The organism is Thermostichus sp. MS-CIW-30 (assembly GCF_054058015.1).
The window spans coordinates 75,172-131,704 of the sequence record NZ_JBSRZW010000003.1 but is presented as its reverse complement, the minus strand read 5'-3'; the positions used below and the strand labels follow the sequence as shown (position 1 = coordinate 131,704).

The 56,533-nt window shown below is 59.5% G+C and carries 50 protein-coding genes, 4 tRNA genes and 1 pseudogene (2 of these 55 running past the window's edge); 21 read left to right on the top strand and 34 right to left on the bottom strand.

All coding sequences use genetic code 11. From position 1 onward, the window contains the following. Both ACVWXW_RS02430 and ACVWXW_RS02425 read right to left on the bottom strand, forming a co-directional pair. Nucleotides 1-771: the start of a tetratricopeptide repeat protein gene (locus ACVWXW_RS02430; RefSeq protein WP_457402586.1), read on the bottom strand. Its footprint begins 2,073 nt before the window's first position; the window shows 771 of its 2,844 coding nt (coding positions 1-771); it begins with the start codon at nt 769-771; its stop codon lies beyond the left edge, outside the window. An 88-nt stretch (nt 772-859) separates the two neighbouring features. Further along, on the bottom strand, nt 860-2,308 hold the full coding sequence (locus ACVWXW_RS02425) for a hypothetical protein (RefSeq protein ID WP_457402584.1): 1,449 nt from the start codon (nt 2,306-2,308) through the stop codon (nt 860-862). 454 nt (nt 2,309-2,762) lie between these two features. Here ACVWXW_RS02425 and ACVWXW_RS02420 point away from each other — a divergent pair, with 454 nt between their 5' ends. From ACVWXW_RS02420 to gatA, 8 genes are all read left to right on the top strand, one after another. Continuing rightward, a complete protein-coding gene (locus ACVWXW_RS02420; protein ID WP_011433206.1) occupies nt 2,763-3,062 on the top strand; it encodes a ferredoxin in 300 nt (99 codons plus the stop codon). A gap of 173 nt (nt 3,063-3,235) precedes the next feature. Beyond that, the gene (locus ACVWXW_RS02415; protein WP_414357119.1) at nt 3,236-3,616 is read left to right on the top strand and encodes a hypothetical protein; all 381 of its coding nucleotides are present in this window, start codon (nt 3,236-3,238) and stop codon (nt 3,614-3,616) included. A 97-nt stretch (nt 3,617-3,713) separates the two neighbouring features. Further along, nucleotides 3,714-4,031 carry a hypothetical protein gene (locus tag ACVWXW_RS02410; RefSeq protein WP_457402581.1) on the top strand — a complete coding sequence of 106 codons (318 nt, stop codon included), beginning with the start codon at nt 3,714-3,716 and terminating at the stop codon, nt 4,029-4,031. Nucleotides 4,032-4,097: 66 nt separating this feature from the next. Then, entirely contained in the window at nt 4,098-4,784 is a 687-nt protein-coding gene (locus ACVWXW_RS02405) for a Uma2 family endonuclease (RefSeq protein ID WP_457402579.1), read from the top strand. Beyond that, a tRNA-Ala gene (locus ACVWXW_RS02400) sits at nt 4,775-4,847 on the top strand. The genes ACVWXW_RS02405 and ACVWXW_RS02400 overlap by 10 nt, the downstream gene beginning before the upstream one ends. Nucleotides 4,848-4,949: 102 nt before the next feature. After that, nucleotides 4,950-5,267 carry a hypothetical protein gene (locus ACVWXW_RS02395; protein ID WP_457387240.1) on the top strand — a complete coding sequence of 106 codons (318 nt, stop codon included), beginning with the start codon at nt 4,950-4,952 and terminating at the stop codon, nt 5,265-5,267. A 107-nt stretch (nt 5,268-5,374) separates the two neighbouring features. After that, nucleotides 5,375-5,671, top strand: a complete 297-nt coding sequence (locus ACVWXW_RS02390; protein ID WP_457385995.1) for a hypothetical protein — start codon at nt 5,375-5,377, stop codon at nt 5,669-5,671. A 181-nt stretch (nt 5,672-5,852) separates the two neighbouring features. Next, complete coding sequence (gatA, locus tag ACVWXW_RS02385; protein ID WP_457402577.1) at nt 5,853-7,385, top strand: Asp-tRNA(Asn)/Glu-tRNA(Gln) amidotransferase subunit GatA; 1,533 nt, start codon at nt 5,853-5,855, stop codon at nt 7,383-7,385. Between the two features lie 17 nt (nt 7,386-7,402). On the opposite strand, the gene psb28 is transcribed toward gatA, so the two are convergent. The 4 genes from psb28 to gyrA form a co-directional block, all read right to left on the bottom strand. Further along, nucleotides 7,403-7,717 (bottom strand): photosystem II reaction center protein Psb28, encoded by a 315-nt coding sequence (gene psb28 / locus ACVWXW_RS02380; protein ID WP_011433213.1) that lies wholly within the window; start codon nt 7,715-7,717, stop codon nt 7,403-7,405. 31 nt (nt 7,718-7,748) lie between these two features. Then, complete coding sequence (locus ACVWXW_RS02375; protein ID WP_457402575.1) at nt 7,749-8,948, bottom strand: glycerate kinase family protein; 1,200 nt, start codon at nt 8,946-8,948, stop codon at nt 7,749-7,751. Nucleotides 8,949-8,986: 38 nt separating this feature from the next. Then, entirely contained in the window at nt 8,987-9,358 is a 372-nt protein-coding gene (locus tag ACVWXW_RS02370) for a DUF760 domain-containing protein (protein WP_011433215.1), read from the bottom strand. Nucleotides 9,359-9,544: 186 nt separating this feature from the next. After that, nucleotides 9,545-12,073 (bottom strand): DNA gyrase subunit A, encoded by a 2,529-nt coding sequence (gene gyrA, locus ACVWXW_RS02365; RefSeq protein ID WP_457402573.1) that lies wholly within the window; start codon nt 12,071-12,073, stop codon nt 9,545-9,547. 184 nt (nt 12,074-12,257) lie between these two features. On the opposite strand from gyrA, the gene ACVWXW_RS02360 reads away from it, so the two are divergent. The 3 genes from ACVWXW_RS02360 (at nt 12,258) to ACVWXW_RS02350 (ending at nt 15,899) form a co-directional block, all read left to right on the top strand. Continuing rightward, nucleotides 12,258-13,193, top strand: a complete 936-nt coding sequence (locus ACVWXW_RS02360; RefSeq protein WP_457402571.1) for an ion channel — start codon at nt 12,258-12,260, stop codon at nt 13,191-13,193. A 90-nt stretch (nt 13,194-13,283) separates the two neighbouring features. Then, the gene (locus ACVWXW_RS02355) at nt 13,284-14,990 is read left to right on the top strand and encodes a SulP family inorganic anion transporter (RefSeq protein WP_414342307.1); all 1,707 of its coding nucleotides are present in this window, start codon (nt 13,284-13,286) and stop codon (nt 14,988-14,990) included. A 69-nt stretch (nt 14,991-15,059) separates the two neighbouring features. Then, complete coding sequence (locus ACVWXW_RS02350) at nt 15,060-15,899, top strand: DUF6671 family protein (RefSeq protein WP_457402569.1); 840 nt, start codon at nt 15,060-15,062, stop codon at nt 15,897-15,899. A 127-nt stretch (nt 15,900-16,026) separates the two neighbouring features. On the opposite strand, the gene ACVWXW_RS02345 is transcribed toward ACVWXW_RS02350, so the two are convergent. From ACVWXW_RS02345 to groES, 8 genes are all read right to left on the bottom strand, one after another. Continuing rightward, entirely contained in the window at nt 16,027-17,610 is a 1,584-nt protein-coding gene (locus ACVWXW_RS02345) for an iron uptake porin (protein WP_457402567.1), read from the bottom strand. Between the two features lie 445 nt (nt 17,611-18,055). Next, entirely contained in the window at nt 18,056-19,636 is a 1,581-nt protein-coding gene (locus ACVWXW_RS02340) for an iron uptake porin (protein ID WP_457402565.1), read from the bottom strand. Nucleotides 19,637-19,935: 299 nt separating this feature from the next. Continuing rightward, a tRNA-Val gene (locus ACVWXW_RS02335) sits at nt 19,936-20,007 on the bottom strand. Nucleotides 20,008-20,048: 41 nt separating this feature from the next. Beyond that, nucleotides 20,049-21,212, bottom strand: a complete 1,164-nt coding sequence (locus tag ACVWXW_RS02330; protein ID WP_457402563.1) for a GuaB3 family IMP dehydrogenase-related protein — start codon at nt 21,210-21,212, stop codon at nt 20,049-20,051. Nucleotides 21,213-21,327: 115 nt separating this feature from the next. After that, on the bottom strand, nt 21,328-22,122 hold the full coding sequence (locus ACVWXW_RS02325) for a DUF429 domain-containing protein (protein WP_457402561.1): 795 nt from the start codon (nt 22,120-22,122) through the stop codon (nt 21,328-21,330). A gap of 91 nt (nt 22,123-22,213) precedes the next feature. Then, a complete protein-coding gene (locus ACVWXW_RS02320) occupies nt 22,214-22,408 on the bottom strand; it encodes a hypothetical protein (RefSeq protein WP_414400084.1) in 195 nt (64 codons plus the stop codon). A 50-nt stretch (nt 22,409-22,458) separates the two neighbouring features. Beyond that, nucleotides 22,459-24,093 carry a chaperonin GroEL gene (gene groL, locus ACVWXW_RS02315; protein WP_011433224.1) on the bottom strand — a complete coding sequence of 545 codons (1,635 nt, stop codon included), beginning with the start codon at nt 24,091-24,093 and terminating at the stop codon, nt 22,459-22,461. Nucleotides 24,094-24,183: 90 nt separating this feature from the next. Beyond that, entirely contained in the window at nt 24,184-24,495 is a 312-nt protein-coding gene (gene groES, locus ACVWXW_RS02310) for a co-chaperone GroES (protein ID WP_011433225.1), read from the bottom strand. Nucleotides 24,496-24,739: 244 nt separating this feature from the next. Between groES and ACVWXW_RS02305 the strand changes: the two genes are divergently transcribed. Continuing rightward, nucleotides 24,740-25,552 (top strand): PhzF family phenazine biosynthesis protein, encoded by an 813-nt coding sequence (locus ACVWXW_RS02305; protein ID WP_457402613.1) that lies wholly within the window; start codon nt 24,740-24,742, stop codon nt 25,550-25,552. Between the two features lie 161 nt (nt 25,553-25,713). Here ACVWXW_RS02305 and ACVWXW_RS02300 read toward each other — a convergent pair whose 3' ends face one another. Further along, a complete protein-coding gene (locus ACVWXW_RS02300; RefSeq protein WP_457402560.1) occupies nt 25,714-26,697 on the bottom strand; it encodes an apocytochrome f in 984 nt (327 codons plus the stop codon). A 122-nt stretch (nt 26,698-26,819) separates the two neighbouring features. Further along, entirely contained in the window at nt 26,820-27,338 is a 519-nt protein-coding gene (locus ACVWXW_RS02295) for a cytochrome b6-f complex iron-sulfur subunit (RefSeq protein WP_414351678.1), read from the bottom strand. Nucleotides 27,339-27,521: 183 nt separating this feature from the next. Here ACVWXW_RS02295 and ACVWXW_RS02290 point away from each other — a divergent pair, with 183 nt between their 5' ends. Continuing rightward, nucleotides 27,522-27,839, top strand: coding sequence for a DUF3067 family protein (locus ACVWXW_RS02290; protein ID WP_414421662.1), 318 nt, complete (start codon nt 27,522-27,524; stop codon nt 27,837-27,839). Between the two features lie 123 nt (nt 27,840-27,962). On the opposite strand, the gene ACVWXW_RS02285 is transcribed toward ACVWXW_RS02290, so the two are convergent. The 4 genes from ACVWXW_RS02285 to ACVWXW_RS02270 all read right to left on the bottom strand — a co-directional run bounded on the left by ACVWXW_RS02285 (nt 27,963) and on the right by ACVWXW_RS02270 (nt 32,351). Further along, nucleotides 27,963-29,303 carry a hypothetical protein gene (locus ACVWXW_RS02285; RefSeq protein ID WP_457402558.1) on the bottom strand — a complete coding sequence of 447 codons (1,341 nt, stop codon included), beginning with the start codon at nt 29,301-29,303 and terminating at the stop codon, nt 27,963-27,965. 437 nt (nt 29,304-29,740) lie between these two features. Continuing rightward, nucleotides 29,741-30,265, bottom strand: a complete 525-nt coding sequence (locus ACVWXW_RS02280) for a hypothetical protein (RefSeq protein WP_414389191.1) — start codon at nt 30,263-30,265, stop codon at nt 29,741-29,743. A gap of 98 nt (nt 30,266-30,363) precedes the next feature. Further along, nucleotides 30,364-30,918 (bottom strand): phycobiliprotein lyase, encoded by a 555-nt coding sequence (locus ACVWXW_RS02275; protein WP_414400675.1) that lies wholly within the window; start codon nt 30,916-30,918, stop codon nt 30,364-30,366. Between the two features lie 155 nt (nt 30,919-31,073). Beyond that, entirely contained in the window at nt 31,074-32,351 is a 1,278-nt protein-coding gene (locus ACVWXW_RS02270; RefSeq protein WP_457402556.1) for a S41 family peptidase, read from the bottom strand. Between the two features lie 189 nt (nt 32,352-32,540). Between ACVWXW_RS02270 and petB the strand changes: the two genes are divergently transcribed. The 3 genes from petB (at nt 32,541) to leuB (ending at nt 35,122) form a co-directional block, all read left to right on the top strand. Then, nucleotides 32,541-33,188 carry a cytochrome b6 gene (gene petB, locus ACVWXW_RS02265; protein WP_041436518.1) on the top strand — a complete coding sequence of 216 codons (648 nt, stop codon included), beginning with the start codon at nt 32,541-32,543 and terminating at the stop codon, nt 33,186-33,188. A 98-nt stretch (nt 33,189-33,286) separates the two neighbouring features. Then, nucleotides 33,287-33,799, top strand: a complete 513-nt coding sequence (gene petD / locus ACVWXW_RS02260; protein WP_011433236.1) for a cytochrome b6-f complex subunit IV — start codon at nt 33,287-33,289, stop codon at nt 33,797-33,799. A 207-nt stretch (nt 33,800-34,006) separates the two neighbouring features. Further along, the gene (gene leuB, locus ACVWXW_RS02255; protein WP_457402554.1) at nt 34,007-35,122 is read left to right on the top strand and encodes a 3-isopropylmalate dehydrogenase; all 1,116 of its coding nucleotides are present in this window, start codon (nt 34,007-34,009) and stop codon (nt 35,120-35,122) included. An 81-nt stretch (nt 35,123-35,203) separates the two neighbouring features. Here leuB and dusB read toward each other — a convergent pair whose 3' ends face one another. From dusB to rnz, 5 genes are all read right to left on the bottom strand, one after another. Then, nucleotides 35,204-36,289: a tRNA dihydrouridine synthase DusB gene (gene dusB / locus ACVWXW_RS02250; protein ID WP_457402611.1), complete on the bottom strand. Its 1,086-nt coding sequence runs from the start codon at nt 36,287-36,289 to the stop codon at nt 35,204-35,206. A gap of 16 nt (nt 36,290-36,305) precedes the next feature. Continuing rightward, nucleotides 36,306-36,521, bottom strand: coding sequence for a 30S ribosomal protein S18 (rpsR, locus tag ACVWXW_RS02245; RefSeq protein ID WP_011433239.1), 216 nt, complete (start codon nt 36,519-36,521; stop codon nt 36,306-36,308). Between the two features lie 29 nt (nt 36,522-36,550). Beyond that, complete coding sequence (gene rpmG, locus ACVWXW_RS02240) at nt 36,551-36,745, bottom strand: 50S ribosomal protein L33 (protein ID WP_011433240.1); 195 nt, start codon at nt 36,743-36,745, stop codon at nt 36,551-36,553. Nucleotides 36,746-36,836: 91 nt separating this feature from the next. After that, nucleotides 36,837-37,700: an RDD family protein gene (locus ACVWXW_RS02235; protein ID WP_457402552.1), complete on the bottom strand. Its 864-nt coding sequence runs from the start codon at nt 37,698-37,700 to the stop codon at nt 36,837-36,839. 29 nt (nt 37,701-37,729) lie between these two features. Further along, complete coding sequence (gene rnz / locus ACVWXW_RS02230; protein WP_457402550.1) at nt 37,730-38,716, bottom strand: ribonuclease Z; 987 nt, start codon at nt 38,714-38,716, stop codon at nt 37,730-37,732. 110 nt (nt 38,717-38,826) lie between these two features. Between rnz and ACVWXW_RS02225 the strand changes: the two genes are divergently transcribed. Continuing rightward, entirely contained in the window at nt 38,827-39,183 is a 357-nt protein-coding gene (locus tag ACVWXW_RS02225) for a HesB/IscA family protein (RefSeq protein ID WP_457394480.1), read from the top strand. A gap of 37 nt (nt 39,184-39,220) precedes the next feature. On the opposite strand, the gene ACVWXW_RS02220 is transcribed toward ACVWXW_RS02225, so the two are convergent. The 3 genes from ACVWXW_RS02220 to ACVWXW_RS02210 form a co-directional block, all read right to left on the bottom strand. Beyond that, on the bottom strand, nt 39,221-40,453 hold the full coding sequence (locus ACVWXW_RS02220) for a hybrid sensor histidine kinase/response regulator (protein ID WP_457402548.1): 1,233 nt from the start codon (nt 40,451-40,453) through the stop codon (nt 39,221-39,223). Between the two features lie 34 nt (nt 40,454-40,487). Continuing rightward, nucleotides 40,488-44,456 (bottom strand): PAS domain S-box protein, encoded by a 3,969-nt coding sequence (locus tag ACVWXW_RS02215; RefSeq protein WP_457402546.1) that lies wholly within the window; start codon nt 44,454-44,456, stop codon nt 40,488-40,490. Between the two features lie 241 nt (nt 44,457-44,697). Then, on the bottom strand, nt 44,698-47,487 hold the full coding sequence (locus ACVWXW_RS02210) for a cation-translocating P-type ATPase (protein WP_457402545.1): 2,790 nt from the start codon (nt 47,485-47,487) through the stop codon (nt 44,698-44,700). Nucleotides 47,488-47,688: 201 nt separating this feature from the next. On the opposite strand from ACVWXW_RS02210, the pseudogene ACVWXW_RS02205 reads away from it, so the two are divergent. Next, a pseudogene (locus ACVWXW_RS02205) lies at nt 47,689-48,885 on the top strand (RNA-guided endonuclease InsQ/TnpB family protein); the annotation flags it as partial. Nucleotides 48,886-48,917: 32 nt separating this feature from the next. Here ACVWXW_RS02205 and ACVWXW_RS02200 read toward each other — a convergent pair. Further along, nucleotides 48,918-48,989: transfer RNA gene (locus ACVWXW_RS02200), tRNA-Thr, on the bottom strand. An 8-nt stretch (nt 48,990-48,997) separates the two neighbouring features. Beyond that, nucleotides 48,998-49,083: transfer RNA gene (locus ACVWXW_RS02195), tRNA-Tyr, on the bottom strand. Nucleotides 49,084-49,304: 221 nt separating this feature from the next. On the opposite strand from ACVWXW_RS02195, the gene lysA reads away from it, so the two are divergent. The 3 genes from lysA to ACVWXW_RS02180 all read left to right on the top strand — a co-directional run bounded on the left by lysA (nt 49,305) and on the right by ACVWXW_RS02180 (nt 52,579). Then, complete coding sequence (gene lysA / locus ACVWXW_RS02190; RefSeq protein ID WP_011433248.1) at nt 49,305-50,684, top strand: diaminopimelate decarboxylase; 1,380 nt, start codon at nt 49,305-49,307, stop codon at nt 50,682-50,684. Nucleotides 50,685-50,902: 218 nt separating this feature from the next. Further along, a complete protein-coding gene (gene cdaA / locus ACVWXW_RS02185; RefSeq protein ID WP_457402543.1) occupies nt 50,903-51,826 on the top strand; it encodes a diadenylate cyclase CdaA in 924 nt (307 codons plus the stop codon). A 6-nt stretch (nt 51,827-51,832) separates the two neighbouring features. After that, nucleotides 51,833-52,579: an isoprenyl transferase gene (locus ACVWXW_RS02180; protein ID WP_457402541.1), complete on the top strand. Its 747-nt coding sequence runs from the start codon at nt 51,833-51,835 to the stop codon at nt 52,577-52,579. Nucleotides 52,580-52,617: 38 nt separating this feature from the next. Here the strand turns inward: ACVWXW_RS02180 and ACVWXW_RS02175 are convergent, their stop codons facing one another. The 4 genes from ACVWXW_RS02175 to ACVWXW_RS02160 form a co-directional block, all read right to left on the bottom strand. Next, nucleotides 52,618-53,226 (bottom strand): CPP1-like family protein, encoded by a 609-nt coding sequence (locus ACVWXW_RS02175; RefSeq protein WP_041436527.1) that lies wholly within the window; start codon nt 53,224-53,226, stop codon nt 52,618-52,620. A gap of 59 nt (nt 53,227-53,285) precedes the next feature. Further along, nucleotides 53,286-54,491, bottom strand: a complete 1,206-nt coding sequence (locus tag ACVWXW_RS02170; protein ID WP_457402539.1) for a cysteine desulfurase family protein — start codon at nt 54,489-54,491, stop codon at nt 53,286-53,288. Nucleotides 54,492-54,611: 120 nt separating this feature from the next. Continuing rightward, nucleotides 54,612-55,922, bottom strand: coding sequence for a rod shape-determining protein RodA (gene rodA / locus ACVWXW_RS02165; RefSeq protein WP_457402538.1), 1,311 nt, complete (start codon nt 55,920-55,922; stop codon nt 54,612-54,614). A gap of 90 nt (nt 55,923-56,012) precedes the next feature. Further along, nucleotides 56,013-56,533, bottom strand: the 3' portion of a protein-coding gene (locus tag ACVWXW_RS02160) for an NINE protein (RefSeq protein WP_457402537.1). It continues 4,099 nt past the right edge of the window; 521 of the gene's 4,620 nt are visible here — the last part of the coding sequence; its start codon lies off the right edge, out of view; it ends in the stop codon at nt 56,013-56,015.

The following is a 56,533-nucleotide window of genomic DNA, read 5'->3' as shown; positions in this document are numbered from 1 at the left end:
CAGGTTGATGTGAGCTTCCACCAAGTGCCCATCCAGCTCCAGCGCCTGGCGGAAAGCAGCAATAGCTTCCTCCCAGTTCCCTTGCTCTGCCAAGGTCAAGCCCAGGCCATTGTACAAGGCCGCTTGTTGCGGATCCTGCTCCAGGAGCTGCCGATAGAGCTCAGCGGAGCGCTCCAACTGCCCGGCCTCGCGGCAGAGCTCTGCCAACTGCTGTGCCCGTTCGGGGGTAAGCTCGGCTGCCAGGGCTTGCTCCAGATGCTCAATGGCCGTTGCCAGCCGCCCTTTTTGCCGCTCAATGTGGGCCAAATCTGTCAAAATCTGAGGATCTTGGGGCTGCAGGGCCAGGGCCCGCCGGTAATACTCCTCAGCCTGGTCGTACTGGCCCAGCTGGAAGTGGCAGAGGCCCAGGTTGAAGAGGGCCTGCAGGTGATCCGGCTGCAGAGCCACCGCTTGGCTGTAGCATCCGATGGCTGCTTCCCGCTTGCCCAGCGCTTGATATACAGCGCCCAAGTTGCTGTGAAAAGCTGCCTGCTCTGGCCGCAGCTGAGTGGCCTTGGCCATGTGGGCCGCGGCTTCCTCAAGGCGGCCCGTCTGGTAGCAGAGAATGCCCAGAAAGTGTAGAGCATCAGGCTGCTCCGGCTGGAGAGCCAGCACCTGGCGGTAGGCCGCCTCCGCCTGCTGCAGATCCCCCGCCTGATGGTGGCGGGTTGCCGCTTCCAAGGTGGCTATCAGCGCATCGGGTGTCACTTGGCCTGGATCCCTAGATTTCATAACCTCTAATCCTACACCCATCTGAGTTCCGCGAGAAAAAAACGGGCCTGAACTTTCAGGCCCGCCGAGGGGTTAAACAGCCTGCCGACTAGCGCGGGACAGTGAAGGTGATGTCCAGCCGTGGCCCGCGAGCCGTGGTGATGGGGGCAGTACCCGTGCCTGTAGCCGGCTCTTTGTCGAACTCGGCGCGGCAAGTACCACCTGCCCCTTGGCTGATCTCAAAACCAGCCGCATTGGCCGGCGTGCCTGCCACCGTGCCGCTGGAGGTAAAGCTGGCAGTGAGGGTGGCCGAGTAGGAGAAAGTTTGGTTGGGGACGACTAGAGTCAGGTTGACCGGGCCAGTGAGCTGACTGCTAAGGGCACTGTTGCTTTGGGTTAGGGTACCAGTTACAGTAGCAATAACCGCCGGACCGGCAAATGTGAAGCTAGAACTAATTCCAAGGTTACCTAGCTGTTGGATACCCTGCGTAATGGTAGTCTGACTAGTGGGTAGGAAAGCAGTAAAGGTGCTTCCTGCAGCACTGAAGCTTACCGTAACTGGGTTGGTGGCCAGGAGGGTAATCGTGAGCGTGGCTGGGAAGCTGGTGTCAACTGAATAGGTGCTTGCACCTTGACCTGCACCTAGCGTAACGGACCCAGTGAACCCTACTGCCACAGGAGCAACCGCGTTAAATGCAGGTGCTCCAGAAGCACTTGCAGAAGTTGTGGTGCTAAAGGAAGCAGTTAAGGTGGGGAATACTGACGTGGCCTGGTTGTTCCACACCTCCTTGGCGCACTGTAGCCGCACCTGGTAGAAGCGCGGGCCTGGCGCCGACACCGCCCGCTGCACCCCAGGCCCCACATCCGCCGTGCGCGGCCCCGCCGACGCATCGCCCCCCAGCACGTTGCCGGTGAAGCTCAAAGCCACAAAGCCAGAAGTCGCCGGCGCAAAGAAGTCACTGGAGAGCACGTTGTCCACTGCACCCAGCCGCACTTCTTGGAACACCACGCTGTTGGCTGCCACGTTGTGGGGAGTGGCATCCAGGAAGAAGAAGCCCCGCCCCCGGTCGCCAAAACCAGGAATGGTGGCCGAGTCGTTGGAGGGCAACTGCACCAGCGTCAACTGCGCCCCCTGCACGATGGCGTTGCGGGGAATGGCGTCGGGAATGGGGAAGGAAAGCACCGCTCGGTAGTCAGAGTAGGTGCCCACCGGCAGGTTCTCGCCTGCGCCGGAGCGGCGGATGCCAAAGCCAACGGGAATGACAGTGGGGTTGGAGAAGACTTGTCCCCCCGGAGTGAGAGCGGCCAGTTGAGTGGGCAGAGCGCTGATGGGCGGAGCCGTGGTGGGGGTGGGAGCAGGAACAGGAGTTGGAGGTGGTGGCGGCGGAGCCGGGGGAGCTGGTGGGGGTGGTGGGGGTGGGGGCGGCACGGGTGTAACAGTGCCGGTGCTGCTTTCTTCGCCGCAACCGGTGAGCAGCAGGGGCAGCAGCACCACTGTGGAAGCCAGAGACAGAGACCCGAGTGACTTCAGGAGCCACTTGTGCATTGTTCCGTTCATTGTTCTCCTCTTAACCAAAAAAGTGGGGTTCGGCTGAACACTTCCCTTAACTTACCCGATCAACTCGCCCAGGGCAAGCCAGGCCGTAGGAAAGAGCCAATCGAGGAAAGACGCACACGCGCTTGGATAAGCGGCTCGTCTGTTTACTCTGCTTATCATACAAGCCCATTAGCCCGCTTTGGCAAGTACTGCCGATTTTTTCTGGACAAGATCAAAGGTGACGTGGGTCACAGACACCGGGCAGGGTCCCGGGAAGGAGTCGGGTGGCGGCTTCTGGGAGCAAAGCAGGTGGAGCCACCGGAAGAGCAGTCAGAATCCTTGCCCGGCATGGCTTTTGCGGATCCACCTGGAAAAAACCGGAAGATTTGCCTATTTCCTCACAAAAGGATGCTTGATCCGGGGCAGAAGGGTGGCAGGATGAGGAGTGGATGTTTTTTCTGGAGACCCAACCAGGATGGCTACCTACAAGGTCACTCTGATCAACGAGGAGCAAGGCTTAAACGTCACCATCGATGTGCCGGATGACGAATACATTTTGGACGTGGCAGAAGAGCAAGGGATCGAGCTGCCTTATTCCTGCCGCGCCGGTGCCTGTTCGACCTGTGCCGGCAAGCTGGTGAGCGGCACGGTGGATCAAAGCGATCAGTCCTTCCTGGATGATGATCAGATCGAGCAGGGCTATGTGCTGACCTGTGTGGCTTACCCTACTTCCGACTGCACCATCATCACCCACCAAGAAGAAGCCCTTTACTGATCGAGCTTGAATTTCCGTCCTCAACCCCAGCCCCTCTTCCAAAGAGAGAGGGGTTTTTGTTTTGGGTGGCCCAAGGGGGTGTTCGAGCACTCCGCGCTGCTGAGGCCCTCACCCAGAGGGAGAGGAGAATTGGCAGTGGTAGGATTTCCTTATTCTGTAGTGCTTCAGCAACCATGACCCCTGAGCAAGAGCAGTGGCTGATTCAAGCCATCCAGGAGCTACAAGCCTCCCAGAGAGAATTGCAAGCCTCCCAGAGAGAATTGCAAGCCTCCCAAAGAGAATTGCAGGCCGCTCAGCAGGAGCTGCGCCTTGTCCAACAAAACCAGCAGGTTTTGATTCAAGAGCTGCGGGAAGGACAGGCGATGCTGGCCCAGTTTTTTCGCGAGTCAATGGATCGGTTTGATGAGCGCACCCGAGCTATTGAACGGCGCACGGAAGCTGTGGAACGCCGCACAGAAGCACTGGAACGGCGCACCGACCAGATGGCGGAAGAGATGAGGGAGATCCGGCAAGAGATTCGGGATCTGCGCCGCGATTTTTTGGAACGGCGTTAGCTTCCATCCAACCCTGGCCCAAGCGCTCACAGCCCCTTTCCCAGGGAGAAATGCAGGGTGATAGGATTTTTTTATTCTTCTGTAACCCTCGCCGACCATGACCCCTGAGCAAGAGCAGTGGCTGATTCGCGCCATCCAAGAGTTGCAAGCTGCCCAGCAGGAGCTGCGCCTTGTCCAACAAAACCAGCAGGTTTTGATTCAAGAGCTGCGGGAAGGACAGGCGATGCTGGCCCAGTTTTTTCGCGAGTCAATGGATCGGTTTGATGAGCGCACCCGGGCTATTGAACGGCGCACCGAAGCTGTGGAGCGCCGCACCGAAGCTTTGGAACGGCGCACTGACGAGATGGCCCGAGAGATGCGGGAGATCCGGCAGGAGATTCGGGATCTGCGCCGCGATTTTCTGGAACGGCGTTAGCTTCCATCCAACCCTGGCCCAAGCGCTCACAGCCCTGCTCCTAGAGGAAGAGAGGGGTTGTGCGAGATGACAAGGCTAGTATGGCAGCAAAGAGACTTTTGGCCGAGACGGTTTATGGCTTTGGCAATGGGATCCGTTTCTGCACCATCAAGAGCTCGCCTGAGTTTGGCGGAATACCTTGCTTATTCGGATGGCAGTGATACCCGCTATGAGCTGGTGGCAGGGGAGTTGGTGCCCATGGCTCTTCCAACCGGGCGGCATGTGCAGATTCAAAACTTTCTCAGCCGAGTTTTCGAGGCAGAGATTGCACGGCAGCAGTTGCCCTGGACAGCGATACAGGGGAGCCCAGGGATCCAGTCTCCGCGGGGCAATCGGTGGGCTACGGTGCGGATCCCGGATGTGGTGGTGCTGCCTTTGGAACAGTGGCAGGAGATGGGATCCAGAGAGGCGTTGATTCGCCTGGAGGATCCGCCGCCGCTACTGGTGGTGGAGGTAGTCAGTGAGTCCAGCCGGGCAGCAGACTACCGGGCCAAGCAAGCAGAGTATTGCGTTTTGGGGATCGGCGAGTATTGGGTTGTGGATCCCTTGGAGGAGAAGGTGAGCCTGCTGCTGCTTCATGAAGGCTGGTACGATGTGCTGGAGCTGAAGGGATCCGATCCGGTATCCTCAAAGGTCTTTCCCAAGCTGGAGTTGCAGGCGGGGGAGATCTTGGCTGCGGATTCGGGTTATTCTGGTAAAGCTACGGGGAGTTAGCTCAGTTGGTAGAGCGCTGCGATCGCACCGCAGAGGTCAGGGATTCGAGTTCCCTACTCTCCATTGAGGTTTTGGATTTGGATCCCTTGCCCCCGATCCCTCTCCCAGGAGGAGAGAAGAGTTAGTGGTGGTAGGATTTCCTTATTCTGTAGTGTTTCAGTAACCATGACGCCCGAGCAAGAACAGTGGCTGATTCAAGCCATCCAAGAGTTGCAAGCCTCCCAAAAAGAATTGCAAGCTGCCCAGCAGGAGCTGCGTCTTGTCCAGCAAAACCAGCAGGTTTTGATTCAAGAGCTGCGGGAGGGACAGGCGATGCTGGCGCAGTTCTTTCGCGAGTCAATGGATCGGTTTGACGAGCGTACTCGGGCCATCGAACGCCGCACAGAAGCACTGGAACGGCGCACCGACCAGATGGCGGAGGAGATGAGAGAGATCCGGCAAGAGATTCGGGATCTGCGCCGCGATTTTTTGGAACGGCGGTAGCTTGGGCTCAAGCGCTCTGCGTTGCTAGTGTAACCATCCCCGGATCCTTCTCCCAGGAGGAGATTTAGGGTGGTAGGATTTCCTTGTTCTGTAGCGCCTTGGTAACCATGACACCTGAGCAAGAGCAGTGGCTGATTCGGGCCGTCCAGGAGTTGCAAGCTGCCCAGCAGAACCAGCAGGTTTTGATCCAAGAGCTGCGGGAAGGGCAGGCGATGCTGGCACAGTTTTTCCGGGAGGCGCTGGATCGCTTTGACGAGCGCACCCGAGCCATTGAACGGCGCACGGAAGCTGTGGAGCGCCGCACCGAAGCTTTGGAACGGCGCACTGACGAGATGGCCCGAGAGATGCGGGAGATGCGGCAGGAGATTCGGGATCTGCGCCGCGACTTTTTGGAACGGCGTTGACTGCCAACAGCCCAGGCGCTCGGCGCTGCTGATGTGATCATCCCTAGATCCTCTCCTAGCAAGAGAGGGGGATCCACGAGATCTTTAGGGAGTTAGGGTTGGGAAGGGATCCCATCTGGATTAGTCTAGAGGGAACTTGGTCTGGCCTCATCGGCGTTTGCCATTCCCTGCGAGTTTGCCTATGTCTGTGATTCGCGCCCTACACAGCCAGTTGGTAACCAAAGAGCGCTCTGCCGAAGAGATCGCCCGCGAGTACCTGGAGCGCCTGGCCCAACTGGAGCCGCAGCTCAAGAGCTTTATTACTGTGACCGAGGAACTGGCTCTGCAACAGGCCAGGGCGGTGGACGCCCGCATTCGGGCCGGGGAAGAGATTGGCCCTTTGGCCGGGATCCCGCTTGCCGTGAAAGACAACCTCTGCACCCAAGGGATCCGCACCACCTGCGCTTCCCGGATGCTGGAGGGGTTCATTCCCCCCTACGAGTCAACAGTGACGGCGCGGCTGGCGGCTGCGGGCATGGTGACGGTGGGCAAGACCAACCTAGACGAGTTTGCCATGGGCAGCTCCACGGAAAACTCCGCCTTTCAGCGCACCGCCAATCCCTGGGATCTGACGCGGGTGCCAGGGGGATCCTCTGGGGGATCGGCGGCGGCGGTGGCTGCCGACCAAGCGGTGGTGGCTCTGGGCTCGGATACGGGGGGATCCATCCGCCAACCGGCAGCTTTTTGTGGGGTGGTGGGCCTCAAGCCCACCTACGGGCTGGTGTCTCGCTACGGGCTGGTGGCCTTTGCTTCGTCTTTGGATCAGGTGGGGCCGTTTGGGCGCACGGTGGAGGATGTGGCCTTGCTGCTGCAGGGGATCGCCGGCCATGACCCGATGGACTCCACCAGCCTGAAGGTGGATATCCCGGACTATAGCCAGGCTCTGATCCCGGACATCAAGGGCTTCAAAATCGGGGTGATCCGCGACTTGCTGGGAGAAGGATGTGGGGAGGAGACCCGCGCTGCCGTCCAAGCAGCCATTCAACATCTGCAAGAACTGGGGGCCGAGATCCTGGAGATCGACTGCCCCAGTTTTCGCTACGGCCTTGCCACCTATTACATCATTGCCCCTTCGGAAGCCTCTGCCAACTTGGCCCGCTACGACGGGGTGAAATACGGCCTGCGGGAACCTGCCGACTCGCTGCTGGCCATGTATGGCAAGACCCGCGCCCACGGCTTTGGGCCAGAAGTCAAGCGGCGCATCATGATCGGCACCTATGCCCTCTCCTCGGGGTACTACGACGCCTACTACCTCAAGGCTCAGAAGGTGCGCACCCTCATCAAGCAGGACTTCCTCAAGGCTTTCGAGAAGGTGGATGTGCTGGTCAGCCCCACCACCCCCACCCCGGCGTTCAAGATCGGCGAGCGGGAGGATCCCCTCAGCATGTACCTCTGCGACCTGATGACGATCCCGGTGAACCTGGCGGGTTTGCCGGGGCTGAGCCTGCCCTGCGGGTTTGCCGATGGGCTGCCCATTGGCCTGCAAATTGTGGGCAATGCCCTACAGGAGAGCAAGGTGCTGCGGGTGGCCTATGCCTATGAGCAAAGCACCGACTGGCACAAGCGACGGCCGCCGCTGGGGCAGCCCTCAGTTGAAGAGGGCCAGGGATCCGATCCCGGCCAACCTCAAGCCAAGCGCAGATCCGGCAAGAGGAGCAAAAAATCCAAAAGCTGAGGCGGGAAGGGCGGCAACTAGGCCATGCCCATCTGGTTGGCCGCTGAAAAGCGTTCCATAAAGCGCAGGAAGCGATCCCACTCTGCCTCGGTTTCCATGTCGTAGGTCACTTCCAGGGCTTTGAATTCCCCGTTCAGGAACTTGGCCCTGATGTTGCGGGTGGTCAGCTCCCCTTCCTCATCGATCATCCGCATGCCGAGGATGTTTTGCGTATCGGATTTTAGATCCTCGAAGCGGAAAATCGCGGATCCCCGGTTGCCGGTCTTGGATTTCAGCACTCGCACCTGGGTGGGCACCTCTTGGATGCCGGGGGAGAACTCGATACTGGCCATGATGTCCTACGAAACACGATGATTTAAGCCATTATAACCGGCCAATCCCCGCATCCTGCTCCAGAAAATCTCTCAGCTCCTGGGCCGTCATCTGCTCCAGGTGATGGCCGGCCTGCCGTTGGGCTTCTGCCACATCGGGGATCCGGTCGCACAGGGCGCCAACCCGAAGGGGAAGAGGCTGGGCTGCCAACCCAGCGCGCGCTGCCGGAGTCACCTGGCCACAGAGGATGAGCAGGGGTTTTTGGGCTTGGATAGCCTGCTCCAGCACGGCCCCCACCACCTTTCCCATCGCGCTTTGTTCGTCGAGGCAGCCCTCTCCGGTGACGACCAGATGGCAGCGGCGGATGCGCTCCGGCAGGGCCAATTGCCGCGCCAAGAGCTGGATCCCGGACTCCAGAGTGGCCTCCAAAAAAGCCACCAGACCTGCTCCTAAGCCGCCTGCGGCTCCGGCCCCCGGGATCCCGGCCACGGCCTGGCCCAAATCTCGCTCCACCACTTGAGCCCACTGCTGCAGCGCCTGCTCCAACTGCTGCACCTGGGAAGGGGTGGCGCCTTTCTGGGGGGCAAAGACGGCGGCGGCTCCCCACGGGCCGGTGAGGGGATTCTGCACATCGCACAGGCCGCGGATGCGTTTCCCCTGCCAGACAGGCTGTTCAGGGGACTCAATGCGCTGCAAACGGGCCAGCTCTCCCCCGCCCCAGCCGATGGGATCCCCAGCTCCATCCAACAGGCGATAGCCTAAGGCCTGCGCCATGCCCGCCCCTCCATCCACGGTGGCGGATCCCCCCAGTCCTATCCAGATCTCAGCAATAGGCTCTCGGCAGACGGCCCGCAACAGCTCCCCCAGGCCATAAGTGGTGGTGCGGGTGGGATCCCGCCGCTCCGGTGGCACCAAGGTCAGGCCAGCCACCTGGGCCAGCTCCAACAGGGCCAGCTCTCCTGCCACCCCGTACTCCGCCCAGACGGGATCCCCCAGGGGGCCGGTGACCCACAGACCCTTTTTCTCTCCCCCCAGCGTCGGCAGCAATACCTCTAGGGTGCCCTCTCCCCCATCCGCCAAGGGGAGCCGCTCCACCTCGACTTCCGGCAGCACCTGTTGGATCCCATGGGCTATGTGCTCTGCCGCTTCTGGTGCCCTCAGGGATCCCTTAAAACTATCCGGGCAAACCAAAATCCGCCGCGGTGGGCTGCTGAACTGGGATCCCTTTGCCTGGAAACCCGCATCCAGCATGGAACCTCCTCGGCGGCGCTAAAAGGTGGATTGCAAGCCTAGCCCTCCTCCTCTGCTGGCGAAGGCTGATCCGCGCTGGCAGGCTGGGAGGCACTGCCCAAAGATTGCTCCAGGGCTAGGCGCTGCTCCATGACCCGCAGGAAATAGCCGCCCATCATCGCGCCGGAGAGCATTTTGGCCAAGCTCTCGCGGTTGGTGATGATCTGAACCCCGAATTGATCGGAGGGCAAGCTCCCCACCAAGCTGCGGATGTTGTGGCCCAAGATCTCCAGCACTTCCGGAGAAGAATTGCGGGCAATATCCTGAAAGACGCTGGGATCCTGAGATTGCAGGTATTGCCAGAGCCGGTTGTCGGGGCTCGGAGTTTGCACTGCCTCAAAACCAGGGATGAAGTTCAACGGGCTCGCCATGGAGTAACCCAGCTCCACAAACACAGCAGGTGTAGCCCAAACTAGGGCGCTCGGCCTGATCCCACAGGCCTTTGCCGTTCCCGGAATTTGGGCTATCCCAAAGGTAACACCCCATCCTCACCCTCTCCGGTACGGGATCCCACCCTTCTGCGGCGGCAAATGCCGTACCTAAGTAACGGCCGGGGATCAAGCGCTGGCTTCTGAGGTCTCCTCCTCGGCAACCAAGGCAGCGGGTACCACTGTAACTCCCACAATGCTGTCTTCCGGATCCAGGCGCTGCACCAGCACCCCGGTCGCCTCGCGGGACTGGGTGGGAATGGCCTTGGCCAACTGGCGCATGACAATGCCCCTGGCGGTTACCAACAGGATCTCGTCTTCGGCATTGACGATGCGCAGGGCCGCCAGCTCGTCCGACGCCTGGCGGAACTTGGTGGCGATCACCCCCTTGCCGCCGCGGTTTTGCTGGCGGAAATTGTCGATGGCCGAGCGCTTGCCCCGCCCTTCTTTGGTGATCACCAGCACCCAAGGGTTAGCCAGCTTCTCCCCCTCTCGCTCGGCAGCCATCACCGATTCGGCAGAGATAATATCCATGCTGACGATGTCATCGCCGGCGTTGAGGGTAATGGCCCGCACGCCCCGGGTGGCCCGTCCCAGAGGGCGCAGTTGCTCGTCATCCGCCGGGAAGCGAATGGACATGCCTTGGCGGGTCGCCATGACCACATCATCGCTGGAGCGGGCGCGGCGCACCCAGCGCAGTTCGTCGTTTTCTTCCAGAGAGATGGCAATCAGGCCGTTGGAGCGTACATTGGCAAAGGCGCTGAGGGCCGTTTTTTTGATGTAGCCGCCGCGGGTGAGCATCACCAGATATTCGTCGTCGCTGAACTGGCTCACCGGCACCATGGACGTAACCCGCTCTTCCCGGGTGATCGGCAGCAACTGAACGATGGCGCTGCCGCGGGCGGCGCGGCTCCCCTGGGGGATCTGGTGGGCGGGCAGGGTATAGACTACGCCCCGATTGGTGAAAAAGAGGATGGTGTCGTGGCTGCGACAGGCAAAAAACTGTTCGATGGCATCGTCTTCTTTGATGCGGGCGCCGGCTTTGCCGCGGGTGGCTCGCCCCTGCACCTGGAACTCCTCAAGGCCCATGCGCTTGATATAGCCCTGCTCGGTTAGAAAGATAACCGTCTCCCGATTTTCGATCAGATCATCCGTTCCCAGCTCCCCATCCTCCAAACAGAGGCGGGAACGGCGCGGGCTGGCAAAGCGGGCTTTGAGCTGCTGCAGCTCTTCGCTGATGATCTGCATCACCCGTTCTCGGCGGGCCAGAATATCCCGCAGGTCGGCAATTTGCCTCACCAAGTCTTCGTGCTCGGCCTGGATTTTTTCCGCTTCCAGGGCGGTGAGGCGGCGCAGCTGCATCTGCAGGATCCCGTCGGCTTGGGCTTCACTCAGGCCCAACACCGCCTGCAATTCCTCTCGGGCTGTGGCGGTATCGGCGGCTCCCCGAATGAGGGCAATCACCCGATCCAACTGCCCCAAAGCCAAGAGATAGCCCTGCAGCAGGTGATCCCGCTCCTCGGCTTTTTGCAGCTCGTAGCGGGTGCGCCGCTCAATGACCCCCTCTCGGAAGTCCAGAAAAGCCTGTAGAGCATCCCGCAGGGTCAGGGTGCGCGGCTCGCCGTTGAGGATGGCCAGCATGTTGACCCCGAAGTTGGCCTGCAGGGGGGTTTGCTTGTAGAGGTTGTTGAGCACCACCTGCGGCTGGGCATCCCGCTTTAGCTCGATCACCACCCGCATGCCGCTGCGGTCGCTCTCGTCGCGGATGTCGGCAATGCCTTCCAGTTTTTTCTCGTTGACCAGCTCGGCGATCTTCTCAATCATGGCTGCCTTGTTGGTCTGGTAGGGCAGTTCGGTGATGATGATGGCGTCCCGAACCGGTCGGCCCCGCTGCTCGATCGTCTCCACCCTGGCCACCCCCCGCAGGGTGATGGAGCCGCGCCCGGTGGTGTAGGCTTCGCGGATGCCCTCCTGGCCCATGATCAGCGCCCCGGTGGGGAAGTCGGGGGCGGGGATCCACTGCATCAACTCCAGGCTGGTCAGGTTGGGGTTGTGGATGAGGGCAATCAGGCCGTCCACCAATTCGCTCAAGTTGTGAGGCGGGATGTTGGTGGCCATGCCCACGGCGATGCCGGAAGAGCCGTTTAAGAGCAATTGCGGGATCCGCGCCGGCAGCACCAGCGGCTCTTGCTGGGATCCGTCGTAGTTGCCCACAAAATCGACGGTGTTGGCGTCGATATCCTGCAGCAGGGCTTCTTGGGCAAAGGCGGTCAGCCGACACTCGGTGTAGCGCATGGCCGCCGGCGGGTCGTTGTCTACAGAGCCGAAGTTGCCGTGCCCATCCACCAGGCGCTCCCGCATGGAGAAATCCTGGGCCATGCGCACCAGCGCATCGTAAACCGCCTGATCCCCGTGGGGATGGTATTTCCCGATCACATCCCCCACGACGCGGGCACACTTGCGAAAGGGGCGATCCGCCGTCAGGCCCAACTCGTGCATGGCGTAGAGAATGCGGCGGTGCACCGGCTTCAGGCCATCCCGCGCATCTGGCAAAGCCCTCCCGACGATCACGCTCATGGCGTATTCCAGGTAGGACTGCGACATCTCCCGCTGCAGGTCGGTGGAGATGATGCGCGCCGTCGATTCGTTGTCGCTCATGGGGTTGGGTTATCGTTGAGGGATCCCAGTCGGCCTTGGCGCAGTGGGTTCATGGAAGTTTATCGGGAAGTAAACCCTGACCGTGGCAGACTGAGGGTGATTGAGTTAAGCAAAGAATTTTTGTACTCCTAGTCTACCATTCGCCCTTTGTGAAGGCCGGCTGACTTCCAGCAGGAGATGCCCAGTGGTTCATCAGCAGCCCCAATCTGCAGCTTCTCAGGGATCCCGTCCCATCCGCATGGGACAACCGGGTGGCCATCGCCCTTTGGTGCGTCGTGGGATCCCTTCCCAGAGGTTGCGGGATCTGTATCACCTGTTGTTGACCCTCTCCTGGCCAGGTTTTTTGGGGGTGTTGGCTGGGGGGTATATCTTGGCCAATGTCGGCTTTGCATTGCTCTATTTGATCGGTACCAACAACATTGCCAATGCCCGTTCAGGCCACTTTGGGGATGCGTTTTTCTTCAGCGTGCAGACAATGGCCAGCATCGGGTACGGGGCTATGTATCCCCTCAGCCTTTACGCCAATCTCCTAGTTACCCTAGAAGCCATGTTGGGGGTGGCGGGCACGGCAGTGGCGACAGGTTTGGTCTTTGCTCGTATTTCTCGGCCCACCGCTCGGGTCATGTTTAGCCGGGTCGCCGTTATTCGGGTTCAAGATGGCTACCCCACCCTGATGTTTCGGGCTGCTAACCAACGCTTTAACCAGATTGTCGAGGCTCAGATTCGCCTTACCTTGGCCTGCAACCAAATCTCAGCAGAAGGGGAGTGGATGCGGCGGCTTTATGATCTGCGACTGGTACGCTCCACGTCTCCCATTTTTGCCATCACCTGGACGGTGATGCACCGGATTGAGCCGGATAGCCCTCTCTACGGCCTCACGGATCAGGATTTACAGATGGGCCAAGCGGAGCTGATCATTACCCTGACCGGCATCGACGACACCTTTTCCCAAACCATCCATGCTCGCCACTCCTACTTGGCCGATGAGATTCTCTGGAACCACCGATTTGCCGATATTCTCCACCTGGACAGCAATGGGCATCGCTATGTGGACTACTCTCACTTTCACACAACTCTACCGGCTCAAGCCCCATGCCCTCGCTTGGAGGGGAATCCTTGAGGGAAACTATAGAAGAAAATCTATTCTCTAGCATGATCTCTATAGTAACGTTCAATGATAGGCTGCCCATAGCGTGGAGGGCTTTGGGGCATGCTGAGCCAAGCGAAAGAACAACAGTCCGGCGGCAAGAGATTTCTGGATTGGCACCGACGTCTGAGCCTAGACAACTGGCGCGGGGATCTCTTCGGCGGGCTGACGACAGCGATTGTTTCCTTGCCGATGGCCTTGGCCTTTGGGGTGGCTTCGGGGGCAGGGCCGGTGGCGGGCTTGTACGGAGCAGTATGCGTGGGCTTTTTTGCGGCTCTGTTTGGGGGTACGCCCACGCTCATCTCCGAACCCACCGGGCCGATGACTGTGATGATGACGGCGGTGGTTGCTAATGTTACAGCTCGTTACCCGGAGCAGGGGCTGGGGCCGGCCTTCACCGTGGTGATGCTGGGGGGCTTATTTCAGATCCTGTTTGGATCCCTGAAACTGGGTAAATACATCACCCTCATGCCCTACAGCGTTATTTCCGGCTTTATGTCCGGGATCGGCTGGATCATGATTTTGCTGCAGATCCCGCCGCTTTTGGGCCACGCCAGCCAGGGGGGAGTGATTGGGGCGGTGCAGAACCTGCCGACCTACCTGCTCAACCTTAAGATGCCAGAGCTGGGGCTGGGGCTGCTGACGCTTGCCATCCTTTTTGGCTATCCCAAGCCCTGGCGACGGGTGGTGCCGCCGCAGTTGGTGGCTTTGGTGTTGGGAACGCTGGTGGCCAGCTTGTTCATGGCCGATTGGGATTTGCGGCGCATTGGCCCTATCCCCACCGGTTTGCCGCAGTTGCAGTGGCCGCAGTTGCCCTTTGCTTCCCTGGCCAACTTGGTGCTGGATGGGGTGGTGCTGGGGATGCTGGGCTGCATCGACACCCTCTTAACGGCAGTCATTGCCGATAACCTCACCCGCACCCGCCACGACTCCGACCAAGAGCTGATCGGGCAGGGGATCGCTAACTTGGTGTCCGGCTTCATGGGAGGGCTGCCGGGAGCAGGGGCAACCATGGGCACGGTGGTGAATATCCAGTCGGGGGGACGTACCCCTCTGGCGGGCGTCACCCGCGCCCTCATTCTGTTGATGGTGGTGCTGTTTGCCGCTCCCCTCACGCAAGGGATCCCAATGGCGGTGCTGGCAGGGATCGCCTTTAAGGTGGGGGTGGATATCCTCGACTGGAGCTTCCTCAAGCGGGCCCACCGCCTTTCCCTCAAAGGGGCAGCCATCATGTACGGAGTGATGTTCATGACGGTGTTTGTGGATCTCATCGCTGCAGTGGGAGTGGGAGTGTTTGTGGCCAACTTGCTCACCATTCAACGCCTCAGCGAGATCCACTCCGAAGAGGTGAAAGCCATTACCGATGCCGATGATGCGGTGGATCTCACTCCCCGTGAGAGGGAATTGCTGCGCCAGGGATGCGGGCAGGTGTTGCTGTTTTACCTGAGCGGGCCGATGATCTTCGGGGTTTCCCAAGCCATTTCCCGCCAACATCAGGCGGTGGCCTCCTGCCAAGCGCTGGTGGTGGATCTATCAGATGTGCCGATGCTGGGAGTTTCGGCGACGCTATCCTTGGAAAATGCCATCCGCGAGGCCCTGGATCGGGGCAAACAGGTGTGGATTGTTGGGGCCAAGGGCCGGATCCGGCAGCGCCTGGAAAACCTACATTTGCCGCTGCCCCCAGAGCGGTTTGTGGACAGCCGTGAGGTGGCTTTGGCCGAGGCTGTTGCCCAGTTGGGCTTGCCGCTCGAGGCCAGTCCCCTGGTTTGAGTAACCCCAATTGGCCTGAGCCACAAAGCTGCGGGATCCGTTTGCCAGATCTAGGTTAAGTCTGAGTCTATGCAATGGAAGGGTCGGGTCGCCTACTTGGCAACCATGCATCGCAAAGAGCAGGTCATCGGCCCTCTCTTGGCCGAACATTTGGGGATTCAAGTCCAAGTAGCAACTTTTGACACCGACCAACTGGGCACCTTCTCGCGGGAGCGGCCCCGACCGGGGGATCCCATCCACACTCTGCGCCTGAAGATTGCAAGGGCTTTGCAGGATCATCCTGAAGCTCTGGGCTTGGCCAGCGAGGGATCCTTTGGCCCCCACCCCCAGATCCCTTGGATCCCTTGGAATCAGGAGTGGGTCATGCTCAGGGTTTTTGAACCCGGCGCGGAGCCCTTGGAGCTGGTCGGCTATGCAGAGAGCACCCAAACCAATTTCAGCCATCGCTGGGTGCAGAGCTGGGCAGAAGCGCTGGACTTTGCCCAAAGGGCGGGTTTTCCCCAGCACGCCCTGATCGCCCTCGACCAGCCAGAAAAGCCCCAGGTTATCCACAAAGGAATCCAAGATGAAGCAACCCTGAAGCAGGTGGTGGGGGAGCTGCTGGCTCGGCAGGGTGGCCTGCATCTGGAAACCGACATGCGGGCCATGTGCAACCCAACCCGGCTCCAAGTCATCGCAGCCGCCACCCAAAACCTAATCGCCAAAGCCCAAAGCCTGTGCCCGGCCTGCGGCACTCCCGGCTACTGGCGGATCCGCTCGGTCTCTGGACTGCCCTGCGGCCAATGTGGCGCCCCCACCCCCGTGGCCAAGGCTTGGGTATATGGCTGTTCCCGCTGTTCCCACACCCACACCGAGCCTGTGGCAGAGCCCTGGGCGGATCCCGCTCAGTGTGCCTTTTGTAATCCCTAGCTTTGTCCCAAGCTTGACGTCAAGCCCAGGCTTTCATCCCCCCAGAGGGGCTGATGTAAGAAAATAGGGATCCAACCCAGTGGATCCCTACTTAGCAACTTGGATGTCAGCGCAGGGATTTTAAGAACTAGAAAGTAAACACAGCTCGCAAGACACCCACGCCGATGGTTGGATCGGTATCCCCAGACTTGCTAGGCCCACCATTGGGATTGCTCACAAAGTAGGCTGCCGGGGTAAGGGTGAGGTACTCGTTCACCGGGAAGCTGTAGTAAACATCCACGATGAAAGGACGGCTGTCAAAAACTCCCTCCTCGGTGCTGACAATCGGTTGGCCAAACACCACACCGCCCTGAGCACCCTCAATGAAGAGATCCGGGAAAGCAAAGCCAAACAGGAACCCGTTGAAATCTTCATCACCCGGATCAATGGTGCCAGCCGGTACCACGTTGGGCAAGTTGTAATCCACATTGCCAGCAGTAAACCAGCCGGATACGGTAATTCGAGGGCTAAGCTCCCAGTTGGCTGCCACCGAGAAAGCATTGACACGGGCAGAAACATCTACCGTCGTCGTCCGCAGAGGGCCACGGAAAAGGGCTGTACCGTTGGCCAAGAACTCAGGGCCATCGTTTGCCTTCTGCAGATAGGTACTGGCAAACTGCAGGTAGATCTCCAGGTTTTCGTTCGGCAGGAAGCCCAGCTCCACCGCGTGGGCACTGTCGCTACCGGTTATACCGCTGTCGCCGAAGCCCTTGCCCAAGGCTTGAGCGTTCCTGGTGCTGTAGCTGTAGGCCAAGCGTAGTTGATCCGAGAGTCGGTAGCGGAAGCCAAACAGAGCTCCACCTGGCACGTCCGCCGTGGAGTTGGGAGCATCAGCAAAGTCGGAGAGAGCTTCGAAGGGTGTGCTGTAGTTGAATACATCGAACACACCTGAGCCAACGATACCCGTGTAGATGGTAGCTGCTCGGTTGAAAGCTGGGAATTGGTAGATCAGCTTGGCCAGGGTGAAAGTGCCGCCGCCACGGCCGCCAAACTCAAGGCCGGGATCCCCCTCAAAGAACTCAGTCACAGCATCGCGAGCTTGGAGACGAATGCGCAGGCGATCGCGACCCACAAAAGAAGCATCGAAGTTCAAGCGTACCCGATAGGGAAGAGTCATGTTGGCTTGGTTTTGCTCTGCTACTACCTTCCCATCAACAACTCTGTCTTCCGTGAGAGCGCTGCCTACAACAGCGGCGATGACTTGGGCATTCAACTTGGTAACCGGGTTGAAGACCTTCCCTTTCAAATCAGTAACATCGGCTTCCAGGGCATCCACCCGCCCGCGCAGGGCTGCCAGCTCAGCAGCAAATTCCTCTTGCAAGCGCTGCAGAGTGGCCAAGTCTTCCTTGGAGACTTTGTCGGCCAAACCGGCTGCAATCAACTCATTGATGCGATCCAAGCAGGCGTTCATACCGGCGGCAAACTCAAAGCGAGTCATAGCCCGGTTGCCGCGGAAGGTGCGGTCAGGGTAGCCGGCAATACAACCGTAGCGCTCCACCAAGGATTGCAGGGCTTGGAAGGCCCAGTCGGTGGGCTGCACATCCGAAAGCTCAGAGATGGAGGTGACCGGCCCGGTAGCTTGGGCATAAGCCACTCCAGGGGTCAGAATCGCTGCTGCACCCAGAGTGCCGGCCAGCAGCGTTTTCCAGTAGTTCGCGTGTTTCGCGGGCATGTTTCTCTCCTTGTTCTTTTCCTCACACCTTTTTGGCTGTAGGGATGTCTTCTAGAGGTAACCAATTGCCTAACTCAAGAACAAGTCTGGCAACTGCGGACTTCGGTGAAGACATGATGTGGAGATTATGATACAGCCGAAGTCCACATCCTCTTGCTGTCCGGCCTGCCCTACAGTTAATGCGGTGTCCCCACATCTGTGGCCAAGACATGGGTATCTGTTCCCGCCATTCTCACACCTACACCGAGCCTGTGGCAAAGACCTGGGCAGATCTCACGCAGTGCGCTTTTTGTAGCCCATGGCCTCGTCTTAAGCTCAACCTCAAGCTCTTCAATGCCAGCATCCTTATCCCCACAGAGGAGTTGATTATTCTTATTCAATGAAGGGATCCAACCCAGTGGATCCCTACTTAGCAACTTGGATGTCAGCGCAGGGATTTTAAGAACTAGAAAGTAAACACAGCTCGCAAAGCCCCCACGCCAATGGTTGGGTCGTTGTCTCCGGGTCTGCCGCCATTGGGGTTGCTCACAAAGTAGGCAGCAGGCGTTAGAGTAATGTACTCGTTGACCGGGAAGCTGTAGTAGACGTCCACAACGAAGGGGCGAGTATCCCACACTCCGTCGTTGTCTGTGGTCACGATTGGCTGCCCAAATACAATCCCGCCTTTGGCACCCTCCACGAAGAGGTCGGGGAAAACAAAGCCAAGGAGGAAACCGTTAAAGTCTTCCTCTCCCGGATCCACAGTACCAGCCGGTACCACATTGGGCAGGTTGTAATCCACATTGCCAGCCGTAAACCAGCCAGACAAGGTAATGCGAGGGCTGATCTCCCAGTTGGCTGCGAACGTAAAAGCATTCACCCGTGCAGAGACATTGACCTGCGTTCTTCTTACCGGCCCGCGGAAGAGACTTTTACCCGTGGCCAGGAAGGTAGGACCGTCATTTGCTTGCTGCAGGTAGGTGGAAGCAAACTGAAGGTAAAACTCCAAGCCCTTGGTTGGCAAGAAGCCCAGCTCGACGGTGTGAGCGCTATCATCACCTGTCAAGCCACTGTCGCCAAAGCCTCTCCCCAGAGCTTGACCTCTTCTGGTGCTGTAGGCGTAGGCTAAACGAAACTGGTCGCTCAAACGGTAGCGAAAACCAAATAGGGTTCCGCTGGGCACATCTGCCGTAGAGTTGGGAGCATCGGCAAAGTCCGACAGAGCATCAAAGGGCGTGCTGTACTGCAGAACGCTAGACACCCCTGTACCTGTAATACCTGTGTAGATGGTAGCAGCGCGGTCGAAAGCAGGAAATTGATAAACCAGCTGGGCAAGAGTAAAGGTACCGCCCGCACCTCCTTGGAAGCCAACGCCTGGGTCACCCTCAAAGAAGGTAGTAACCGCATCGCGAGCTTGTAGGCGGATACGCAAGCGATCCCGGCCAACAAAGGAGGCATCGAAGTTCAGGCGTACCCGATAGGGAAGAGTCATGTTTGCCTGATTTTGCTCGGCTACCACTCTTCCTTGTACGACCCGGTCTTCTGTAAGAGCGCTGCCGAGAATTGCGGTAATGACCTGAGCGTTAAGCTTGGTAACTGGGTTGAAGATCTTCCCTTTCAGATCGTTAATCTCAGCCTCTGCCGCATCCACCCGCCCGCGCAGGGCTGCCAGCTCAGCAGCAAATTCCTCTTGCAAGCGCTGCAGAGTGGCCAAGTCTTCCTTGGAGACTTTGTCGGCCAAACCGGCTGCAATCAACTCATTGATGCGATCCAAGCAGGCGTTCATACCGGCGGCAAACTCAAAGCGAGTCATAGCCCGGTTGCCGCGGAAGGTGCGGTCAGGGTAGCCGGCAATACAACCGTAGCGCTCCACCAAGGATTGCAGGGCTTGGAAGGCCCAGTCGGTGGGCTGCACATCCGAAAGCTCAGAGATGGAGGTGACCGGCCCGGTAGCTTGGGCATAAGCCACTCCAGGGGTCAGGATCGCTGCTGCACCCAGAGTGCCGGCCAGCAGCGTTTTCCAGTAGTTCGCGTGTTTCGCGGGCATGTTTCTCTCCTTGTTCTTTTCCTCACACCTTTTTGGCTGTAGGGATGTCCTCATAGAAGCGACAAACTGCCTACCTCAACAACGAGCCTGGCAATTGGGGACTCTGGGAAGACATAATACAGCCGAAGTCCACATCGTCTACCACTTTACACACTTTCTGGGCAAGACTCAATGCAAGACCCAACTGCGGTAGATGATCGAGGCTCGATATCCACTACTCTACCTCAGGGATCCGGCTCTGGCTAGCGGGTGTATCCCAAACCAAGACAGAGCTCCTAAGCCACAAACTCTGGTGGAAATGGGCGGTACCGGACTCGAACCAGTGACATCCTGCTTGTAAGGCAGGCGCTCTACCGCTGAGCTAACCGCCCCCGAGGGATCCCAGCCCACCGAGTTTAGCATTCCCAAGGGACTATTTCCCCATACCCAAGCTCTGCGCCTTCTGGTACACCTTCCCCTCTGTGAGCAGGGAAGGGGCAATGCAGATCTCCACCTGCTGCATTTCTCGGAGATTGGCAGCCCCCAGGGTGGCCATGCTGGTGCGCAGGGCGCCCAAGAGGTTGTGGGTACCGTCGTCCAGGCGGGCGGGGCCGCGCAAGATTTCTTCCAAGGTGCCGGTGGATCCCACGCGGATGCGGGTGCCGCGGGGCAAGATGGGGCTGGGGGTGGCCATGCCCCAGTGAAAGCCGCGACCGGGGGCTTCATGGGCGCGGGCCAGGGGGGATCCGATCATCACTGCATCGGCTCCACAAGCGATGGCCTTGCAAATGTCGCCACCGGTCACCAATCCGCCATCGGCAATCACAGGGACATAGGTGCCGGTTTCCGCCAAAAACTGCTCCCGTGCAGCGGCACAGTCGGCAATCGCTGTAGCCTGTGGTACCCCCACCCCCAACACGCCGCGGGAGGTACAGGCAGCCCCCGGGCCGATCCCCACCAAGACACCGGCAGCTCCGGCCTGCATCAGCTCCAAGGCAACATCGTAGGTAACGCAGTTGCCCACCACAACAGGAATGGGCATCGACCGGCAAAATTGGGCCAGATCCAGCAGTTCCATGCCTTCGGGAACCTTGTGGTGAACGGAAACCACCGTGGCCTGAACGAAAAACAGATCCCCCCCGGCTTCAGCCACCAGGGGGCCGTATTGGGCGGCGTGGGCGGGCACGCAGCTAGCGGCGGCAATGGCGCCAGCAGCTTTGATCTGGCGGATGCGTTCTTGGATTAGCTCTGGCTTCACCGGCTCGCTGTAGAGGCGCTGCATTAGGGGCACAAACTCGTCTTTGCCCACCGACGCAATCTGATCCAAAATCTCATCGGGATCGGCGTAGCGGGTTTGGATCCCATCCAGGTTCAACACCCCGAAGGCCCCCAGCTCCGAGAGCAAAATGGCCATTCGCACATCCACCACGCCATCCATGGCGCTGGCGATGATGGGGATTTGCCGTTGGATCCCTCCCAGGGTGAAGTGGGTATCCACCAGGCTGGGATCCAGCGTTCGTCTGCCTGGGGCCAGCGCGATTTCATCCAGCCCGTAAGCGCGTCTTGCCTGCCGATTGCGGCCCAGTTGCACGTCCATTTTTCCCCTGTTCTGCGGATCCCTTGTTTTTATCATGCCGCCAAGGAGGGATCCAAGGCTAGCGAGAGTTTTGTTCTTCTGGTTGGGATTTCCACCTGCGATCCCGGAGCGGGTCTCAATCAGCCTCAGAGGTTCGAGGGGGCAAGGGCGTGAAAATGTGCCCTTCTTGCAGGTTGCCGAAACTGCGGCAGCGCTCGGATCCCCAGCGGAACCCGTAGAGGGCGATGTAAGCACACATCAAGGCATCCACTTGATCTTCGTAGTTTTTGAGCCGACGGCCCTTGAGGGATCCCACCTTCACTTGGAGCAGCTCTTCGTGATCCTGGAGAGCCGGGTCAGCGGCAGCCAGAGAGCGCAGATGATGCTGGTAAAGTTGCCAAGCTTGTTGCCGTTCCGGCCAGGTGCGTCGGGGGCGAGCCTTGTATTTCAGGGTGCGGCTGAGGCCGAAGAGACTGACCAAGGCGCTGTGGGGGAAGACCTCGGTCACTTGGCGGGTAAGCTTTCCTCGCTCGATGTTGGCCTGCTCCCGAAAGCCATAACTGGCTAGGGCTTGCACCAAGGCTTCCCCTCTCACTTGGCCGTCCTTTGCCAGTAACCGGCGGTTGGCTGGGTGGGCCCCGGCTGCGTAGGCGCGAAACACCTGGTTCAGTTCTGCCTCGGCCCGCCGTTGTCCTGTGAGGTTGGGAACCCGCAAGGGCGCATCCACCGCCACCAAGCAGGGATCCCCTCCCGCCTGAGCTTGAATGTAGTCCAGGATCTCCTCATCCGTCTGGAGAATGCGGCTATCCACCAGATAGCCTGTCAAGTTCTGCCTGCCGGGATCCCCGAGCTGGACTCGCAGCGTGGCCAGACCGGAAGGGTTGCGGGGCGACCAAGCCAGATCCAGGCCAATGCAAATCAACTGAGCCACACCGCCTTCCCCTTTTCCTCAAGTTCGACAGATCAAAGCCATTTCCAAGAGCCAGTTTGAGGCAGTTCCCGATTGCATGGCTCCGGCGCCCTCACCCCCAGCCCCTCTCCCAAAGGTAGAGGGGGATCAACGTCACAGACAGTTGCGCTGCTGTTGCATGGGTATTGGGAATGATCCCGCCAGCTCGCCTGTCTTGATAAAAAATAAAAATCCATAAAAAAGGGATCCCACCAGGGGATCCCGAAAGATTCATCCAAGATGCCTGGCCAGGAAGCGAAGTGCCCATGGGCTCTTCGGTGAGCCTCAGGGATCCACCTCGCTGTGGCGGTCAACGGATTAGTAGTCGTAGTCACTCATGCCGCTGCCGCTGCTTGCCGGTGTGTTGGTCTTGGGCTCCGGCTTGTCCACCACGATCGCTTCAGTGGTCAGCACCATCCCCGCAATGGAAGCAGCGTTTTGCAGGGCAGAACGGGTAACCTTGGCCGGGTCTACAATGCCCGCCTCGAACATATCCACGAAGGCGTCGTTCTGAGCATCGTAGCCGGTGTTGAAGGGCTTGTCTTTCACCCGCTCCAGCACAATGGAGCCGTTTTGGCCGGCGTTCTCAGCAATGCGGCGCAGCGGAGCGCCCAGAGCGCGGGCGACCAGGTTGGCCCCCACCAGTTCATCGCCGGACAGATTGGCTTGCGCCCACTCGGTTACCACCGGGATCAGGTGTGCCAAGGTGGTGCCGCCGCCGGGAACGATCCCTTCTTCTACCGCCGCTTTGGTGGCGTTGATGGCATCTTCCAGGCGCAACTTGCGGTCTTTCATCTCGGTTTCAGTGGCCGCGCCCACTTTGATCACTGCCACACCGCCGGAGAGCTTGGCCAGGCGCTCTTGCAGTTTTTCTTTGTCGTAGGTGGAGTCGGTTTCCTCAATTTGGCGACGAATTTGCTCGCAACGGGCTTTCACAGCCGCTTCGTTGCCTTCCGCCACGATGGTGGTATTGTCTTTGGTTACCGTGACGCGACGGGCAGTGCCGAAGGAATCGAGGCGAGCGTTCTCCAGCTTCAGGCCGCGCTCTTCGCTGATCACCTCACCGCCGGTCAGGATGGCGATGTCTTCCAGCATGGCCTTGCGGCGATCCCCAAAGCCAGGCGCTTTCACCGCCACCACGCTCAGCACACCCCGCAGCTTGTTCACCACCAGGGTGGCCAGCGCTTCTTTCTCAATGTCTTCGGCGATGATCAGCAGGGGACGACCGGCGCGAGCCACTTGCTCCAAAACCGGTACCAGGTCTTGAACCAGGGTGATCTTCTTGTCGGTGATGAGGATGTAGGGGTTTTCCAGAACCGCCTCCATCCGCTCGGTGTCGGTGACGAAGTAAGGGGAGATGTAGCCCTTGTCGAAGCGCATCCCTTCCGTCACTTCCAGCTCGGTGGTCATGGACTTGCCTTCTTCCAGGGAGATCACCCCTTCGCGGCCCACTTTGTCCATGGCTTCGGCAATCATGCGGCCCACCTCTTCATCGTTACCGGCGGAAATGGCCGCCACCTGGGCAATGGCTTTGGAATCTTCCACCGGGCGGGCATGCTCGGCGATCTTGTCGACCAAGAACTTCACCGCCTTGTCGATCCCTCGCTTCAGGGCAATTGGGTTGGCGCCGGCAGCCACGTTTTTCAGACCTTCTTTCACCATGGCGTGAGCCAAGACCGTGGCCGTGGTGGTGCCATCCCCAGCCGTGTCATTGGTCTTGGAAGCCGCCTGCCGGATCAAGGAAACGCCGGTGTTCTCAATGTGGTCTTCCAGCTCAATTTCTTTGGCAATGGTTACCCCGTCGTTGATGATTTGGGGGGCGCCAAACTTCTTCTCCAGCACGACGTTGCGCCCTTTGGGACCCAGGGTAACGGCTACGGCTTCTGCCAAAATATCCATGCCGTGCTCTAGAGCGCGGCGGGCTTCTTCACTGAAGATGATTGATTTGGCCATAGTCAACCTCTCCGATGCAAATGCAGGTAAGGGTGAAACAGAGTCTTAAGGATTCAATCGTTCGTTGAACTGCTGCTGAATCACTGACCATTACTGAACAATGGCGAGAATGTCCCGCTCGGCCAACAGCACATATTCATCGCTGCCCAGCTTGACTTCGGTTCCGGCATACTTGGAGTAGAGCACTTTGTCGCCGGCTTTCAGTTCCATCGGGATCAGCTTGCCCTCGTCGTTGCGCTTGCCAGGGCCAACAGCAACCACTTCCCCCACCTGGGGCTTTTCCTTGGCAGTGTCCGGCAAGAAGATCCCACCTGCGGTTTTCTCGTCCTGCTGAGCGATTTTGACCAGCACGCGGTCGCCCAGCGGCTTCAGGGTAGAGACGTTAAGAGCTACTGCAGCCATGACGAATGTCCTCCGTGATCCTAAAGCACGAAGCTGAAGTTTTCATTTCCATTAGTTCCACTTCCCCGAAGGGAAGCGACTTAGCACTCTCGACTTACGAGTGCTAGTTTATCAGCCAACTTTCTGGCCTGACAATAGCCTTTGTCAGCGGGATCCCGCTTTTGGCAGGTGCGGTCGGGGTGCGGATCCCCCTACTTTGGGGTCTGCTGTGGGATCATGACCTGAGTTGGGCTTGGTTGAGAAGGTGTGGATCCCGTTTTTTCAGGTGGATGCATTTACGGCGGTGCCTTTCGGCGGCAATCCGGCAGCGGTGTGTCTGCTGCCCCAGGAGTTGCCAGAGGCGCTGATGCAAGCCATTGCGGCGGAGAACAATGTATCGGAGACGGCTTTTTTACTTCCCCAGGGATCCCAGGGCGAGGTTCCCCACTATGGGCTGCGCTGGTTTACGCCGACGACGGAGGTGGATCTCTGTGGCCACGCCACCTTGGCTGGTGCCCATGTGCTGTTCACCGAGGTGCATCCTGAGGCGGAGAGGGTAGCCTTTTCCACCCGCAGTGGCCTGTTGCAGGTGCGGCGGCAAGGGGATCGCCTGGCCATGGATTTTCCTGCTCGCAGTCCGGAACCTTGGCCAGAAGCCAAGGAGCAGGTGGCAGCGGCTTTGGGGATCCCACCTGTGGAGCTGTACCGCGGGGGTATGGGGGTGGCGGTGCTGGCTTCGGCGGGACAGGTGCAGCAGGTGCAACCGGATCTGGCCCAGGTTCAAGCACTCCCCGTTCCGGGGTTGATCGTCACAGCCTCTGGGTCGGATCTAGAGGATGGGCCGGATTTCGTCTGCCGCGTTTTTGCCCCTCGGCTGGGGATCCCGGAGGATCCGGTGACGGGATCCGCCCAGTGTCTTTTGATGCCCTATTGGGCCAAACGCCTGGGCCGACTTGATTTGAAGGCTCACCAGCTCTCGGCCCGCGGGGGCGAGCTGTGGTGCCGAGATCGAGGCTCACGGGTGGAGATTGCTGGGCAAGCGGTGCTGGTGATCAGAGGAGAGCTGAGGCTGCCTTAGAACCGTTGTCGACTAGGGTGCTAGCGGCAGGGAACAAGGCCTCCGGCCCGCTAGGGCGAGCAGTTGAAATAGATGGTAATAAAAACCACGACTGCTATCAGCCCTACAGAACAAAAAACACCTCGGATACCTCCGAGGTGCAGGCCAGGAAAGAGCTTGAGCTAGCCAAGGATTTCGGCGGCTTGAATGAGCTCCACCTGCTTTTTCTTGAGCACCAATAAGAGCTGGGCAATCGTAACGGCTGCCAGGAAAGCCACCAGCCATTTCACCCGCTCCGGGCTTTGCAGCACCAGATCCCGCTCCACCTGGCCAAAGCCGCCCACATTGGGATTGTTGGTGACGGGATCCCCTTCTTTGACGCTGTCGCCAACAGCAACCACCAGTTCCGGCCCAGGCGGCACCACCAGGTTTTGGATCCCACTTTCGCTCTCGAAGCTGAGAACCCGCGTGCCCGGCAGCTCGTATTCCGGGGGCACCAGGCTGGCCAATTCAGCCGGCAGATCGCTGATATCGGAGTTGAGGGTGGCGATGTTGACTAGACGCCCGGTGGCCGGAGCGCGGAAAACGTTGTTGTTGCTGAGGCTGCCGTCGGGGTTAAGCTGACCGCGACCTCGGTTGGCCCCGATGTAAACGCGATACTTCATGAAGGCCACCGAGGGATCCTCTTTCGGGTCAGGGGCCACCACTGGAAAGACGATTTCTTGATGCTGCTCGCCCGGCAAAGGCCCGACCAGGAGGATGTTGGGCTTCGCGTCGCTGTAGGGGGTGATGTAGGTCTCGGCAGTTTCTTGCCGTTGTTCCTCGGTCATCTCGGCTTCGGTGGCTAAACGGAAGCCCTCCGGCAAGACCACCACCGCGCCCACATTCAACCCACCCTTGCTGCCGTCTGCCAGCACCTGCTGCTTGCTCAGGTCATAAGGGATCCCAACTTTGATGGTGAACACCTGGCCGGGGGTGACGGCCTGGGGCACCTCGGCGCGAGTGGGCATGGCGTTCAGGTGGCAGTTGGCACAGACAATTTTTCCAGTCGCCTCGCGGGGGTTGTCGTAGGCCATCTGGGCATAGTAGGGGTAGGCTGCCGCCGGACGTGCCCCCATCCCCAGCAACAGCAGCAGCCCACAGAAGGCCAAGCAGATTCGCTTCATAACTCTCAGCTCAGAATGAATTTCCATCACAGGTTTAGGACACAGTCTTGGAACAGCCATCTCGACAATTTGCCCCAAATCGTTCGGCAAAAGCCGGCACAGCCAGCGGGATCCCTTGCCCTTTAGGTTTCCCGGAAATCGGGGCCTTGCCAAGGGCTGAAGCGGACGTTGTCGCCATCCACAGTGGCGCTCACCAGCTCCAGCGAGCGGGGAGCCGGTCCCCGGATCACCTTGCCATTGGCCGCATACTGGGATCCGTGGCAAGGGCACTTAAACAAGTTTTCCCCCACATTCCAGGGCACCACGCAACCGAGGTGGGTACAAACCGCGTTGAGGCCATAGTTGGCCACCGCCCCGTTGTCGATCACGATGTAGGTGGGATCCCCTTTCAAACCTTGGGCCAGCACCCGGTCCGTGGCAGCATGGGTGGCCAACAGCTCACTGACACTGATGGGCTTGCCGAGAGCGTCCTGAGCTATGAGGCCCTCACCCCCTCCACCGGAAGAGGGCGGGATAAAGTACTTCACCACCGGGTAGAGGGCGCCCACCACCACGACTCCCACAGAGCCGCTGAGCAGGGCATTGAGAAGAACCCGCCGGCTCATGGGGGGCGCTTCAAAGTTGCTAACCGCTTCCGTCATAATGGCAAATGCAGACCTGAGAAGTTTTAACGTTCGTTGACAAGCGACATCATCCTAACCGACCCCTCTGGCCAATATCGTTAAGAAATGCAACGCTGTAAGAGGCCGTGGCCTTCCTTCCCAAGGTGAGCGGCCCACCCAGCGCGATTGGAGCCAGATCCAAGCCAGCCTCAGACAAGTCTGATGAAGGGATCCGACTTTCAAGCTTTGTTGCGCGAGAAGTGGGGCTGTTCCTACGACGTACAGTTGCGCCGTATCCAGCAGAAGGTGGTGCTGCTGGTGATGTGGCGCTACCTGGAGCAGCCCTCCTTTCCCTTGAGCGAGGCGGAGTATCTGGCCCACTTGGAGAACGTGCTGGCCCATTTGCAGGCTTGGGGGGTGTGGGAAGCGGTGCGTCGGGAAATCGAAGCCACCCGTCAGAGACCTCGTATGGGCAAGGCGGTGGCCATTCCTCTGGATTTGCAGAAGGTGGGGGAGCGGGTCTCCGAGTGGTTGCTGTGAGTTCTCCGGGGGAGAAAAAAGTCCAAGCAAACCCAAGCGCCGGATTCTCCGGCTGGGCAAGAAACTCGAATGGGTCTCAGCTCAAACGGCAGACCGGGAGTTTGCCCAACGGCCATGACCTCTCTAGAGGGGACGCGGCTTGCGCACTTGTTCGGTTTCGGGGCGATCCTGCTGAGCTTTGGATTCCAAAAGTTGGCGGAATGCCGGCTCGTCCAGACGGTAGTCCCGCTGCTCGATCAAATCCCGGTCGGTTGAGTAAATGGTGTCCGACTCTGGCACAACTTCTTGACGGCGGAAGCGGCGGGCAAAGTTGAGTTTGCGCAGCAGCGCCTCTGTGGGATGCTGCAGATGCTCTCGCCAAAGCTGCCGGACACGATTGCGACGCTCCACTCCCTGGTTGCGGATTTGCAAGGTCAACCACCGAACGGCGGGCACCGCCAAAAACAGCGTGCCGTAGAGGAAGAGGAAGCCGATCAACGGGTAGATGAAGGCCAAAAAAGCATTGCTGCCGGCTGCCGCTGCCACCTCCTCCCGTGCCCCATAGAGAATGGCGGCCAGAAAGAAATTGAGAACTCCCAAGCCTCCTGCCAGGGTCAGTTGACCAGGCGTGGCCCGGCTGAACACCCAAGGTTTCTCCTGCAACACCTCAGGGATCCCCTTGGGCTTGCGCTCTGAGGCGGCCACCTGCAGCTCTGGGAAGCGGTAGACAATGTCCCCATCCTCGCTGACCTCCGGCTGGCCGTCGAACTTGAGCAAAATGGGCAGCATGTAATCTTCGTATTCCAAGGCCGGGGATCCCGGCTCCACATCCAGGTAGGGCAACACCTGTTCCGCTGCGATCACCCCCCCATTGGCACGAATCAGTTGGCCAATGAGGGCATAGCGCTCCTCCTCCAGGTTGGCATTGGGATCCCCGTCCCCAAAGAGGAAGCTGTACACCGCTTCCAGGAAGTTCAGCTCGGATTTTTGCGGCTGGCGGGGGCGCGTCCGACCGGAGTAGCTGCCATAGTAGGGATAGGGATCCCAGAAGGGGTTGCCGATCCAAAGGTTGGGGAAGTAATAAAACCCTATCCCCCGCGATCGGCTGCGATTGTCCTGCTCGCGGCTGCTGGCCATTTGCAAGGCAATCAACGCTAGGACAATCAAGACAATTGACACCACCAGCAGAATGCCAAAGGAGATGCGCAACCCATAGAGGAAGCCCCCCCACAACCGGCGACGCAGGGCTGCTAGCCGATCCTGCTGCTCCTTGCGCTTGAGAATGCTGCGAAAATCCGGTGGAAAAACGTAGGTAATCTCCCCCTGCCGGGAAACCTGGAGATGCCCCTCCGCCTTTTGGGCCAAATTCAGCAGCTCTTGTTTGGCCTCGTGTAGAGCCAAGCCCGTGCTGGATGCAATATCTCCCAGCGTGACCCGCAGGCCCAACTGCTCCACTGCATCCATCACCAATGTTTGTGTAGCCACTCTTAACCTCCGCTTTCTGCCCCAATTGCCGAGGAGCCTGTCGGGATCCCTGGACGCAGATCCGCTCCCCTGAGCTAGACCTAGCGTCTCCTCTATTCCCAGTATCTGATACATTCACGCTGAACTCTCCTGAACATGGTTCAGGAAAGAAGCGATCGCATCCTGCCTATCTCTGTTCGCGTCAGCGGGACGGAGTCCAAACAGGAAGGCGGTATCCCGCAAAGCCCTGAGGAATACCCCCCGAGCGCTTTCCCCCTTCACTTCCCGGCAACCGTTGCGGTGGACTCAAGGATCAGGGGGAAACTTGGTCTACTATATCCCTCTCAATGACTTTTGCCAAACCGCCTAAAGCTCAGTAAATTCAGCAAAGTTCAGGGTTTTGGGGGTTAGAGGCATGCTCCCCACTAACCCAGCAGCGGCGAGGGTTATACCCCCCTCTAGGGCAGCCAAGCCATCACGGCCAGCAGGGTCGAGAGGATCCCGATCAACACCCAGATGAGGGGCTTAGTGTCCAACGGGGGATCCGCTGCCCGGCGGCTGAGGGGATCCCCAGAAGGAGCGCCAGATCTTGGGGAAGGGCCTTTGCGTTGAGAGCGCCCATAGGCCAAGCGGTATTCCGGGGGATCAGCTTCCTCCAGCCGGCTGAGATCGGGAATTTCGCTCAACCACTCCGCTGGACGCCGCAGACGAGGGGCTTGCCAGATGCCCAAGACATAGCGAGCCTGCTGGGCAACTTCTGGATCTGGGTTGCGCAGCAAGGTTTGGGCCAACAGGATGGCCTCCTGCGTTTCGCCAAGGGCTTCTTGGGCCAGGGCCTGCCAGAGCCGTAGCTTACCCGACTGCGGATAGCGGCTTTGGGCCTGCTTAACCTCCTCTAGCGCCTGCCGGTATTGTCCTCGCTCGAACCTCAACTGGATCAGAGCCAAGTGCTGAGACAATCTCAGGTCTTTGGGAAGCGTCATGCTCAGGATCCGCAGGTTAGCTAGACCGCCGGGAAGCCCCGTCCTCTCTCGCTTTAGCGGCGCGGAGCGCTTTGCATCAGCATGAGTGCGGGAGTAGGTCACGTCAGCTTCTGTTCTACCCCAAACCCCACCAGCAACAGCTCCTGCAAAGGCTGACCCTGAGGGGGACGTTGGTAGGTAAGGATCTGCCGCAGGCGCAGGCGCGGATTCAGTAGAGTGATGGTATCTACAGCAACCACACGAGTGTAGGTGGTGGTCATCACCAGTTGCAGGGATCCAGGATCAAACCGGAAAGCCGCCACCATCGGGCGATCTTCCTCGTAGGCCCGATCCCGCAGGTAGTCTCCCTGCAGCCCCAGGGGGGTTTCCTGCCGAGGGACGAACAGCATGTTCAGCTCTTGCCCGGCCTCCTCCCCCGTTTCGGAAACGGTCTCAAAAGCCAAGTGAAAGCCCAAAAAACCATCCACGTTGTGGTTGGGGTAGTTGTTGTCGGTGAGCACCTTGTGCTTGAGCTCAGGGGTGAGAGTGCGAATGGTGAACTCGGTGCGGGAGCGCTCCACCTCGCCACGGTCTAGGTAATGGTAGGTGCGCTCTGTGCGCCAAGCCCCAATGCAGCAGTTGAAAAAGTGGTGAAATTGCTGGATAGCGTTCATGCGGGCGGGAGCGGACAGAGTCAGAAACCGGCGCTGGAGCCGAGAAGTGGCCCAGAAAACCCTGCCTCTGATCCTAAAACGAATCGAAAACAACCAGGAATCCAAATCCTGAATGCCAACGATTGAGATCTGGGTCTGGAGCGGGATCTCCTCCCTCACCCGCTTTTGGCCACCGGGATCCCTTGGGTCTGCCCCAACAACTCCAAGGCTCGCTGGAGCTGGATGTCCTCCGGCCCGGCCAAGGTTTCCGCCGTCAGAGGAACGGATCCCTCCGCCACCACCACATCGGGCTGGATCCCCTGGCGATGGATGTCGTGGCCGCTGGGGGTAAGGTACTTGGCCGTGGTCACCGCCAGCCCCGATCCATCCGCCAGCTCCAGCAGGGATTGAATCAGACCCTTGCCAAAGGTGCGCGTTCCCACCAGTTGAGCTCGCCCACTGTCCTGAAGTGCCCCGGCCAACACTTCACTGGCACTGGCGCTGCCCTGGTTCACCAAGACCACCAGCGGCGCCTCTGTGAGCACCTCGCCGGTGGCGGGAATGCTGTCTTGAATGCCGTGGCGATCCGTCACCAGCACAATGTCACCCTTGGGGATCCAGAAGCGGGCGATCTCAATGGCCGCCTGCAAGAGTCCCCCCGGATTGTTGCGCAAATCGAGAATGTAGCCCCGCACCCCTTGAGCTTCTGCGGCCCGAATGGCTTGGCGGACTTGAGCGGCAGCATTGCCGTTGAACTGGCTGAGGCGAATGTAGGCCACCGATCCCTGAGGCAGCTCAAAAAAACGGGTGCGCACGGGGTTGATGGTGATCGATTGGCGTACCAGCTCCACCTCCCAAATGCGATCCTGCCGCTTCAGCTTCAAGGTAACCGGCGTGCCACTGCGCCCCCGCATCCGCTCGGCCACTTCGTCCAGGCTCAGCCCCGCCACCGGCACCCGATCCACCGCCAAAATCTCATCCTGGGGTTGGATCCCGGCCTGCTCGGCAGGAGTGCCTTCCATGGGGGCAATCACCCGCACCGCCCCCTGCTCATCGATGGCAATCTGCAAGCCGACACCGCTCAGCTCGCCGGCTGTGGAGGTCTGCAGGCTGAGGTAGTGCTCTTTATCCAGAAAGCGAGTAAAGGGATCCCCCAGAGTGGCCAACATCTCCTCAATGGCCTGATAGGTCTGCTTGCGCTCCTTTAAGGGCCGGGAGAGAAACCGTTGCCGCACCTGCCACCAGTTTTGCCCGTTAAACCCCGGATCCACATAGGCCCGATCCACATAGGCCCAAGCCTGCGCCAGCAGTTGCTGCTCTTCTCCCCAGCGGCTGGCCTGCCCTGGACAGGCGCCAATGCCCAAACTCGCCCAGAGCAAACACCCAAGCAAGACAATGCGGATCCCCCACCCTCTCCAGCGGATCCCTGTGTATCTCGGCTTCTGCACAACCATCGATCCCAAAAAAACATTAAGAAACATGAACAAAACGCAATATCGAAAACTTGCCTGGCCTCCTGGGATCGAGATCTTCGTCCCCAAGCTGAGCCCGACGCCAGGATGGTGTTAAAAGATTGTGTTACATTGCTGAGTGGAGTGGGCTTGCCCCGCCCTCGAGATCCAATTTCAAGAATTGCAGGCATTATGAGCAAAGTTTACGACTGGTTGGACGAGCGGCTGGAGATTACGCCTTTCGTCGACGACGCAACGGGAAAATTCATTCCGCCTCACGTTAACATCTTCTACTGCCTCGGCGGGGTGACGCTGGTGTGCTTCTTAATTCAGTTTGCCACCGGCTTCGCCATGACGTTTTACTATCGTCCGACGGTGGCCGAGGCTTTTGAGTCGGTGAACTACATCATGACCCAGGTGAACTTCGGCTGGCTGTTGCGCTCCATCCACCGTTGGAGCGCCTCCATGATGGTGCTGATGATGATCCTACACACCTTCCGGGTCTATCTGACAGGGGGATTCAAAAAGCCCCGTGAGCTGACCTGGGTAACCGGCGTGATCTTGGCGGTGCTGACCGTCTCCTTTGGCGTTACCGGCTACTCCCTGCCCTGGGATCAGGTGGGCTACTGGGCAGTCAAGATCGTCTCAGGTGTGCCCAGTGCCATTCCGGTGGTGGGCGACTTGTTGGTGCAACTGATCCGGGGCGGCGAAGCGGTTGGTCAAGCTACCCTGACTCGCTTCTACAGCTTGCACACTTTCGTGCTACCCTGGCTGACCGCAGTCTTTATGACCATGCACTTTTTGATGATCCGCCGCCAAGGCATTTCTGGGCCTTTGTGAGCAAGGTTTGACTCCCAGACGCCTTTGACTTTCCTGGTAACTGGGATCTCTAACTGCCCCTTTTTCAGAACTTTTGTCCCTAGATAAGGAGAACTCTCATGGCTGTCTCAAAACAGGTGATAGCGACCGAGGCCATTACCCGCAAGGTTGATCTAGACAACCCCAAAGTTGTAGCCAAGCTGAAGAAAAACATGGGCCACATGACCTATGGTGAGCCCGCTTGGCCCAACGATTTGCTCTTTATGTTTCCGGTGGTGATCCTGGGCACTATTGGAGTGATCGTTGGCCTGTCAGTCATGGATCCGGCAGGTGTAGGGGAGCCGGCGGATCCCTTTGCTACGCCTCTGGAAATTCTGCCGGAATGGTATCTCTACCCCGCCTTCCACATCCTGCGGATTGCTCCCAACAAGCTGTTGGGAATTGCTCTGATGTCTGCCATTCCTGTGGGTCTCTTGTTTGTGCCCTTCATCGAAAACGTCAACAAGTTCCAAAACCCCTTGCGCCGCCCAGTGGCGACAACGGTGTTCCTGATCGGCACCTTGGTCACCCTCTACCTGGGCATAGGTGCCACCTTGCCCTTGGATAAGTGGGTCACCTTGGGCTTGTTCTAAAAGAACATCTGGGACTCCCGCTTGATGGGTTGATCGTCATCATCACCATCAGAATCACCATCAGAGTGCAGCAGGTTGGTGGCCAGGCTGCACTTTCTCTTTTGGAGAGCTTTTTAGAGGAGTTGTCTGCAAACCTGTGTGCCAAGGGATGGGCAAGTCCGCCGAAATGGTAGTATCTCTACGCCCTCATCTTCAGCTTGACCGCTCATGAGCACTTCTTCTTCAACTGCTCGAACCTATCGGATCACAGCCCTTGCCGGAGATGGCATCGGCCCCGAAATCATGCGGGTGGGACGAGCCGTTTTGGATGCAGTTGCCCGGCAGATGGGATTTGCTCTCCAGTGGCAAGAGGGCCTAATCGGCGGGGCTGCCTACGACCAGACTGGGGATCCCTTGCCGGCAGAAACCCTGAAAATGGCTCAAGAGAGCGATGCCGTTTATCTGGCTGCTGTCGGCGACTTCAAGTATGACGCTCTGCCTCCTGAGAAACGCCCGGAGCGGGCCTTGTTGGGCTTGAGGGCGGGGCTGGGGCTGTTTGCCAACTTGCGCCCGGTAAAAGTCTTCCCTCAACTGGTGGGGGCTTCCTCCCTGAAGCCAGAGGTGATCTCGGGGATCGACCTGGTGGTGGTGCGGGAGCTGACGGGGGGCATTTACTTCGGCCAGCCCAAGGGAATCTTCACGGATGCCCAGGGATCCCGGCGTGGCGTGAACACCATGGTCTACAGCGAAGCTGAGGTGGATCGGATTGCCCGAGTTGCCTTTGAGCTGGCCCGCAAACGCCGGCGCAAGCTCTGCTCGGTGGACAAAGCCAACGTTCTCGAGGTGTCGCAACTGTGGCGGGAGCGGGTCAATGTCATTGCGGCTGAGTACCCGGAGGTGGAACTTTCCCACCTGTACATCGACAATGCCGCCATGCAGTTGGTGCGCTGGCCCAAGCAGTTCGACGTCATCCTCACGGGCAATCTCTTCGGCGATATCCTCTCCGATGAAGCGGCCATGCTGACCGGCTCTATTGGTATGCTGCCCTCTGCCTCTCTGGGATCCTCTGGCCCCGGCCTATACGAGCCGGTACATGGGTCGGCTCCCGACATTGCCGGACAAGACAAAGCCAACCCCATTGCCCAGGTGCTCTCCGGCGCCCTGATGCTCCGCTACTCCCTGGATCAGCCGCAAGCTGCCGACCGCATCGAACAGGCGGTAGAAGCCGTTTTGGCGCAAGGGTACCGCACCCCAGACCTCTACTCTGAGGGAATGACTTTAGTGGGTTGCCAGGAAATGGGGGAAAAGTTGGTGGCAGCCCTGTTCCAGCAGCAGGCGCAATAGCCTTTTTCGGGGCCACAGGCTACAGCCAAGGCAGACGTGCGGCGATTTCCAAGCGATTTCCAATTGCAGGGATCACCGGAGCTACGCCCAACCGGCTTCAGGGAGAAGGTCGACCTCCTCGGTGGTTTTAATGGCCTCTTCCGGTCGAGGTGTGGCTTCTTGGCAGCGCTCCATGGCTTGAAGAAGCAGGGCTTCCCCTTCCTGCACCGTCTCAATGCGACAGAGGAGAGCACGGAATTGAGAGGCTCCGGCAAAGTCTTTGATGTACCAAGTCATGTGCTTGCGGGCCTGACGGATGCCACGTTCTCCCTTGTACTCCCAGAGACCGCGCAGATGCTCTAAGGCCATTTGAATCCGCTCCAGGGGAGTGGGGGCCGGTCTTTCTTGACCGGTTTTCAGGAAGTGATCGATTTCCCCCACCAGAAAGGGGTAGCCCATGGTGCCGCGGGAGCACATCACCCCATCGGCTCCGGTTTCCTCCAAACACTTCACCGCTGCGGCTGTCGAGAAAATATCCCCATTGGCGATGACGGGAATGCGCAGGTGCTGTTTGACGCGGCGGATCCAGTCCCAGCGGGCTTTGCCGTTGAAGCCTTGGGCGCGTGTTCGGGCATGCAGGGTGAGCAGTTGCGCCCCTGCCTCCTGCAGACGGTGGGCAAAATCCAAAATGTTGATCTCCTGATCTGACCAGCCCAGGCGCGTTTTCACGGTTACGGGCACCTCCACTGCGTTGGCCACCGCCTCCACAATTCGCGCTGCCGTGTCGGGATCGCGAAGCAGAGAAGAGCCACCGCCGTTTTTGGTAATCTTGTTCACCGGGCAGCCCATGTTGATGTCCACCAAGGTCGCCCCTTCGTCCACAGCCATGCGGGCTGCTTCCGCCAGAAAGTCGGGCCGACAATCAAACAATTGGATGCCGATGGGCTGCTCCCCCTCGCCAACCTCCATGATGCGGGGCAACTGGCGGGCATAGTGCAAGCCGGTCGCACTGACCATTTCCGTGTAGACCAAGCTGTGGGGGGCAAAACGGCGTACCAGCCCTCGAAAGACCTGGTCGGTTACCCCTGACAGTGGCGCCTGAAAGACGCGACTCAAAACCTTCACCCCACCGATATCGAGGGGCTGGGACAAGCGGGCTTGGAGTTCCGGCGAAAGCTGCAGGCCCATCGGGATCTGGAGAAGGCTATCCCTCTTTGTTGACAAAGTAAAGAAGACCCATGATGCGCGCTCGTTTGATCGCGGCGGTGAGCTCCCGCTGTTGTTTGGCAGTCAGGCCGGTGATGCGGCGGGGCAAGATCTTGCCACGCTCGGTCACAAATTTCTTGAGCAGCTCCACATCGGTGTACCTAATGGGCTCTCCCGGCTTAATGGGAGACAGGCGGCGGCGAGCGTAAACCATAGAGTAGGAGAACGGCGAAACGGCTTGAACTACTTAATCTCTTTGTGGACGGTGTGGCGGTTGCAGTGGGGGCAGAATTTCTTCAGCTCTAAGCGGGCTGTTGTGTTGCGGCGGTTTTTGGTGGTGGTGTAGCGGTTCACGCCTGGAGAGCGCTTGTTGACGTTGGTGCGGCACTCGGTGCACTCCAGGGTGATGATGATGCGGGCACCCTTTGCTTTGGCCATGACGGATCCCAAGACGAAGGTAAACGGCAATGAGGAAACTGCAATCCCAGATCCTGAGGCTGGAGATGGGGGTTTACCTCGATAAGCGCGATCACCAATTATCCAACTTTTCCTTGACGGAATCAACCCAAGTTTTCACTTGCTTGCCCGTTTGTTGCCGTAGGCTACGGGCGTTGCGATCCACATCTTTGCTCAGGCGCTGCAACTGCTTGGACAGATCCCGCACGGCGTCATTGCGCTGGGCTTGGCGCAGCAGGTCGCGAGCAGCCGATTTGACGTCGTCAGCAGCGTCCCCCTCTAGGATGTCCTGCAAAAACTGCAGGACTTTTTCATCCAGGTGATAGCCCCGCTCCGCTTCCACCACTAGGGTACGTCCGGCGCGGTCGTGAATGGTTTGGCGTTTTTCCTTGTCGAAGACGGCAAACAGCCCATCCGCAGCCAGAGGCACCAGCAGGGCCTCTGTAAGCACAAAGAGGGAGAGCACTCCCTCTCGAGCCAGAGAGCGAACCAGGTGCGGCGAGGCTTCGGTTTCGGGATCCAGGGTTTTGATGTTCAGCAGCCATTTGCCGAGGCTTTGGCCCTCAGGGCGGGACTGGAAATAGCCGCGGTTCACCAGCCAGGTGGCGAAGAAGGCGAGATAGCCGGTCATGTCCACGGCGCCTGCATTGGCCCCTACCAGAGCAGCCAAGCCTTGGGCTAGGTAGGAGATCCCCAGCCCCAGCCCAAAGTCGAGGGCAAAAGCCCCAATTCGTTTGCTCCAGGGAGCCAATTTTGGCAGGGTTTCCCCCTCAGCAGCCGTTTGCGGGGCTGGCCGCTCGGCTTGAACCGGGGGCAGAGAAGTGGCAGGGGGCAAAGCGCTGAAGGTTCGCCACTCGCCAGCACTTTGATCCAGTTGTTCGGTTTTGGGCCGCTCTGGAAATTGGGGACGTTCGGGGTAAGGTCTGGGATCCGTCATTGCCGGTTGAGACAGTCAGTTCTACCATTCTAGCGAGGCAAGCCCACACCCACCGGCCGAGGGGACGGGCTGCGACGGGGGATCTCGTAGGTCAGCCGATCGCGGGCCAGCAGGGTATTGGGGAAAATGGCTTGGGCTTCTGCCAGCAGGTCTTCCAAGGTAATGGGGGCCTCTGGGGTGTAGCGGGGGCTGAAGTGGGTGAGGATCAAAGCTTGGGCCTTGGCTTCGGCGGCCACTTGGGCGGCCATGGCGGCGGTGGAATGCTTAGAGCGGCGGGCCAGCTCCAAGTCAGCCTGAGCGTAGGTAGCCTCGTGGATGACCAGATCCGCAGCCCGGGAGAGATCGACGGCGTTGCGGCAGAAAATGGTGTCGGTGCAGTAGGAAAATTTGCGGCCCGGAATGGGATCCCCGACATAATCCCGTCCGTGAAAGCAGCGGCCCTGCCAGATGATGGATTGGCCGGCCTTGAGCTGCCCATACAGAGGGCCAAAGGGGATCCCGTCGGCTTGGGCTTTGGCTGCATTGAAGCTGCCTGGCCGATCCTGTTCCACCACGCGGTAGCCGAAGGCGGGCACCCGGTGATCCAAGGGCGCGCAGAAGACGGAGTATTCCGGCTCTTGCAGGATGAGACCGGTTTCGACGGTGTGAACGCGGAAGCCGTAGGGGATGCGCGTCTCGCTGTAGCGCAACACGGCCTTCAGGTACTCTTCCAGGCCCGGCGGGCCGTAGATATCGATGTGCTCAGGGGTGCTGCCCAAGCCACAGGAGGCCAACAGCCCCGGCAGGCCGTAGATGTGATCCCCGTGCATGTGGGTGATGAAAATGCGGCGCAACTGGCTGGGGCGCAGCTCGTCTAGGCGCAGCAACTGGTGCTGGGTGCCCTCGCCACAATCGAACAGCCACCATTCCGACCGCTGGGGAAACTGCACCGCCACCCCGGAGACATTGCGCTGGCGGGTGGGCATGCCGGAGCTGGTGCCCAAAAAGGTGATCCGAATGGCATTGGGATCTGTCACAGGGGCAAGACCTCAAGGATTGGGATCCCTAGCTTACCAATTGCTCTCGCTGGCCGAGAAAAAACCCTTGATAGGATGGGGAGTAGAACGTACCCTTGAGCCTTCTCGTCATGATCACCCTGACCGATAGCGCCATCCAAGAGTTGAAGCGCCTGCGCAGCAAGTACGAAAAAGAGGGATCCCAGCCCATCCTGCGTCTAGGGGTCAAGCCGAGCGGCTGCTCTGGCCTCTCTTACGTAATGAACTTCGAGTCTCGGGCCAACCCTGACGATCACACCTTCGACTTTGGGGATATCCAGGTGGCAGTGGATCCCTTGAGCATGACCTTGATCAGCGGCACCACCGTCGATTTTTCCGAGGATCTGCTGGGGGGCGGTTTCCGCTTCAAGAACCCCAACGCAGTCGCCAGTTGTGGGTGTGGCACCTCCTTTGCCACTGCCGAGACCGCTGCTGTCGTCGGCCACTAAAGTCTCAACAGCTCAGTCCCATTTGCCTCTAGCCGCCTCAGGGGCTGAATGGCCCTAGGCTGGGCAGCCAAAGGACAAACCAAGTCCATCCCTTCTGGCTGGTGACCCGGACTTGGCCCTGCAGATACTCCACCCAATGCTTCACCAAGGCCAGTCCAAGGCCGCTGCCCGGCTGCGCCCAGGGATCCTCAGAGGGCACCCGGTAAAAGCGTTCGAAAAGGTGGGGCAGGTGGTCAGGCTCGATTTGGGCGGTGTTGCCAATCCTTAGCTCAACTCCACCGGGAAAGGCTTGCACCTCCAAGCGGAGGGTTCCGCCCGGCTGGGTAAACTTGCAGGCATTTTCCAGCAGTTCCTTCAGGATCAGGGTTAGCTGCTGCGGGTAGCTGTAGAGCACTGCCGGGAATGAGGTCAGCTCCGCCATCTCCAGCTTCAGTTGCCGAGCCTGAGCCCGTTCTCGCACCCCGTCGAGCAGGCTTGTGCAAAGGCTGTGGAGATCGATGGCGGCAGCCGCAGAGCTCAACTCTTTGGCTTCTAGGCTCTGCAGATCCAGCAACTTGTTGATCAGCTCAATTTCAGCCTGACACTCTTCCAAAGCGATGCGGTGGTATTGGCACTGCTTCTCGTTGAGAGGAGTGCGGCCCAACAGTTCCAGGGCCAACTTGATCTTGGTGAGGGGAGTGCGCAGCTCGTGGGAAACGCTGGCCAGAAAGCTATCCTTGAGGCGGCTGAGCTGCTGCAAGTCCTGTACCTGGCAGGCCAGCTGGGCGGTACGTTCCTGCACTTTGGCTTCTAGGGCTTGGTTAAGTTCCCGCAGGTGGCGTTGGGCTTGGCTGGCCTGGATCAGGTGGCGGATGCGCCGCTTCAAAACCGACCAGCGAATGGGTTTGGAAATGTAATCGCTGGCCCCGGCAGCAAAGGCTTCATCCACGCAGGACTCATCTTCCAGCGCCGTGACGATGAGAATGGGCAGATCCGAGTTTTGAGCATGGAGGCGGCGACAGCACTCAAACCCATCCAAATCTGGCATGACCGCATCCAGCAAGACCATATCCACTGGGTGTTGAGCGGCTAGCTGCAGACAGACTTCGCCGCTGCTGGCTTCCAGGACTTGGTAGCCTTCTCGCTCAAGGGCGTAGCGAACCAAGAGTCGCTGGCTGGGCTCATCTTCCGCGATCAACAACAACGGCTTCTTTTCAGGAGAGGGGGATCCCGCCTGGGCCTCAGGAACCGCCGGCGAGCTGGCCGGAGGATGGGGATTAGGCCTCAGCATAGGCATTGAGAGGAGAGGGAGAAAGGCTCTGCACTCAGGAGGAGAGACTGAGGATAACTTGCCGATATGCCACTTCTAGCTTCTGCACGGCTTGCTCTATAGTGTCCCATTTTACAGAACTGGCTGGCTCGGCATGAACCAGCTTTTCCAACTGCTGACACAGCTCGGCCAGACGTTTGGCGCCCAGGGTGCTGCTGCTGCCTTTGAGGCGGTGGGCCAACCGAGCAATGGCTTGGGGATCCCGCTGCTCTAGGGCCTGCCGCAGGGATCCCAATAGAGCTTCGCTGTCCTGCCGGTAGGTTTGGATCATCTCCTGCCAGGCTTCTGGAGAGCTGAAGACTGCCCGCATCTGGGCGAGGATAACGGGGTCGAGGGGCGGATCCTCTTCTTGGCTGGCCGGGATGGGAAGGGGAAGGGATCCCTGAAGAACCCGGACTAGGGCGGCTGGCTCCAAGGGTTTGGTGAGGTAGCCATCTACCCCAGCAGCTTGGGCAGCAGCACGGCCTTCCGAAAACACATTGGCCGTGAGGACAACAATGCGAGGCTGGCGCTCAGGAGGCAGTTCAGCGCGGATGCGACGGGTGGCCGAAAGACCATCCAGCTCCGGCATTTGCATATCCATCAACACCAGATCGTAGGGTCGCAGGCGCAGAGCTTGGACGGCTTCCAGACCGTTGCCGACTATGTCGGGCCGGTAGCCCAATCGCTCCAGCATGAGGCGAATCACCTTCTGGTTAACCGGGTTATCCTCTGCCACCAGGATCTGCAGTGGGTAGCGGCTGGCCAGGGTCGCGTCCCAAATGGAGGGAGGAGCGGCGGGAGAGGAAGATAAGGAGGAAGGAGCTTTTTCTCCCACAAGCCCCAGCAGCAGCTTCCGCAGTTGGGAGGCTTTGACCGGCTTGGCCAAAGTGGGGAGAGGGTCTGCTGTGGAGATGAAGTTGCGCCCCGTCAGCACTATGGGCAACAGGTGGGGTTGCGCTTTCCGCAGGTTAGCCGCCAAGGTTAGGCCATCCTGGCCTGGCAGAGTGGCATCCAGAAGGGCTAGGTCAAAAGAATGGGTTCTAGCTGCAGCCTGGGCTTCTGCCGCCAAGGCGCAACAGGTTACCTCCATGCCCCAAGCGCTCAGCAGTCGGGATAGCAACTGCCGTTGACTGGCGTTGTCTTCCACCAGCAAAACCCGCTTGCCGGCCAAGCACGGATCCGGTGCGGCGGTTGGCAACAGCTCCTGGTCTGGCCTCTTTAGGGGGATGCGAAAGCGAAAAGTGGATCCCTGGCCCGGCTGACTTTCCACCCCGATTGCTCCCCCCATGAGCTGGCAGAGGCGCTGGCTGATGGCCAAGCCCAGGCCGGTGCCCCCAAACTGGCGGCTGATGGAGCTATCCACCTGGCTGAAGGGCTTGAAGAGGCGATCCAATTTTTCCGGGGGAATGCCAATGCCTGTATCCCGCACCTGAACGTTGACCCATTGCTTTTCAGGATCCCTCTCCCCTGCCTCGACCGTCACCACCACCTCTCCCTGGGGGGTGAACTTGATGGCGTTGCTGAGCAGATTGGCCAGGATTTGGCGCAGCCGGTTGGGATCCCCTATCAAGGTTGGCGGCAGGCTGGGATCCACCCAGGCCACCAGTTCCAGATCCTTGCTCTGGGCTTGGGCGGCCATCAAATCCAGCAGCTCTTCCACCAACTGCGGCAAGGAAAAGGGTATTTCCTCCAGTTCCAGTTTTTGGGACTCGATCTTGGAGAAATCGAGGATGTCGTTGATTAGGTTCAGCAGCACCTCGCCTCCATAGCGGATGGTCTGCACCCAGTCCTGCTGCTGCGGATCCAAGGAGGTGTCCAGGAGTAGACTGGTCATCCCCAAAATGGCGTTGATGGGGGTGCGGATCTCATGGCTGATGGTGGCCAGGAACTCGCTCTTGGCGCGGCTGGCGGCTTCGGCAGCTTCCTTGGCTGCTTTCATCTGCTCTTCTGCCAGCTTGGCTAGGGTGATATCCCGCCCGGCGGCGTAGAACAGGGATCCGGCCAAAGAGGCTCGCCACTCGATGAAACGATAGCTGCCGTCCTGGGTGCGGTAGCGGTTGACAAAGTGATCCAGCTGTTCTTCTTCGATAAGCTGCTGCATGGCCGCCTGCGTGGCGGGGACATCTTCCGGGTGAACCCACTCCAAAAAGGGTCGGCTCTGCAGCTCCTGCAGAGAATAGCCCAGCGTAGTCTCCCAGGCTCGGTTAAGACGGCGAAAGTACCCTTGGGCATCGGCAATGCAGAGCAAATCCAGAGCTACCGAGAAAAACTGCTCCAGCTCCGCTTCTGCCGACTTGCGGGCAGTGATGTCCACCGCGGTAAACACCCAACACGGGATCCCGCGCAAGACAAGGGGCTGCACAAACACGTCTTCCCAGACAACTCGGCCATCCTGCCGCTGCCATTGCCACTCAAAGCGGGCGGATCCCTGCTGGCGGGCCTGCTCCAAGTAGGACTGCAGCGAGAACTCCCCGCCCCGAAGAGCCTGGCGATAGGGAGACTGCTCGGAAGCGTCGAAGGCCCGCAGCTCCTCCAGGCTGGAGAAGCCATAGGCCGAAATGGCTTGGGAGTTGGCCTCCAGGATCTCGCCGGTCTCGGCATGGCGGATGAGGATGGCCACAGCGGCATTCTCAAACAGCGCCCGGAACTTCTGCTCGCTTTCCTGGACGGCCTGCTGGGATCGCACCCTGTCGGTTACATCGCGGACGATCACCACCACCTCTTGGGGGTTGAGGGGCACAATGCGCACCTCTTCGTGGCGGGTCTCTCCTTGAATCTCGATGCTTTGGTCGTAGCGCTGCCGCGTCTGGGTAGCTATAGCCTGCTGAACAAAGAAAAGCCGCCGCTCGGCCAACTCCGGTGGCAAAAGCTCCTGCAGGGATCGGCCCACGTAGGTGTCGGGTGAGCTATAGGGAACAACCTCGCCCCCCCAGACAAAGCTCAAGCAAATGCCCTGGCTATCCAGGCGAAAGATCAAGTCGGGAATGGCTTCTAGAATGGCTCGCTGGGTGGCTTCCATTTCTCTAAGGGCCAACTCCGCCTGTTTCCGCTCGGTGATATCTCGCACCAGGATGTAAACTTTGTCTCTCCCGTGAGCGACAACGCAGGCTCTCCGATAGCAGCGGATCCCCGGCTCAATCTCAACTTCGTACTCTAGGTACTGCGGCGTCTGGCTGACCAAGGCCCCCTCCGCCAGAGATGGATACTGCTCTTTCAGCGAGCCAGTAAACACGTCTTGGGCGCGGCAACCCACGTAAAACTCAGGCGGATGTCGGGTGGGAACGTAAGGGGAAGGCTTGCAATGAAGAATGACTCCCTCGGCGCTGAGCTCAAAAATCAAGTCGGGAATGGCCTCGTAGAGGGCGCGGTAGCGAGACTCGCTTTCCTGTAGAGCCCGCTCCATCTTGACCCGCTCGCTGATGTCGCGGCTGGTGATGAGGATCCCGTCTCCCACCGGCACCACTTGGTGATGGATCCAACTGGCCTTCAAGCCCGGCTGCCCCGAAATGGGGAACTCCTCTTCCAGAGCAATGCCGGTTTCCACCACTCGCTTGTATTTCTCAAAAAAGCCCCCCCAGCGGTTGATGGGCAGCAGCTCGCACAGCCGCTGGCCGATGATCTGCCGGCGCTGGAGGGAAATGAGCTCTTCCCCCTTGGCGTTGACATCCACAAAGACAAAGTCGCGGATCTCGCGGGTAACGGGATCCCGCACCGCCTCCAGCAGGTAAATAGCATCCAAGCTGGCTTCCAAGGCTGCCCGAAAACGAGCCTCTGGGCTGGGGGTGCCTCTAGGAGGTTGGAAGGGAAATCTTCGAGAAAGGGATCCCAGGATCCCTCTGAAGACAGAAAGCGGCTGACTTTCCCCCAGGCTGACGCCAAGCAGCAGGAGAGCCAAGAAGAGGGATCCCAGCAGCCAAAAGGCAAGGCCAGAGGGATCCACCAGGCCCACCGTTTTCCCTACCGCCCATAGCTCTCTGTGCATAGAACCCAGAGATTCCTGCCCCCTTTCCACAGTATCCCAGCAAGTCTTTCCAGCTTATCTTGGAGGTCAAAAGGGGAAGCTCAGCTAACTTGCGGAAATGGCCTCTATGTAATGGGCAGGATTCCTCAAGAGTGGCTTTTTGGGGAAATGAGTCTTGGCTCAAAGCTTTGTTTCTGAGTGCAGTAGGGAGAGAGACTCTTTATTGTGAAGATGCTTTATTGTGAAAAATAATTGTGAAGATTCAGCGGGATCCCTTGCGCCAGCGGCAATAGAGTTTTTCCAACTCCACCCAGACCATAACCACGGTGCTAGAGCCCAAGCAGATCAAAAGTTCAGTGCGGGTTAGCTCCTCTGTGCCAAAGAAGCTGCGCAAGAAAGGCACATAGAGCAGAGCCAATTGCAAGAGCAGAGTGGTCAGGACCGCGCCCAGCAGGTAGGGGTTGGAAAAAGGGTTGGTCTCGATGGTGAGCTTCTCGTTGGAGCGCACGGCCAGCGCATGGCCCATCTGGGCGATACACAGGGTGGTGAGGACCATCGTGCGCCAGTGGGGGATGTAGGCTTCCACAATGACCATCATGAGGATTGTGGAGATGGCAAAAACCACGCCGATGCGCACCATGTAGGCTCCCAGCCCCTGGGCGAAGATGCTCTCTTTGGGGTTGAAGGGGGGGCGCTGCATCACCCCTGGCTCCGCCGGTTCCAAAGCCAAGGCCAGAGCGGGCAGGCCATCGGTCACCAAGTTCATCCACAAGATCTGTAGGGGCGTCAGCGGCACATCCCCCAAGCCCAGGATGGGGGCAGCAGCCACCGTCAGCACTTCGCCGATGTTGCTGCCCAAAATGTACTTCACAAAGCGGCGGATGTTGCTGTAAACCACTCGCCCTTCTTCAATGGCTGCCACGATGGTGGCGAAGTTGTCGTCCAGCAGCACCATGTCGCTGGCCTCTTTGCTCACATCGGTGCCCGTGATGCCCATGGCGATGCCAATATCCGCTTGGCGCAGGGCAGGGGCGTCGTTGACCCCATCCCCGGTCATGGCCACAAACTCGTTTTGCTTTTGCAGGGCTTGCACAATGCGCAGCTTGTGTTCGGGGGCGACGCGGGCATAGACCCTGACGGTTTGTACCGTTTGCAGCAGCTCCTCGAAACTCAAGCGGGAGAGGGTACGCCCGTCAATCGCCTGATCCTCCGACTCGAGAATGCCCAGCTGGCGGGCAATGGCAACAGCTGTCAGTTGGTGGTCGCCGGTAATCATCAACGTGCGGATCCCAGCTTCTCGGCAGCGGGCCACGGCCTCTCGTGCCTCTGGTCGCGGAGCATCGTGCATCCCCATCAGGCCCAGCCAAACCAGGTTGTGCTCCACCTCTTCCCCGTTGTCCGGGATCCGCTCTAGCCTCTGGGTGGCTACCCCCAGAACCCGGATACCTTGGGCGGCCAGGCGGTTATTGGTGCCGAGGATGGCTTGGCGATCGGTTTCCGACAGTTCCTGCCAAGTGCCCCCTTTCTGGATGCGATCACACCGCTCCAGCACCAGCTCTGGGGATCCCTTGGTGTAGACGCAGTAGCCGCCGTTTTCTTGGATCACCACGCTCATGCGCTTGCGTTCTGAGCTGAAGGGGAGCTCCTGCACCCGTGGGTAGCGCTCCTGTAAAGAGCCTTTGTGGAGGTTGGCCTTGGCGGCTGCCACCAGCAGGGCGGCCTCGGTGGGATCCCCCAGGATGGACCAGGTGGGCGTTGAAGGGGGAGAAGAAACTGCAGACCGAGGGTTACGCCCGGCAACAGGTTGGAGACTGGCCTGCAACAGGGCATCGTTGCAGAACACCACGGCCCGCAAGATGGCCTGCAGATCCGGGGCGCTCCCGGGATCTACGGGCTGGCCGCCGCAGTAGAAGGATCCCTTGGGAATGTAACCGGTGCCGCTGACGTGGTAATGGCGGTCGGGGGTAACGATGTCGGTTACCACCATTTTGTTTTCCGTGAGGGTGCCGGTTTTGTCGGAGCAGATGGTGGTGACGGATCCCAGGGTCTCTACTGCCGGCAGGCGGCGGATGAGGGCGTGGCGGCGCACCATGCGTTGGGTGCCAATGGCCAGGGTGACAGTGATAACCGCGGGCAGCCCCTCTGGTACCACGGCCACGGCCATGCTCAAGGAAGTTTCCAGAAGCGAGGTAAAGGGGGCCATACTCCCGGCTTGCAGCAACCCTATCCCCACCACCAAGGCCACCAAAGCCAGGGATCCCGACACCAGCACATTGCCCAGTTGGCTCATGCGCCGCTGCAGGGGAGTGGGCTCGTTTTCCACCGTTTGCAGCAGCTTCGCCACCTTGCCCAGCTCCGTGTTCATGCCGGTGGCAGTAACCAAGAGGATCCCTCGCCCCTGAATCACTTCGGTGCCCATGAAGGCCATGTTGCGCCGTTCCCCCAGCTCGATGTCCGGCGGGAGTACGCAATCTGCCTGTTTGGTTACAGGGGTGGCTTCTCCGGTCAAAGCTGCTTCCCGCACCTGCAGGTTCACGGCCTCGGCCAAGCGCCCATCGGCTGGGATCTGTACCCCGGCTTCCAGCAGCACGCGATCCCCCGGCACCAGTTGGCTGGCTGGAACTTCTTGCCACAGGCCATCCCGCTCCACCCGCACAGTAGGGGAGGCCAGTTTTTTCAGGGCCGCCAGCGCTTTTTCCGCCCGACTTTCTTGCAAATAGCCCAGGCCACCGTTAAGGCCAACGATCAACAAAATGGCCAGGGCATCTTTGGGAAACTCGCCTTCTTGCAAGTCCAAAGTGGCTGAGATCGCCGCTACGGCGATCAGCATCAGCAGCATGATGTTGCGGAATTGATCCAGCAGGACTTGCCAGGAGCTACGGCCAGAAGTGGTGATCAGCTCATTGGGGCCATATTGCCGCTGCCTCTGGATCACCTGCTGAGTGGTGAGGCCACGATCGGGATCGGTCTGCAACTTCTGGATGGCAGCGGCGAGGGTGAGGCTATGCCAGGCAGGAACAGAAGCAAGGGGGGATCCATCCGGTGGGATCATCGCGACCACTCGAGGGTTCTTGCCGCATTTTGACATACTCCCCGCCCTCGAGGGGGAGGATTCTTGTCATCTCCCCAGTTGTTCGGGCCATAGCTCTTCTGGCGCCAGCGGCTGGGATCATCTTCAGCTAGAAATCGCAGGAGCCCCGCACTGTACCCGTAGGGTCAGTGTCGGGAAGAATGCGGAAGTTATGATAGAACCATGACCCAAGTCCTGACTGTAGCTTGCAAACTCAAGGTGTCCCAGTCGCAAGCCGCCAAATTGGACGCGACAATGGATGCCTTTGTGCAGGCGTTGAACTGGGTCAACCAAAACACACCAGAAAAAGTAGTCAACGCAGTCAAACTCCAATCCCTTTGCTATTACCAGATTCGCGCTCGGTTTGGCTTGTCCAGTAATCTGGCCCAGCAGGTCTGCAGACGGGTGGCAGGCGCTCGCAAAGTGGCGAGACAGCGCAACCGTCCAGTTAAAGAGTTCAAGCGTAGGTTCGTTACCTACGATGCACGTATCTTCTCGTTTCGCGAGAAAGACTGGACAGTGTCGCTTGCCACGGTTGATGGAAGAGAACGCTTTGAGCTAGCCATTGGCAACTACCAGAGGGGAATGCTGGCAGGCTCTAACCCCAAATCGGCCACCCTAGTCCAGCGGAAGGACGGCTCCTACTCCATCCAGATTTGTGTCGAGGCAGAGCCCCCCAAGCAACAGAACACCGACAAGGTGATTGGTGTTGACCTGGGACGGCGAGACATTGCCCATACCTCCGAAGGAGACAACTGGAATGGACAGCAGCTGAACAAAGTCCGAGATCACTACTGTCGGTTAAGAGCGTCTCTTCAGCGCAAGGCCAGTAAGGGCACCCGCAGTTGCAGGCGGCGATGCCGTCAACTGCTGCAACGGCTGTCTGGCAAAGAGAGACGCTTTCAAGCTTGGGTGAACCACAGTATCGCTAAGCGCATCGTTAAAGCAGCTCAATCTCTTTCTGCCTGCATTGGGATTGAGGACTTGAGCGGCATTCGAGAACGCACCAATCAACACCCCCGCAGTCGTGAGGAGCGGCGGCGTAGCAATAGCTGGGCGTTCTACCAGCTGCGGCGGTTTATCGAATACAAGGCTGTGAGGGCGGGTGTCAAAGTGGTAGCTGTCCCTGCGGCCTATACCTCGCAGATCTGCCACAAGTGCCTGCATATTCATCCCGACTCCGCTCAATCCTATCGCAAGGGTAAGCAGTTCAAATGCGGGCACTGCGGTTGGGAAGGGGATGCGGATTTTAACGGTGCGAAGGTGATTGCGCTTTTGGGGGCTGCCGTAAACCAGCCTGGAGGTCAAGCCTACGGCTCGCTTCGCGAACGTGGTTGGCTTGCCAACTGCAGGGCTACCAAAAGCCCGCCCTGTACTGCGAAGCAGTCAGGGTCGGGTAGTTTACAGCGCCAAGCCCACGACGAGGATCGAACTCGTGACCTCCCCCTTACCAAGGGGGTGCTCTACCACTGAGCCACGTGGGCAAAGCCGATGGTGGGCCGAGTTGGATTCGAACCAACGTAGGCGTAAGCCAGCGGATTTACAGTCCGCCCCCTTTAACCCCTCGGGCATCGACCCGTTGACACCGGTCTTTCATCATAGCAGAAGGTGTTGCGTAAGTCAGACACACTCCCACTGTGCCAATTGTCAGCCATCTCAAAACCGAGGAGTCAGAGTCGAAGCGGAACGAGGCAGCCCCAGAGCTGGGTATAAAGGGATCGGGTTAGGGCTGGGCACTTTTCAAGACAAACTGAATAAGGAACTTGATATCGTTTAAGACAGTTTTCTGACTCCTGACCATGATTTCGACCCTCGGCACTCCCACCCATCCAGAGCAGACCCTTTCCCCCAACCAGTCTTTGCGCCCCTTGACCAGCCGTATCAACAGCCGGGGGCACTTGGAAATTGGGGGGTGCGACGTGGTGGAGCTGGTGCGCCAGTTTGGATCCCCTCTCTACATCCTGGACGAATGGACGCTGCGCCGCGCCTGCCAGCTTTACCGTGACACCTGGGCCCGCTGCTACGCCGGGGGATCCCGGGTTTTGTACGCCACGAAAGCCTGGAATTGCCTGGCCATCTGTGCATTGGCGCTGCAAGAAGGGCTGGGGTTGGATGTGGCTTCTGGCGGGGAGCTGTACACGGCCCTGCAGGCGGGGGCCAAAGGTGAAGATCTCTATCTGCACGGCAACGCCAAGTCTCTCGACGAGCTGAACTTGGCCCTGGAGACGGGCTGTACTTTGGTGGTCGATAGCCTGTACGAACTGCAGCAGGTGTCGGCCCTGACCACGCCCGCACGGCCAGCGCGGCTGCTCCTGCGGGTTAACCCCGGTATCGACGTCCACACCCACGAGTACATCCGCACCGGACAAACCGACAGCAAATTCGGCATCGGCCAATGGCAACTGCCGGAGGTGTTTGACTTTTTGGCAGCCCATCCCCAACTGCAGTGCGTTGGGCTCCATGCCCACATTGGGTCACAGATTTTTGATCTACAGGGCCACCGCGACCTGGCGGGGGTGCTGGCCCAGATCTGGCGGCAAGGGCTGGGCAGAGGGTTGCCCCTACAAGAGCTGAATGTGGGTGGGGGCCTGGGGATCCGCTATATCGAATCCGATGATCCCCCCTCCATCCCGGAGTGGGTGGAAACTGTGGCAACGGCGGTGCAACAAGCCTTTGCCCAGTCCGGGATCCCTTTGCCGAAAGTGCTCTGTGAGCCTGGACGATCTGTGATTGGGCCGGCTGCCGTGACCGCCTACACCCTGGGAGGGCAAAAGCGGATCCCTCCCAGCGATGACCTGCCCCAGGGACGCACCTACATCACCATCGACGGTGGTATGTCCGACAACCCCCGCCCGATCACCTATCAAGCCCGCTATACCGCCCTTCTGGCCAACCGACCAGAGGCAGAGGCCACGCAGCGGGTAACGGTGGCCGGCAAGCACTGCGAGTCGGGGGATGTGCTGTTGAAGGATGTGCTTCTGCCCGCCCCAATGGCAGGAGAAGTGTTGGTGGTTTTGGCGACGGGGGCCTACAACTACAGCATGGCTTCCAATTACAATCGCTTCCCTCGGCCAGCCGCGGTGCTGGTCAACGAGGGAGAGGCCCAGTTGATTGTGCGGCGAGAAACTTATGCCGACTTAATCCGTCAAGATGTCTTGCCAGAGCGGTTGCTGCGTTGAAGGGGAAGTTTGCCCATACCCATCTGGTCAGTAGAGGCACAGCCTTTCCTGGCAGCGCCGACCGCAGCCAACGCACCTCATGCGAGAAAGACTGGAAGACAGCCAGGAGGTGAGTGGTAGGCTGGTCTGGGGGCCGCAGTCCAACAGGGGTTCTGAGGTGCAGAACGGCACCAGGCAGAAGGTCCGCAATGAGGGGAGCGTGAACGGGGTTTTTCGCCATGCTGGCGGCCTTATGGGCTTGGCTACAGCAGTTTAACTTTCTCAGCCTCTTGGACTGGGCTCTGGCTGTCTTTCTGTTGGCTTTGGCTCTCTACTACACCCGCGAAAGTCGTGCTGGGGTGCTGGTGAGGGGATTTATAGTGCTGCTGGTGCTGTACCTGGCCACAGCCTCTCTCCCCTTGGTTCACCTGATCTTGGATCGCCTGCTCCTGGGCGCAGCTGTAGCCATGGGCGTGCTCTTTCAACCGGAGTTTCGGCGGCTGCTGGAGCAATTGGCAAGAGCCATCCGCATGGAGTGGCCGAGCAACGCAGGCGATGACGAGGAGGATCCTGAGGAAGATTTGGTGGAAGAACTGGTGCAAGCAGTGCGAGAACTTTCCCAAAACCGCACAGGAGCGCTGATTGTGATTGAGCCGGAGCAACCAATTGACTCGCGGGTGTTTACCGACAAAGGAGTACCTCTCCAGGCGCGGGTGTCGCGGGAGATCTTGCAGACCATTTTCCAGACTTCAACTTTGTTGCATGATGGGGCTGTGGTCATCCATCGGAATCGCATTCGCGCAGCGGGGGTCATCCTGCCGGTTTCGGAGCGGGCCGCCTCCCGACAGCTGGGCACACGGTACCGCGCTGCGATGGGGATCACAGAGCAGACCAATTGCTTGTGTATTGTGGTCTCAGAAGAAACGGGATCCATTTCCCTGGCGGAGGGTGGGCGCATCGAGCGGCCTCTGACCAGTGCCAAGTTACACGAACTGCTGGTACAGCGGTTGCGCAATCCCCGCGATGCCAAAAAACGAGATGCTCCGCTAAAGGGATTGTGGGCCCACCCCTGGTTTCGCAATGGGCCGCTGCGCTGGTGGGGATCCCTTGCCGATCTGACTAAACTCTTTCGCAAACCTGAGAAAACCCTCCCCGAAGACTGAATCTCCATGACCCTTTCTCCTGCCCATCTTCTGCAGTTGCCTGCCGACCTGGATCCCCAGTTGTTGCCCCGCCATGTGGCGGTGGTGATGGATGGCAACAGGCGTTGGGCGCAAAAACGGGGCTTACCCCGCAGTGTTGGGCATCAGCGAGGGGTAGCGGCCCTGAAGGAGCTGCTGCGCTGTTGTGATGACTGGGGGATCCCAGCCCTTACCGCCTATGCCTTCTCCACCGAGAACTGGGGTCGGGCCCGCGAGGAGGTGGATTTTCTCATGACTTTGTTCGAGCAGGTGCTGTGGCAGGAATTGGGGGAAATGGTGCAGCAGGGGGTGCGCATCCAGTTTGCCGGCCAGTTGTCGGCTCTGCCCCACTCTCTGCAGGAAACCATCGTGCATGCGGTGGCCTGCACCCAGCACAACAAGGGCATTTGCCTGACGGTGGCCCTCAACTACGGGGGACGACAGGAGATCCTACAAGCCTGCCGCTCCATTGCCACCTTGGTGCAGCAGGGGCTGCTGCAGCCGGATCAGATTGACGAGGCCCTCTTTTCCCAATTTCTCTACACCACCGGCTTATCGGATCCTGATCTGCTGATCCGTACCAGCGGCGAGATGCGCATCAGCAACTTCCTGCTCTGGCAGATGGCCTACACCGAGCAGTATTTCACCCCCATCCTCTGGCCGGATTTCGACCGAGCCGCTTTTCACCAAGCCTTGCTTAGCTATCAGTCGCGGCAGCGGCGGTTTGGCAGGTGAGGATGATCCCTGGTTGGATATCCGTTGCCAACCGGCAGCTAGCGCAGAAAGCTGGTCACCAACCACATCACCGTAAACGTGATCCCCACCAACAGCGCACCAGGAGCATCGCCACCGGTGAGAGGAAGGGCAATGCCGTAGGCCAACATCAGCCCCAGGCTCAGGCCCGCCAGGGCCAAGAGAAAAGCGCGAATGAAGCGGCGCTCTTTGCGGTACAGGAAATAGATACAAGCCATCAGCCCCAAGGCCAGTTGCAGCGAGGGGTACTCATCGGGAGCCAGGATAACCCAACCCCCCAGCCCACCCAGCAGCGCCGCAGGCCAGAGGGCATCGGCGGTAGAGGGGGTATCCAACCAGCGGCTGACCCAGGGGGGATTTTGGGCAGCAGGGCGAGGCAAACTCAGCTCCGGCTCAGGATGGGCAGCCCGTTGTTCGGCGTAGCGGATGCGATCGGGAACGGCGATTTTGCCCTCTTTGCGCAGGCGCAGGCGCTGCATCAGGATGGCATCGTAGGCTTGCTCCACCCGCTCTTGCTGCTGTTCATCGGCGCCCAAGCTGGCCAGGAGCCGAGCCCGCGCCGATTGAATCTCTTCAAAAGAGGCTTCTTCGCTAATTCCCAACACCTGATACGGACTCATCTCAGCCATAGCGACCAGCCCTGTAACTCTTTATCACCTTAACCCAGCCTGCCCGACCTTCGATCCGGCTACGTGACGGGGATCGACAACGGGGATTGAGTTGCCGCATTCCCCAAGGCTACGGATTTGGAGATGGAGGCAAGCTCCGTTTGTAGACATCGGGCCACATACTCAACCGCAGCGTAGGTGGTGGCTTTGCCAAGGCTAAGGCGAATGGATCCCAGTGCCTCGGCTTCCGAATAGCCCATGGCCAAGAGGATGCGGCTGGGGATCAGTTGGCCGCTGCTACAGGCGGAGCCGGCGCTAATGGCGATCCCCTGGCGGCTTAGAGCCCTGACCAGCACATTCCCCGGGATCCCTGCGGCGCAGTAGCTGAGGTGGTGGGGCAGGCGCTGCTCCAAATCCACAGGGCCGGTCAGCCGCAAACCGGGCACCTCCGCCAGCAACTGGGCCAAATGCCGTTGCAATTGCCGCAGGCGGGCCGTTTCTTGAGATAGCTCTTGGGCCGCCAAAGCTGCCGCCACTCCCAAGCCGACAATGCCCGGGATCCCTTGGGTGCCAGCCCGCAGCCGCCGTTCTTGCCCGCCCCCCCGCAGCAGCGGTCGCAGCTCCACCCCTGGGCGCACGTACAGCGCCCCCACCCCCTGGGGCCCGTAGAGTTTATGCCCGGAAAGGGAGAGCAGATCCACCGGCAGTTGTGTCAGATCCAGCGGGATCCGCCCCACCGTCTGCACAGCGTCGGTGTGGAAGAGCACCCCCGCCTGGCGACAGATCTGACCCAGCTCTGCAATGGGCTGCAGGGATCCCACCTCATTTTGGCCGTGGACGATGGAGACCAAAACGGTATTGGGTTGCAGCGCCTGGATCAAAGTCTGGGGATCCACCTGGCCGGCGGCGTTCACCAGCAGACGGGTGACCTGCCAGCCTTGGGACTGCAACTGGCGGGCAGCATTCTCCACCGAGGCGTGCTCGACGCTGGAGATGATGAGATGTTGGGGAGTAGAGTAGCGCTGGGCCACCCCAAACAGGGCCAAGTTGTTGGACTCCGTCCCGCCTGAGGTAAACAGCAGCGCCTCCGGCTCACAGTTAAGCAGCTCGGCCACCTGCTGCCGCGCCCGCTCCATGGCCATGGCGGCCCGTTCTCCCCACCCGTGCAAGCTGGAGGGGTTGCCCCAGCTTTCCTGCATCGCCATCTGCATGGCCTCGATCACCTCAGGCCGAGGCGGAGTGGTGGCGCTGTGGTCAAAGTAGAGGGCAGGATCCAAACGCAACATGCCAGCTCGACCAGCCGGGGCTCCGTGTTCCTATCTTAAGATCCTTGGCCAGTGTTGCCCAACGCTGGCAGCAGCTTCCCCTTGTTGAGGCCAAACCCGCTGGAGGCAAATTGAGCCTGCCTACTTGAAAAGACTAGTACGCTGGCGGTGCATCACCACCGACTCCACCAAGCCAATGGCCAGAAAATTGGTCAGCAGAGCCGAGCGGCCATAACTTAGAAAAGGCAAAGGCAAGCCGGTAATGGGGGCCAGGCCGATGGTCATGCTGATGTTCACCACCGCCTGAAAGAGGATCATCGCCAGCACCCCAATGGCAATCAGGGATCCAAAATTGTCCTTGGCCCCTTGGGCAATCCAGATCAGCCGCGCACACAGGATCCAGAACAGGATCAGCACCGTCAGGGTGCCGATAAAACCCATCTCTTCCCCAATGGCGGAGAAAATGAAATCCGTGTGCTGTTCGGGGATGAAGTCCAGCTGGGTTTGGGTGCCCTGCTGGATACCGCGGCCCCAGAGGCCGCCGGCTCCGATGGCAATGCGGGATTGAATGAGGTGATAGCCGGCTCCCCAGGGCTCTTGCATGGGATCGATAAAAATCTCCAGCCGCCGCCGCTGATAGGGCTTGAGAAGGTGCCAAGCTAGCTGACCCAACTGCCCCGAGAGCAGGTTGATTACCCCAAAAGTTACGGCCCCCGTCCACTGCCAGGGGAGACGCCAAGCAGCCAACCCCGCCATTCCCAGACACCAGAGCAGCCAAACCCAAAGCATCCAGCTCAGCTCTGGGCGAGTGTGTAAGCCATAGAGAATGGCTCCCACCCCCGGCGACAGGAGCAAGAGGATCCAACTGCCCTTGGCTCCGGCCCAGTAGAGCATGACCAGGACAATCACCACAAACACCAGGGCAGTGCCCAGGTTGGGCTGCAGGAAAATCAAGATCCAGGGAGGAGCAATGACGGCAACGGCCACCCAAATCTGGCTGAAGTACTTGATCGGCCAGTGGTGCAGGAGAGCAGCCAGGGTAACAATTACCCCCAGCTTGGCAAACTCAGAAGGCTGCACCTGAAAGCCAGCGATGGAGAGCCAGCGCTCCGCTCCTCCGCCTGCTGTGCCGAAAAAGAGCACTGCAATTAAACTCGCCAAGGTCAGGAAGTAGGTGAACCAGTGCCAGCGCAACAGCCGCTCATACGGGATCCGGGCTACCATTCCCAAAAACACCAGGCTGATCCCGGCCATGATCAACTGCTGTACCCAGTAGTGGCTGATGGGACGCTCCCAGACTGCGCTGCGGATGGCAAGAATGCCGATGCCTGTCAAGGCCAGCACCGTGGCCAGCAACATGCCATCGAACTCGCGCCAGGGAGCCAAGATCTGCCGCAGAAGCTTTTTCCACCTAGGCTGAGAAGACACCTTTGGGTCAACGTTGCCCAGCAATAGACCCCATCCTCCAAAGCAAGGCCAGCACCAGTTTGACATGCCCCTTGCCCCACTGGCTCACTCTCGACCCCTCTCCCACGGGGGGAGCTATTCCCAGCTCTGCAGTTGCCCTAGCCAAGTGGAGAGGCGGGATCCCACCTCTTCTCGACGCCTTTCAAGATTGGCTGCCGTCCAAATCAGAAGCAGGCCCAGCAGGATCCCAGTGGCCCAGAGCAGCAGCGCATCAGTTGTTACCAACAGCCATCCCTGCCGCAGGATCCCCAGCCCAAAAGCCAGCGTGCCCACGAAGAGATAGGCTCTTACCCGCAAGGCCAAGCCCAGCAGACCTAAGGCCAAACCCAACCCTACCGGCCAAAAGCCCGTCCACCGTTGCCCGTGAGTTTCCACCAGCACCACCAGCAGCCATGTGCCCAAGGAAACCAGCCGCAGCCAATGCCGCCCCTGTCGCCCGCTGGCTTCCTGTAATCCCGGATCCACCTGGGCCACATAGAGCAGGGATCCCACCAGGGGCAGGGCATAGAACGTCAGGGAAGCCCAATCCTGATGCCAGCCGTAATTCCACAGGATCCAGTTGCTCAAGAACAGGCTGACATAGCCCAGGCGCACTT

Bases quoted from the DNA above. Each gene is read 5' to 3' on its own strand.
- ACVWXW_RS02215 (WP_457402546.1), bottom strand. From the start codon at position 44,456: ATGCACAGAGAGCTATGGGCGGTAGGGAAAACGGTGGGCCTGGTGGAT.
- gatA (WP_457402577.1), top strand. From the start codon at position 5,853: ATGTCTGTGATTCGCGCCCTACACAGCCAGTTGGTAACCAAAGAGCGC.
- groL (WP_011433224.1), bottom strand. From the start codon at position 24,093: ATGGCCAAATCAATCATCTTCAGTGAAGAAGCCCGCCGCGCTCTAGAG.
- ACVWXW_RS02300 (WP_457402560.1), bottom strand. From the start codon at position 26,697: ATGAAGCGAATCTGCTTGGCCTTCTGTGGGCTGCTGCTGTTGCTGGGG.
- lysA (WP_011433248.1), top strand. From the start codon at position 49,305: ATGATTTCGACCCTCGGCACTCCCACCCATCCAGAGCAGACCCTTTCC.
- ACVWXW_RS02390 (WP_457385995.1), top strand. From the start codon at position 5,375: ATGACACCTGAGCAAGAGCAGTGGCTGATTCGGGCCGTCCAGGAGTTG.
- psb28 (WP_011433213.1), bottom strand. From the start codon at position 7,717: ATGGCCAGTATCGAGTTCTCCCCCGGCATCCAAGAGGTGCCCACCCAG.
- ACVWXW_RS02175 (WP_041436527.1), bottom strand. From the start codon at position 53,226: ATGGCTGAGATGAGTCCGTATCAGGTGTTGGGAATTAGCGAAGAAGCC.
- ACVWXW_RS02340 (WP_457402565.1), bottom strand. From the start codon at position 19,636: ATGCCCGCGAAACACGCGAACTACTGGAAAACGCTGCTGGCCGGCACT.
- ACVWXW_RS02425 (WP_457402584.1), bottom strand. From the start codon at position 2,308: ATGAACGGAACAATGCACAAGTGGCTCCTGAAGTCACTCGGGTCTCTG.
- petB (WP_041436518.1), top strand. From the start codon at position 32,541: ATGAGCAAAGTTTACGACTGGTTGGACGAGCGGCTGGAGATTACGCCT.
- ACVWXW_RS02220 (WP_457402548.1), bottom strand. From the start codon at position 40,453: ATGCTGAGGCCTAATCCCCATCCTCCGGCCAGCTCGCCGGCGGTTCCT.
- ACVWXW_RS02345 (WP_457402567.1), bottom strand. From the start codon at position 17,610: ATGCCCGCGAAACACGCGAACTACTGGAAAACGCTGCTGGCCGGCACT.
- ACVWXW_RS02225 (WP_457394480.1), top strand. From the start codon at position 38,827: ATGATCACCCTGACCGATAGCGCCATCCAAGAGTTGAAGCGCCTGCGC.
- petD (WP_011433236.1), top strand. From the start codon at position 33,287: ATGGCTGTCTCAAAACAGGTGATAGCGACCGAGGCCATTACCCGCAAG.
- gyrA (WP_457402573.1), bottom strand. From the start codon at position 12,073: ATGAGCGACAACGAATCGACGGCGCGCATCATCTCCACCGACCTGCAG.
- dusB (WP_457402611.1), bottom strand. From the start codon at position 36,289: ATGGGCCTGCAGCTTTCGCCGGAACTCCAAGCCCGCTTGTCCCAGCCC.
- ACVWXW_RS02295 (WP_414351678.1), bottom strand. From the start codon at position 27,338: ATGACGGAAGCGGTTAGCAACTTTGAAGCGCCCCCCATGAGCCGGCGG.
- ACVWXW_RS02410 (WP_457402581.1), top strand. From the start codon at position 3,714: ATGACCCCTGAGCAAGAGCAGTGGCTGATTCGCGCCATCCAAGAGTTG.
- ACVWXW_RS02280 (WP_414389191.1), bottom strand. From the start codon at position 30,265: ATGACGCTTCCCAAAGACCTGAGATTGTCTCAGCACTTGGCTCTGATC.
- ACVWXW_RS02420 (WP_011433206.1), top strand. From the start codon at position 2,763: ATGGCTACCTACAAGGTCACTCTGATCAACGAGGAGCAAGGCTTAAAC.
- rpmG (WP_011433240.1), bottom strand. From the start codon at position 36,745: ATGGCCAAAGCAAAGGGTGCCCGCATCATCATCACCCTGGAGTGCACC.
- ACVWXW_RS02170 (WP_457402539.1), bottom strand. From the start codon at position 54,491: ATGTTGCGTTTGGATCCTGCCCTCTACTTTGACCACAGCGCCACCACT.
- cdaA (WP_457402543.1), top strand. From the start codon at position 50,903: ATGCTGGCGGCCTTATGGGCTTGGCTACAGCAGTTTAACTTTCTCAGC.
- ACVWXW_RS02210 (WP_457402545.1), bottom strand. From the start codon at position 47,487: ATGATCCCACCGGATGGATCCCCCCTTGCTTCTGTTCCTGCCTGGCAT.
- ACVWXW_RS02290 (WP_414421662.1), top strand. From the start codon at position 27,522: ATGAAGGGATCCGACTTTCAAGCTTTGTTGCGCGAGAAGTGGGGCTGT.
- ACVWXW_RS02350 (WP_457402569.1), top strand. From the start codon at position 15,060: ATGCAATGGAAGGGTCGGGTCGCCTACTTGGCAACCATGCATCGCAAA.
- ACVWXW_RS02395 (WP_457387240.1), top strand. From the start codon at position 4,950: ATGACGCCCGAGCAAGAACAGTGGCTGATTCAAGCCATCCAAGAGTTG.
- ACVWXW_RS02275 (WP_414400675.1), bottom strand. From the start codon at position 30,918: ATGAACGCTATCCAGCAATTTCACCACTTTTTCAACTGCTGCATTGGG.
- rpsR (WP_011433239.1), bottom strand. From the start codon at position 36,521: ATGGTTTACGCTCGCCGCCGCCTGTCTCCCATTAAGCCGGGAGAGCCC.
- ACVWXW_RS02320 (WP_414400084.1), bottom strand. From the start codon at position 22,408: ATGGGCACTTCGCTTCCTGGCCAGGCATCTTGGATGAATCTTTCGGGA.
- ACVWXW_RS02330 (WP_457402563.1), bottom strand. From the start codon at position 21,212: ATGGACGTGCAACTGGGCCGCAATCGGCAGGCAAGACGCGCTTACGGG.
- leuB (WP_457402554.1), top strand. From the start codon at position 34,007: ATGAGCACTTCTTCTTCAACTGCTCGAACCTATCGGATCACAGCCCTT.
- ACVWXW_RS02370 (WP_011433215.1), bottom strand. From the start codon at position 9,358: ATGGCGAGCCCGTTGAACTTCATCCCTGGTTTTGAGGCAGTGCAAACT.
- ACVWXW_RS02405 (WP_457402579.1), top strand. From the start codon at position 4,098: ATGACAAGGCTAGTATGGCAGCAAAGAGACTTTTGGCCGAGACGGTTT.
- ACVWXW_RS02270 (WP_457402556.1), bottom strand. From the start codon at position 32,351: ATGGTTGTGCAGAAGCCGAGATACACAGGGATCCGCTGGAGAGGGTGG.
- ACVWXW_RS02235 (WP_457402552.1), bottom strand. From the start codon at position 37,700: ATGACGGATCCCAGACCTTACCCCGAACGTCCCCAATTTCCAGAGCGG.
- ACVWXW_RS02415 (WP_414357119.1), top strand. From the start codon at position 3,236: ATGACCCCTGAGCAAGAGCAGTGGCTGATTCAAGCCATCCAGGAGCTA.
- ACVWXW_RS02355 (WP_414342307.1), top strand. From the start codon at position 13,284: ATGCTGAGCCAAGCGAAAGAACAACAGTCCGGCGGCAAGAGATTTCTG.
- groES (WP_011433225.1), bottom strand. From the start codon at position 24,495: ATGGCTGCAGTAGCTCTTAACGTCTCTACCCTGAAGCCGCTGGGCGAC.
- ACVWXW_RS02180 (WP_457402541.1), top strand. From the start codon at position 51,833: ATGACCCTTTCTCCTGCCCATCTTCTGCAGTTGCCTGCCGACCTGGAT.
- ACVWXW_RS02375 (WP_457402575.1), bottom strand. From the start codon at position 8,948: ATGCTGGATGCGGGTTTCCAGGCAAAGGGATCCCAGTTCAGCAGCCCA.